This is a genomic window from Streptosporangium sp. NPDC002721 (genome assembly GCF_042888905.1).
GTDB lineage: Bacteria > Actinomycetota > Actinomycetes > Streptosporangiales > Streptosporangiaceae > Streptosporangium.
This window is the reverse complement of sequence record NZ_JBIAQI010000023.1, coordinates 1-57,671: the sequence shown is the minus strand read 5'-3', so window position 1 is coordinate 57,671 and position 57,671 is coordinate 1. Positions and strand designations below refer to the sequence as shown.

The 57,671-nt window shown below is 72.2% G+C and carries 44 protein-coding genes (1 of these 44 running past the window's edge); 20 read left to right on the top strand and 24 right to left on the bottom strand.

The genetic code is table 11. The annotated features are described in order from the left end of the window. Both ACFYWM_RS30335 and ACFYWM_RS30330 read left to right on the top strand, forming a co-directional pair. A protein-coding gene (locus tag ACFYWM_RS30335; protein ID WP_389920411.1) for a putative protein N(5)-glutamine methyltransferase crosses the window boundary here: on the top strand, positions 1 to 719 show its 3' portion. Its footprint begins 280 nt before the window's first position; 719 of the gene's 999 nt are visible here — the last part of the coding sequence; its start codon lies off the left edge, out of view; the stop codon is at positions 717 to 719. 85 nt (positions 720 to 804) lie between these two features. Beyond that, a complete protein-coding gene (locus ACFYWM_RS30330) occupies positions 805 to 1,644 on the top strand; it encodes a pentapeptide repeat-containing protein (RefSeq protein ID WP_389920409.1) in 840 nt (279 codons plus the stop codon). 92 nt (positions 1,645 to 1,736) lie between these two features. Here the strand turns inward: ACFYWM_RS30330 and ACFYWM_RS30325 are convergent, their stop codons facing one another. Continuing rightward, positions 1,737 to 2,243, bottom strand: a complete 507-nt coding sequence (locus tag ACFYWM_RS30325) for a carboxymuconolactone decarboxylase family protein (protein ID WP_389920406.1) — start codon at positions 2,241 to 2,243, stop codon at positions 1,737 to 1,739. A gap of 205 nt (positions 2,244 to 2,448) precedes the next feature. Between ACFYWM_RS30325 and sigJ the strand changes: the two genes are divergently transcribed. The 3 genes from sigJ to ACFYWM_RS30310 all read left to right on the top strand — a co-directional run bounded on the left by sigJ (position 2,449) and on the right by ACFYWM_RS30310 (position 5,018). After that, positions 2,449 to 3,402, top strand: a complete 954-nt coding sequence (gene sigJ / locus ACFYWM_RS30320) for an RNA polymerase sigma factor SigJ (protein ID WP_389920404.1) — start codon at positions 2,449 to 2,451, stop codon at positions 3,400 to 3,402. 13 nt (positions 3,403 to 3,415) lie between these two features. Beyond that, complete coding sequence (locus ACFYWM_RS30315; RefSeq protein ID WP_389920401.1) at positions 3,416 to 3,811, top strand: hypothetical protein; 396 nt, start codon at positions 3,416 to 3,418, stop codon at positions 3,809 to 3,811. Positions 3,812 to 4,085: 274 nt separating this feature from the next. Next, complete coding sequence (locus tag ACFYWM_RS30310) at positions 4,086 to 5,018, top strand: alpha/beta fold hydrolase (RefSeq protein ID WP_389920399.1); 933 nt, start codon at positions 4,086 to 4,088, stop codon at positions 5,016 to 5,018. Here ACFYWM_RS30310 and ACFYWM_RS30305 read toward each other — a convergent pair. After that, on the bottom strand, positions 5,009 to 5,434 hold the full coding sequence (locus ACFYWM_RS30305; RefSeq protein ID WP_389920398.1) for a nucleoside deaminase: 426 nt from the start codon (positions 5,432 to 5,434) through the stop codon (positions 5,009 to 5,011). The two genes, ACFYWM_RS30310 and ACFYWM_RS30305, sit on opposite strands and share 10 nt — an antisense overlap. Continuing rightward, complete coding sequence (locus ACFYWM_RS30300) at positions 5,431 to 6,294, bottom strand: LLM class flavin-dependent oxidoreductase (RefSeq protein WP_389920395.1); 864 nt, start codon at positions 6,292 to 6,294, stop codon at positions 5,431 to 5,433. Before ACFYWM_RS30300 ends, ACFYWM_RS30305 begins: the two co-directional genes overlap by 4 nt. A 99-nt stretch (positions 6,295 to 6,393) precedes the next feature. Between ACFYWM_RS30300 and ACFYWM_RS30295 the strand changes: the two genes are divergently transcribed. Beyond that, positions 6,394 to 6,846 carry an Lrp/AsnC family transcriptional regulator gene (locus ACFYWM_RS30295; protein WP_389920392.1) on the top strand — a complete coding sequence of 151 codons (453 nt, stop codon included), beginning with the start codon at positions 6,394 to 6,396 and terminating at the stop codon, positions 6,844 to 6,846. Positions 6,847 to 6,901: 55 nt separating this feature from the next. On the opposite strand, the gene ACFYWM_RS30290 is transcribed toward ACFYWM_RS30295, so the two are convergent. Then, a complete protein-coding gene (locus ACFYWM_RS30290; protein WP_389920390.1) occupies positions 6,902 to 8,134 on the bottom strand; it encodes an ice-binding family protein in 1,233 nt (410 codons plus the stop codon). Between the two features lie 625 nt (positions 8,135 to 8,759). Here ACFYWM_RS30290 and ACFYWM_RS30285 point away from each other — a divergent pair. From ACFYWM_RS30285 to ACFYWM_RS30270, 4 genes are all read left to right on the top strand, one after another. Continuing rightward, a complete protein-coding gene (locus ACFYWM_RS30285; RefSeq protein WP_389920387.1) occupies positions 8,760 to 10,409 on the top strand; it encodes an alpha/beta hydrolase in 1,650 nt (549 codons plus the stop codon). A 160-nt stretch (positions 10,410 to 10,569) separates the two neighbouring features. Then, positions 10,570 to 11,415: an orotidine-5'-phosphate decarboxylase gene (pyrF, locus tag ACFYWM_RS30280; protein ID WP_389920384.1), complete on the top strand. Its 846-nt coding sequence runs from the start codon at positions 10,570 to 10,572 to the stop codon at positions 11,413 to 11,415. After that, on the top strand, positions 11,409 to 12,416 hold the full coding sequence (locus ACFYWM_RS30275) for a 3-deoxy-7-phosphoheptulonate synthase (RefSeq protein ID WP_389920382.1): 1,008 nt from the start codon (positions 11,409 to 11,411) through the stop codon (positions 12,414 to 12,416). Before pyrF ends, ACFYWM_RS30275 begins: the two co-directional genes overlap by 7 nt. Beyond that, on the top strand, positions 12,413 to 13,195 hold the full coding sequence (locus ACFYWM_RS30270) for a thioesterase II family protein (RefSeq protein ID WP_389920380.1): 783 nt from the start codon (positions 12,413 to 12,415) through the stop codon (positions 13,193 to 13,195). Before ACFYWM_RS30275 ends, ACFYWM_RS30270 begins: the two co-directional genes overlap by 4 nt. Positions 13,196 to 13,352: 157 nt before the next feature. On the opposite strand, the gene ACFYWM_RS30265 is transcribed toward ACFYWM_RS30270, so the two are convergent. Together ACFYWM_RS30265 and ACFYWM_RS30260 are read right to left on the bottom strand one after the other, a co-directional pair. Then, positions 13,353 to 14,510, bottom strand: coding sequence for a winged helix DNA-binding domain-containing protein (locus tag ACFYWM_RS30265; RefSeq protein ID WP_389920378.1), 1,158 nt, complete (start codon positions 14,508 to 14,510; stop codon positions 13,353 to 13,355). A gap of 11 nt (positions 14,511 to 14,521) precedes the next feature. Beyond that, positions 14,522 to 15,733 carry a cytochrome P450 gene (locus tag ACFYWM_RS30260; protein ID WP_389920375.1) on the bottom strand — a complete coding sequence of 404 codons (1,212 nt, stop codon included), beginning with the start codon at positions 15,731 to 15,733 and terminating at the stop codon, positions 14,522 to 14,524. A 310-nt stretch (positions 15,734 to 16,043) separates the two neighbouring features. Here ACFYWM_RS30260 and ACFYWM_RS30255 point away from each other — a divergent pair, with 310 nt between their 5' ends. Beyond that, positions 16,044 to 18,587, top strand: a complete 2,544-nt coding sequence (locus tag ACFYWM_RS30255) for a S9 family peptidase (protein ID WP_389920372.1) — start codon at positions 16,044 to 16,046, stop codon at positions 18,585 to 18,587. Then, on the top strand, positions 18,584 to 22,006 hold the full coding sequence (locus ACFYWM_RS30250; protein ID WP_389920370.1) for an amino acid adenylation domain-containing protein: 3,423 nt from the start codon (positions 18,584 to 18,586) through the stop codon (positions 22,004 to 22,006). The genes ACFYWM_RS30255 and ACFYWM_RS30250 overlap by 4 nt, the downstream gene beginning before the upstream one ends. 100 nt (positions 22,007 to 22,106) lie before the next feature. Here ACFYWM_RS30250 and ACFYWM_RS30245 read toward each other — a convergent pair whose 3' ends face one another. The 3 genes from ACFYWM_RS30245 to ACFYWM_RS30235 form a co-directional block, all read right to left on the bottom strand. Continuing rightward, positions 22,107 to 24,599, bottom strand: a complete 2,493-nt coding sequence (locus ACFYWM_RS30245) for an NACHT and WD repeat domain-containing protein (RefSeq protein WP_389920367.1) — start codon at positions 24,597 to 24,599, stop codon at positions 22,107 to 22,109. Between the two features lie 552 nt (positions 24,600 to 25,151). Continuing rightward, positions 25,152 to 26,363, bottom strand: coding sequence for an acyltransferase family protein (locus tag ACFYWM_RS30240; protein ID WP_389920364.1), 1,212 nt, complete (start codon positions 26,361 to 26,363; stop codon positions 25,152 to 25,154). Beyond that, a complete protein-coding gene (locus ACFYWM_RS30235; RefSeq protein ID WP_389920361.1) occupies positions 26,360 to 29,266 on the bottom strand; it encodes a condensation domain-containing protein in 2,907 nt (968 codons plus the stop codon). The genes ACFYWM_RS30240 and ACFYWM_RS30235 overlap by 4 nt, the downstream gene beginning before the upstream one ends. A 115-nt stretch (positions 29,267 to 29,381) precedes the next feature. Here ACFYWM_RS30235 and ACFYWM_RS30230 point away from each other — a divergent pair, with 115 nt between their 5' ends. From ACFYWM_RS30230 to ACFYWM_RS30220, 3 genes are all read left to right on the top strand, one after another. Next, positions 29,382 to 30,146: an SDR family NAD(P)-dependent oxidoreductase gene (locus tag ACFYWM_RS30230; RefSeq protein WP_389920359.1), complete on the top strand. Its 765-nt coding sequence runs from the start codon at positions 29,382 to 29,384 to the stop codon at positions 30,144 to 30,146. A gap of 146 nt (positions 30,147 to 30,292) precedes the next feature. Further along, a complete protein-coding gene (locus ACFYWM_RS30225) occupies positions 30,293 to 30,703 on the top strand; it encodes a VOC family protein (protein ID WP_389920356.1) in 411 nt (136 codons plus the stop codon). Then, positions 30,700 to 31,716, top strand: coding sequence for a class I SAM-dependent methyltransferase (locus ACFYWM_RS30220; RefSeq protein ID WP_389920354.1), 1,017 nt, complete (start codon positions 30,700 to 30,702; stop codon positions 31,714 to 31,716). Before ACFYWM_RS30225 ends, ACFYWM_RS30220 begins: the two co-directional genes overlap by 4 nt. 279 nt (positions 31,717 to 31,995) lie before the next feature. Here the strand turns inward: ACFYWM_RS30220 and ACFYWM_RS30215 are convergent, their stop codons facing one another. From ACFYWM_RS30215 to ACFYWM_RS30205, 3 genes are all read right to left on the bottom strand, one after another. Then, positions 31,996 to 33,348 carry a glycosyl hydrolase gene (locus ACFYWM_RS30215; protein WP_389920351.1) on the bottom strand — a complete coding sequence of 451 codons (1,353 nt, stop codon included), beginning with the start codon at positions 33,346 to 33,348 and terminating at the stop codon, positions 31,996 to 31,998. 286 nt (positions 33,349 to 33,634) lie between these two features. Then, the gene (locus ACFYWM_RS30210; RefSeq protein ID WP_389920348.1) at positions 33,635 to 36,205 is read right to left on the bottom strand and encodes a glycoside hydrolase family 2 protein; all 2,571 of its coding nucleotides are present in this window, start codon (positions 36,203 to 36,205) and stop codon (positions 33,635 to 33,637) included. Between the two features lie 493 nt (positions 36,206 to 36,698). After that, the gene (locus ACFYWM_RS30205; protein WP_389920346.1) at positions 36,699 to 37,745 is read right to left on the bottom strand and encodes a LacI family DNA-binding transcriptional regulator; all 1,047 of its coding nucleotides are present in this window, start codon (positions 37,743 to 37,745) and stop codon (positions 36,699 to 36,701) included. Positions 37,746 to 38,395: 650 nt separating this feature from the next. Between ACFYWM_RS30205 and ACFYWM_RS30200 the strand changes: the two genes are divergently transcribed. The 4 genes from ACFYWM_RS30200 (at position 38,396) to ACFYWM_RS30185 (ending at position 42,692) form a co-directional block, all read left to right on the top strand. After that, positions 38,396 to 39,709, top strand: coding sequence for an ABC transporter substrate-binding protein (locus ACFYWM_RS30200; protein ID WP_389920344.1), 1,314 nt, complete (start codon positions 38,396 to 38,398; stop codon positions 39,707 to 39,709). 273 nt (positions 39,710 to 39,982) lie between these two features. Then, a complete protein-coding gene (locus ACFYWM_RS30195) occupies positions 39,983 to 40,948 on the top strand; it encodes a carbohydrate ABC transporter permease (RefSeq protein ID WP_389920341.1) in 966 nt (321 codons plus the stop codon). Between the two features lie 5 nt (positions 40,949 to 40,953). After that, positions 40,954 to 41,880, top strand: coding sequence for a carbohydrate ABC transporter permease (locus ACFYWM_RS30190; protein WP_389920710.1), 927 nt, complete (start codon positions 40,954 to 40,956; stop codon positions 41,878 to 41,880). Continuing rightward, complete coding sequence (locus tag ACFYWM_RS30185; RefSeq protein WP_389920338.1) at positions 41,877 to 42,692, top strand: alpha/beta fold hydrolase; 816 nt, start codon at positions 41,877 to 41,879, stop codon at positions 42,690 to 42,692. Before ACFYWM_RS30190 ends, ACFYWM_RS30185 begins: the two co-directional genes overlap by 4 nt. Before the next feature lie 18 nt (positions 42,693 to 42,710). On the opposite strand, the gene ACFYWM_RS30180 is transcribed toward ACFYWM_RS30185, so the two are convergent. The 10 genes from ACFYWM_RS30180 to ACFYWM_RS30135 form a co-directional block, all read right to left on the bottom strand. Next, positions 42,711 to 43,016, bottom strand: coding sequence for a winged helix-turn-helix domain-containing protein (locus ACFYWM_RS30180; protein WP_389920708.1), 306 nt, complete (start codon positions 43,014 to 43,016; stop codon positions 42,711 to 42,713). Next, positions 43,013 to 43,498 (bottom strand): hypothetical protein, encoded by a 486-nt coding sequence (locus tag ACFYWM_RS30175; protein WP_389920336.1) that lies wholly within the window; start codon positions 43,496 to 43,498, stop codon positions 43,013 to 43,015. The genes ACFYWM_RS30180 and ACFYWM_RS30175 overlap by 4 nt, the downstream gene beginning before the upstream one ends. Positions 43,499 to 43,588: 90 nt before the next feature. Then, positions 43,589 to 44,953, bottom strand: coding sequence for a sensor histidine kinase (locus tag ACFYWM_RS30170; protein WP_389920334.1), 1,365 nt, complete (start codon positions 44,951 to 44,953; stop codon positions 43,589 to 43,591). A 437-nt stretch (positions 44,954 to 45,390) separates the two neighbouring features. Continuing rightward, positions 45,391 to 46,143: an MBL fold metallo-hydrolase gene (locus ACFYWM_RS30165; RefSeq protein ID WP_389920332.1), complete on the bottom strand. Its 753-nt coding sequence runs from the start codon at positions 46,141 to 46,143 to the stop codon at positions 45,391 to 45,393. A 324-nt stretch (positions 46,144 to 46,467) separates the two neighbouring features. Continuing rightward, on the bottom strand, positions 46,468 to 47,016 hold the full coding sequence (locus ACFYWM_RS30160; RefSeq protein ID WP_389920330.1) for a hypothetical protein: 549 nt from the start codon (positions 47,014 to 47,016) through the stop codon (positions 46,468 to 46,470). Continuing rightward, on the bottom strand, positions 47,013 to 47,474 hold the full coding sequence (locus tag ACFYWM_RS30155; RefSeq protein ID WP_389920327.1) for a hypothetical protein: 462 nt from the start codon (positions 47,472 to 47,474) through the stop codon (positions 47,013 to 47,015). Before ACFYWM_RS30155 ends, ACFYWM_RS30160 begins: the two co-directional genes overlap by 4 nt. A gap of 34 nt (positions 47,475 to 47,508) precedes the next feature. Beyond that, entirely contained in the window at positions 47,509 to 48,303 is a 795-nt protein-coding gene (locus ACFYWM_RS30150) for a hypothetical protein (protein WP_389920326.1), read from the bottom strand. Positions 48,304 to 48,338: 35 nt separating this feature from the next. Next, the gene (locus ACFYWM_RS30145) at positions 48,339 to 48,791 is read right to left on the bottom strand and encodes a hypothetical protein (protein ID WP_389920323.1); all 453 of its coding nucleotides are present in this window, start codon (positions 48,789 to 48,791) and stop codon (positions 48,339 to 48,341) included. Between the two features lie 48 nt (positions 48,792 to 48,839). Next, on the bottom strand, positions 48,840 to 50,381 hold the full coding sequence (locus ACFYWM_RS30140; RefSeq protein ID WP_389920320.1) for a hypothetical protein: 1,542 nt from the start codon (positions 50,379 to 50,381) through the stop codon (positions 48,840 to 48,842). Beyond that, positions 50,378 to 51,829 carry a pyridoxal phosphate-dependent decarboxylase family protein gene (locus ACFYWM_RS30135; protein ID WP_389920318.1) on the bottom strand — a complete coding sequence of 484 codons (1,452 nt, stop codon included), beginning with the start codon at positions 51,827 to 51,829 and terminating at the stop codon, positions 50,378 to 50,380. Before ACFYWM_RS30135 ends, ACFYWM_RS30140 begins: the two co-directional genes overlap by 4 nt. 884 nt (positions 51,830 to 52,713) lie before the next feature. On the opposite strand from ACFYWM_RS30135, the gene ACFYWM_RS30130 reads away from it, so the two are divergent. Beyond that, positions 52,714 to 53,484 (top strand): DUF899 family protein, encoded by a 771-nt coding sequence (locus ACFYWM_RS30130; protein ID WP_389920316.1) that lies wholly within the window; start codon positions 52,714 to 52,716, stop codon positions 53,482 to 53,484. A gap of 116 nt (positions 53,485 to 53,600) precedes the next feature. Here the strand turns inward: ACFYWM_RS30130 and ACFYWM_RS30125 are convergent, their stop codons facing one another. After that, positions 53,601 to 54,260, bottom strand: a complete 660-nt coding sequence (locus ACFYWM_RS30125; RefSeq protein ID WP_389920313.1) for a M15 family metallopeptidase — start codon at positions 54,258 to 54,260, stop codon at positions 53,601 to 53,603. 94 nt (positions 54,261 to 54,354) lie between these two features. After that, positions 54,355 to 57,354: a BTAD domain-containing putative transcriptional regulator gene (locus ACFYWM_RS30120; protein WP_389920311.1), complete on the bottom strand. Its 3,000-nt coding sequence runs from the start codon at positions 57,352 to 57,354 to the stop codon at positions 54,355 to 54,357. Between the last annotated feature and the right edge of the window lie 317 nt (positions 57,355 to 57,671).

The following is a 57,671-nucleotide window of genomic DNA, read 5'->3' as shown; positions in this document are numbered from 1 at the left end:
CCCTCGCCCACCGGACCGCCGGGCCCGCCGGCCGCACCCGTCTGGCCGCCGTTCCCCCCACTCCCCCCACTCCACCCACTCCCCCCGGCCCTCCTCGCCCCCTCGGCCAGGAAAGGCTCGCCGGCTCCGCCGGCCAGGTCCACGATCGGCCCCGGATCGTCGTCGATCTGTGCTGCGGTTCCGGCGCGGTGGGCGCCGCGCTGGTCGCGGCCCTGGACCGGACCGAGGTGCGGGTCGAGCTGCACTCCGTCGACATCGACCCCGCCGCGGTGCGCTGCGCCCGGCGCAACATCGCCGCCGGCGACGGCCTGGTGTACGAGGGCGATCTCTACGACCCGCTGCCCGCCGGGCTGCGGGGCCGCGTCGACATCCTGACCGCCAACGCGCCCTACGTGCCCACCGGGGCGATCGGGCTGCTGCCCCCGGAGGCCCGCGTGCACGAACCGCGGGTGGCGCTCGACGGCGGCGCGGACGGGCTTGAGATCCAGCGGCGGGTGACCGCCTCGGCGGCGCTGTGGCTGGCACCGGGCGGTCACCTGCTGATCGAGACGAGCGAGCGCCAGGCGTCACAGACCGCGGAGGCCTTCGCCCGTAACGGGTTGATCCCACGGGTGGTCCGTTCCGAGGAGCTGGACGCCACCGTCGTCGTCGGGACCATGCCCGCCCCCCACCCGCCGCCCGGCCCCTTCCGTGGTGACGGCACGGGCGGGGTCGACTAGGGTTCATCGGTGAACAAGCTGTTCACAGCCGTTCTCCGGCGGCTGTGAACGGCGTCGCCGTCCCCCGTACAGGAGATCCCGCGCATTGTCCGAGAGACGCGAACACGCGCTTCCCTCGCCCGGGGGAGAGCGCGCCGATCTGCGAGCCGACTGTGAGAGCTGCTTCGCGCTGTGCTGCGTCGTCCCCGCCTTCTCGGCCTCGTCGGACTTCGCGATCGACAAGAAGGCCGGGCAGGCCTGCCCCAACCTGCGGACGGACTTCCGCTGCGGCATTCACACCCGCCTCAGGGACAAGGGCTTCCGGGGCTGCACCGTCTACGACTGCTTCGGCGCCGGGCAGAAGGTCTCCCAGGTCACCTTCGGCGGGCAGGACTGGCGGCGGGCCCCCCTGACCGCGAAGCGGATGTTCGAGGTGTTCCCGATCATGCGGGATCTCCACGAGCTGCTCTGGTACCTGACCGAGGCGCTGGCGTTGCCGCAGGCCCTTCCCATCCGCGACGATCTCGCTCTCGCCCTGGAGAGGACCGAACGCCTCACCCGCGACACCCCCGACGCTCTCGTACGGCTGGACGTGGCGGCACACCGGCGCGAGGTCAACGCCCTGCTGCTGCGTACGAGCGAGCTCGTGCGCGCCGGGGCCGGGCGCGGGAGGAAGGACCGCAGGGGGGCCGACCTCATCGGGGCCAGGCTGAGGGGCGCCGACCTCAGGGGCGCCAATCTGAGGGGGGCCTATCTCATCGGGGCCGACCTCAGGGGCGCCGACCTGAGGACGGCCGACCTCATCGGAGCCGACCTCAGGGGTGCCGACCTGTCGGGCGCCGACCTCACCGGGAGCATCTTCCTGATCCAGTCCCAGCTGGACGCGGCGAAGGGTGACGCCCGGACCACGCTGCCGCCGTCACTCACCCGGCCGGCCCACTGGTAGTCCCCTCTCGCCAACCTCCGGCTCCGACCGGTGGCGGGTTCACCGCGACGGCCCTCGGCGGCACGACCGGGCCGCGGAGGACCGCCGGGGTGTCACCTGCTGTAGTTCTCCCCGGGGGCCCTGCCGGGGATCGGCTTGCCGATGAGGGCGACGGGGATGAAGAAGCAGATCTGGCCGATCGCCAGGGTGAGCGTCCAGAGCGCCCTGTCGTCGTAGTGGGCGGACGCCCTGGCGTACGGCTCGTCTGGGACACGCTCCCCCGACGGGTTCGGGGTGAGTACGGCCTCCACGAGCTCCAGCGCGGCCCGTTCGGCGTCGTTGAAGTAGGGGGCGTCCCGCCATGACGCCACGGCGGTGATGCGCTCCTCCGTCTCCCCGGCCTCGCGCAGGTCGCCGGTCTGCCGGACGGTGTGGTAGGTGCTGCCGACGATCTGCCCGGCGCGAAGCTGCACCAGGCTGACGGTGGTCCGCGGGATCGAACCGTTCGAAGTGGCCTTGGACATGGCTCCGGCGATCCTCAACATCTCGGGGAAGAACTGGAGAGGGTCGGGCAGGCGCGACCGGAGGTTGTCCTGGCTGGTCGTCATGGGTGTGGACATGGCGGGGTGTTCCCTTCCGGATCTCTGGATCTCTGGATCTCTGGATCTCTGGATCCCAGCGGTGTGGCGGGGTTCGGCGGACGGTGTCTCACCGGTCCGACGACGCGACCGCCGAGAATGTGAGGCGACGCGCCCGCCTGACATTCCGGGGGGTTGTGTCGTCGGACCGGTGAGAGCAGACGCGACCGAGGGAGCCGGCGACACCGTGACCACCCCATCCGAACAAGGAGACGGCCGGCTCGATCCGGGCCTGAGCGCGATCATGAGCGAGCGGCGCCAGCTGATCAACCTCTCCTACCGGCTCCTCGGCTCCCTGGCCGACGCCGAGGACGTCGTGCAGGAGACCTACACCCGCTGGTACGCCATGTCCCGGCAGCGGCGGGAGGCCGTCGAGTCGCCCGGCGGCTGGCTGACGACCGTCGCCAGCCGCATCTGCCTCGACCTGCTCGGCTCGGCACGGGCCCGGCGCGAGAGCTACGTGGGCGAGTGGATCCCCGAGCCGCTGCCCGACCGTACGGAGTGGGTCGGCGGGCGGCCGGGCGGCACCGCGGCCGAACCGTCCGACCCCGCCGACCGGATCACCCTGGACGAGTCGGTCAACATGGCCTTTCTCGTCGTGCTCGACGCGATGACCCCGGCCGAGCGCGTGGCGTTCATCCTGCACGACGTCTTCTGCCACTCCTTCGCGGAGGTGGCCGAGATCGTCGGCCGTACGCCGGCGGCCTGTCGCCAGCTGGCCTCCTCGGCCCGCCGCCGTATCCGCGACGCGCAGGCTCCCGCGACCCCGGCGGCCCGGCAGGCCCACCTCGTCAGAGCCTTCAAGCAGGCGTGGGAGGCCAAGGACATCGACGCCCTCGTCGGCCTCCTCGACCCCGGCGCCACCGTGATCGCCGACGGCGGCGGCCTGGTCAGCGCCGTGCTCCGCCCGATCGAAGGCGCCGAGCAGATCATGCGCTACGCCGTCGACATCGTCACCAGGGCGCCCGGCCTGACGATCCTGGAGCGTACGGTCAACGGCCGGCCCGGCCTGGTGGCCCAGCAGGACGGCGTCACCGTCACGGTGATGGCGTTCGACGTCGCGGGCGACCGGATCAGGCACATCTGGGCCGTGCGCAACCCCGAGAAGCTCCGGCCGTGGACGGCCGGGCAGCGGCGGTAGAAAGGAGTCACCCGTGTTGTTGCGTGTCGCGATCACCCTGCAGACCCTGGCCCTCTTCGCGGCGCCGGTCACCGCGGGGCTGCTGCTGTCCTCGCCCGACGGGCAGGCGTGGCACAGCGCCTCGGCGTACACGGTGTTCACCGTGGCGGTGCTGCACCTGGTCGCCGCGGTCCTGGTGTGGCGGCCCGGCGGCGGCTCGCCCAGGCCGATCCTGTACGCGGCCGGGTTCCTGGGGCTCACGCTGGCGCAGGTGGCGCTGGGCCTCGCGCACGTGAAGACGCTGCACGTGCCCCTGGGCGTGCTGATGTTCGGCATGAGCGTCCTCCGGCTCAGCCGGGTCTGGACCGGCGGCCACGGGCCGGGGGACGGCGTCGCCCACGCGGCCTCCGGCCGTCGCGATCACCGGTGAGCCGGACGCGACGAGTACACCTCCATCACGACCGGACCTTTTCAAACAGTCGCCTTATGAGATATCTGGCTCTATAAGTGATAAATCCGGCTTTCATTGAGTAATCCGGTCGGGGAGGAAGCCATGGACGAGGCCACGGAGTGTCCCGGGTGACAGCGCCACCGGGTTCCGGTATCCAGGCAGGGGCGGGCCGAGGCCGTGAGGCGACCGGCCGCCCCCCGCGAATCCGACCATCCGATCCCGCAGACCCGTCGCGCCCATCGGAGACACCATCGTGAGCATTCCCCTGCCCGCCTCGTTCGCCCGCCACCTGGTCGACGCCGACGGCGTGCGCATCAACACCTACGTCTCGGGCGACGGCCCGCCGGTGCTGCTGCTGCACGGCTACCCGCAGACACATCTCATCTGGCACCGGGTGGCGCCCGTGCTCGCCCGCGAGCACACCGTGGTCCTCACCGACCTGCGGGGGTACGGCGACAGCGACAAGCCTCCCTCGGCGCCGGACCACGGCCCCTACTCCAAGCGGGTGATGGCGCACGACCAGCTGCTGGTCATGCGCTCGCTCGGCTTCGACCGCTTCGCGGTGGCCGGCCACGACCGGGGGGCGCGGGTCGGCCACCGCCTGGCCCTGGACGAGCCCCGGGCCGTGACCAGGCTGGCCGTGCTGGACATCGTGCCCACCCGCCACGCGTTCCGGCACGCCGACGCCACGTTCGCGCTCGGCTACTACCACTGGTTCTTCCTCGCCACGGGCGGCGGCGTCCCCGAGCGCATGATCGGCGCCGATCCCGGCTACTGGCTCCGCGCCCACATGAAGGTCCAGCACGGCGACGCCCCGTTCGACCCGGCGGCCCAGGAGGAGTACGTCCGCTGCTTCTCCGATCCGGCGGCCGTCCACGCCTCCTGCGAGGACTACCGGGCCGCCGCGAGCGTCGATCTGCGCCACGACGAAGCCGACGCCGACGCGGGCCGGCGCGTGACCTGCCCCGTGCTCGCCCTGTGGGGCGAGCGCGGCTTCGTCGGGCGCAACTACGACGTCCTGGACATCTGGCGGCGGTACGCGGACGACGTGCGCGGCCGGGCGGTACCCAGCGGCCACTACGTCCCCGAGGAGGTGCCCGAGCTGACGGCGGAGCTGCTCGGCTCGTTCCTCTCCGGGAACCCGCCGGTCACGACGGCGACCGAGTCCGCCGGAGATCAGGTGTAGTAACCCTCCAGGGGGACGCGCGCCTCGTCGAACAGCGCGGGTCCCTCCTGGGGAACGTGCGGCCAGCCGCCCCCCGGCTTGAGGCTCGCGAGCTGCTCGTTGGAGAGCGCGAACACGACGCGGCCGAGGCCGGACCGTTCGATGGCGCCCGCGCACATGGGACAGGGCTGGCAGCTGGTGTACATGGTCGTGGCCGCCGCGGTGCCGGGGTCGAGCTCGCGGGCCGCCCACCTGGCCAGTTTCAGCTCCGGGTGGGCACTGATGTCGCCGTCGCCGAGGACCGTGTTGTGGTCCTCGGCCAGGACGGTGCCCTCGGGCCCCACCAGCAGCGACCCGAACGGGGCCTCTCCGGCGGCTCGGGCCCCGGCGGCGAGCTCGATGGCCCGGCGGAGGTGCTTCTCGTCGTCGTTCGTCATGATCGTTCCGTTCGTGGTCGATGGTCGCGCAGATCCCAGCGGGCGGCCACGGTCGCGAGCGCCTGCCAGGCCACCTCGGGACGGCCCGTCTCACGCGGGTCACCGTTGAACGGATCGAGCACGACGGTGTCGGCACCGAGCAGGCGCAGCTGTCCCAGGTCGTCGAGGACCTGGTCGATCGTGCCCTCGCCGGCGAGCCGCCCGGGGGCCGTGATGGGGGATTCGGTGAGCCGCAGGGCGATGCGGGGCGCGAAAGCGGGCACCGGCCGCCCTTCCTCGTCCGCGAGGACCTTCAGCCGGTCCAGCCCCTCGCGCATCCGGCCGAGGGTGAGGCGCAGCGGGTGCCACGCCTCGCCGAGGCGCACCGCCCTGCGCAGGCCGGCGTCGCCGTTGCCGCCGACCCAGATCGGTATCCGCCCGGCCCGGTAGTCCGCCTCGTCCTCCCAGGCGGCGCGCATCGCCCGGAGATGGCCGTCGGTCAGCGCCCCGCGCCGCTCGAACGGCACCCCGAGCGCCTCGAACTCCTGCCGCGCCCAGCCGACGCCCACGCCGAGGACGAGCCGCCCGCCGCTGAGCCGGTTGAGGTTGGCGGCCATCCGGGCGACGAGCAGCGGGTGGCGGTACGGCACGATGAGCACCGTGGTGCCGAGCCCGATCCCGTCGGTGATCCCGGCCAGCCAGGACAGGGTGGTGAAGGGCTCGTAGAACGGCGGCGGGTACTGCTCGGCGACGTCGGGGGTTATTACGACGTGGTCCGAGACCATGAGCAGGTCGAAGCCCAGCCCCTCCACCGTCCGCGCCCAGCCGCGCAGCACCCCGGGGTCGGCACCGGGTCCGAAATTCAGTACGTTGACGCCCATTTTCACCACTTCAGGCTAGCGAGCGATCATGGGGGGCCGGAAGAGGATCATCACGGCGTACGGCGCCATCCGCCGTTGATATGCCGGTATCTTTGCCCGGTGACCGAGAATCTCGACGCGACCGACTGGTCGATCCTGGTCGAGGTCCAGCGTGACGGCCGCATCCCGATCACCGAGCTGGGACGGCGGGTGAACCTCAGCGCCTCCGCCACCACCGAGAGGATCAGGCGGCTGGAGGCGGCGGGCGTCATCACCGGATACCACGCGGACGTCGACCTGGAGAAAGCCGGTTTCCCCGTGCTGGCCGTCGTCCGCCTGAAGTATCCGGGCAGCCGGCACCAGCCGCTGCACCGGCTGCTCGACGAGCGCCCGGAGATCCTGGAGTGCCTGCGGACCACCGGCGACGACTGCTACATGTTGAAGGTGGCGGCGACCTCCATGGGCCACCTCGAAGAGATCGTCAACGAGCTGGCCCAGCTGGGCAACACCACCACCAACCTCGTCTACAGCCGGACGCTGCCCTACCGCGGCCCCAGGGAACCCCGCACCTGACCGGGGCTCCCCCGCCGGTCCGCGGTAAGGCAGCGTCCCGCTCCCCGCGCGACCGCTAGGAGCGACGGCCGCAGGCGGCCGTGACCCGGGTCCGGGTCTCGGAGCCGGCCGTGGAACCGGTGCCGTCGCCGCCGCGGGTCTCCCGGCCGGCCGCGGGACCGGCGCCGTCGTCGCGGCCGGCGCCCGCTCGCACGCCGCCTCTCACCGGCAGGGGCCCCGTGCAGGGGCATCCGAGGTCGACGCGCTGGATCAGCACCGGCGAGGTGCTGGGATCGTACTGGGCCGTTCCCGTGTAGGTGGCGACGACGCGATTCACTCCCGCGGGGAGGTCCGAGGTGGTCAGAGTGGCGACGCCGCCCGGGCCGAGCGGGACCGTGACCGGCGCCACCCCGTCGGTGGCGAAGGCCACCTGCCCCGTGGGGACGGTCCCGTCCGAGGACGTCACCGTCGCGGTGAGGGTGATCGGGCCGCCGTCTCCCAGCGGGCACGTGGAGCTCAGCGTGATGGTCGTCGGCACTCCGCAGGACAGGAAGAGGGGCCGCGTGATGGTGTTCGTGTCCAGGGTGGTCGCGCCGCCGCGGCTCAGCAGGCGTCCGACCACGGTCGCGCCGGTGGTCGCGGTGATCGCGTCCAGCGCGAGGACGCTCCCCACGAGGGTGGAACCGGCTCCCAGCGTGACCGCGCTGCCGACCTGCCAGAAGACGTTGGCCGCCTGCGCGCCACCGATGAGGGTCACCGTGCTGGCGCCCGCGGTGATCAGGGTGGTGACCGTCCTGAGGATGAAGACGGCGTTCGGGTCTCCCTGCCCGTCGAGGGTGAGGTTGCCGGTGATCTGGAAGGTTCCGGTGGAGGAGTCGTAGACGCCGGGTGTCAGGGTGGTCCCGCCGAGCTCCGTCGGGAGGGTGGCGTCGGCCGCCTGGCCCGCGGCGTTGTTGTAGGCGACGGTCAGATCCGTCTGGGCCTGCTGGGCGACGGCGTCGTCCTGGTGGACGGTCCCGGTCACGGTGCCGGGCGGGAAACCGGTCAGCGCCGAACCCGGCGACACCCCGATGTCCCCGGTGATGACGGTGGTCCCGGTGTTCGTGAGGGCGTCCCGGCCCAGGACCGCGAAGCTCGCGGCCGTACCGAGCGGCACCGGCGTCGCCACGCTCGCGGCCGCCTGGATCGCCGGAGCCGCCGGGGTCACCGCGGTCGCGGTCGCCGGGGTCACGGCCACGCCCCCCCAGCGCGACCACGGCCACGAGGGCACCCGCCAGCCGGTGACGGGCGGTGTTTCGCGGCACCGCACGGGATCGAACGGTCTCCATCATGATTTTCCCTTTTCTTTTACCTTCGAATACCGCCCCGTCGAGGCGCATTTTCAGTGACGTACCACTCCTTCCGACCATATCGATTGATGACGCCGCACTCGTTATACGACATACGCGCAAATCTCACCGAGACCAACCGGCCTCCCACCAGGGAGGACATCCGGTTTCATCGAAGACGGTGACCTCCAATCATCAATATCCGCTTATATATTGAAATTATTTTTCAATTCGGGTGTACCGCCCGTCGGGCGATGGGAAAAGCGCCGTCCGGCGGCCACGGGCCCGGGTACCGCGAGGCGCTCCCACGCCCCGACCCCCGGCGGCTCATCACGGGCGGCACGGTCGTGTCCGCTTCCGTCGAAGGTCACCCGTCAAGCGCTACGAAAGCGGCCTGCAACTTGAAATGCCTACAAAGGTAGATAGAAGCGGAAGGATCTTCATTTTCTTACCCGAAGTTCTTTCCTGCCATCCGGTGATCCCCTACTCCACCCGCAGGTGGGGCGGACCGATCAGGACCGACCCAAAGGAGAGAACATGAACGGCGACAGGCCGATGAGAACGGTGAGGACAGGCGGTGCCCGGCGTCGGTGGGCAGGGGCCGCGGTGACACTGGCCACCGTGGCGGCCCTGGTGAGCCTCGGGGCCGGCCCCGCCTCGGCCGGCGCGCGGAACGGCGCGACGAACACCTCCGGCACCCGGGCCCTCGCCGCGGCCCCCGGCCTCACCTCCGACGCCACGTCCGGCCCCACGTCCGGCGTCACGTCCGGCGTCACGTCCGGCCCCACGTCCGGCGTCACGTCCGGCCCCACGTCCGGCCCCACGTCCGGCGTCACGTCCGGCGTCAAGGCCCTCGCCGCGCCCCCCGGCCCGGCGGCCGACGCCCGTTTGGAACGTTTCATCAAGAAGGCGCCCAAGTGGCGGCGCTGCGGCCTGTTCAGGTGCGCGACCCTCACGGTGCCCGTCGACTACGCCCACCCCGACAACGGCAGGACCTTCACCCTCCCCCTCATCAAGGCCCCGGCGAGCAAGCCCGACCAGCGGATCGGGACGCTCGTCGCCGCGGCCGGAGGACCCGGCCAGTCCGGCACCTGGATGGTCCGCACCTTCCACGAGGGCTGGCCCGCGCAGATCCGCGAGCGCTTCGACGTCGTCGGCTTCGACCCCCGCGGGGTGGGCGGCAGCAAGCCCGCCATCGACTGCGGCCTGCGGGCGGGCGACAAACCCATCGGGAAGCCCCGCGCCGACCTGCCGCTGGTCGGCGAGGTCGCGCCGTACTACCGGCTCATCGTCCAGGCCTGCGCCCGGGGCACCGGCAAGGACGTGCTGCCCCACGTCGGCACCGCCAACGTCGTCACCGACCTGGAACTGCTGCGCGCCGCGCTGCGCCAGGACAAGATCAACTTCCTCGGTTACTCGTACGGCACGAACATCGGCCAGCGCTACGCCGACCGCTTCCCGCACCGCGTCCGCGCCATGGTGCTCGACGGCATCGACACCGCGCACCTGGACTGGGCCACCGACTCCCTCCACGGCGCGAGCGCCCACGCCGCGGCGCTGCGCTCCTTCGCCCGCGCGTGCGCCCGCGACCCCCGGATGGCCTGCCCCGCCACCAGCGCGAAGGGCGTCCTCACCGCCATCGACAAGGTGATCGCGCGGGCGAGGACCAAGCCCCTGCGCGGGGGCAGGTACGACCTCGACGCCGACACCGTCCGGGCGGTGATCGGCGGCACCCTCATCGACCCCTCCTCCTGGCGGGCGCTGTCCACCGCGCTGGGGGCGGCGGCCGACGGTGACGGAACCCCGCTCGCGGACCTGCGGGTCCAGCTCGCCGCTCCCTCGGTGTCGCTGCCCGTCGACGAGGTGACGAGCGTGGTCAACTGCCTCGACCGGCCCCACTCCAGGAACCTGCGTGACTACGAACGGCTCGCCGGGCAGATCCGCCGTGTCGACCGCCTCTCCGAGGGCACCAACCTGACCTGCGCCTTCCTGCCCTCACCCGCGGTCGCCCCCACGCCCGCCCGCGCCAGGGGCGCCGGGCCCATCGTGCTGATCAGCCACACCCGGGACGCGCGCACGCCGTACCGCTGGGCCAGGGAGGTCGCCGGGAACATGCCCTCGGCCGTGCTGCTGACCTACGACGCCGACGGGCACACCGTCTACGCCACCGGCCTCTCCTCCTGCGTCGACGACACCGTCACCCGCTATCTCGTCGACCTGACCCCGCCCAGGAAGGGCGCGCGCTGCGGTCCGTGAGCGCTCCCGTCCGGCCCGGTGAGGAATGAATCATTCCTCACCGGGCCGGACGCCTTTACGATGTAGATCAATAAATGGCGGGGCGGAGATTTTAACCGACGGAGCCCGCCCGCGAGCGGGCCCGGCGGCGGCCCCCGGCGCGGGCGTGTGCAATGGGTCCATGGCTGCCCTACCGATGTGGACCGACCTGCTCCGGACCCGAACCGCCCTCTGCCTGGGGATCGCCCCCTCCCCCAAGTGGCTGCGGGCGTGGGAGATGGACGACGACGTGGACGGGGCCCGGCGGATGTGCGCGGCGGTGCTGGAGGCCGCGGGCGAGCGGGTGTCCGTCTACCGGATCCAGGTGCCGTTCTTCACCCGCTTCGGCGCCGCGGGCACCGCCCTGCTGCGCGAGGTCGTCGACGGCGTGCACGAGCGGGGCTCGCTCGCCGTGCTGGACGCGAAGGTGTGCGACGCCGACGACACGATGGACTCCTACGCCGACCTCTACCTGGGCCCCGGCAGCGTGCTGGGCGGGGACGCGGTGACGGCGAACCCGTTCATGGGTTTCGCCGCCCTCGACCCGCTGCTGCGCCGGGCCCGTGACAGCGGGACGCTCGTCATGGTGCTCGTACGCACCTCCAACCACGCGGCCGGCGGGGTGCAGGGCGCGGTGACCGGCTCGCGCACCGTCGCGCAGCGCACCGCCGACGAGGTGCGGGAGTGGAACGACGAGCACGGCGTGGCGGCCGCGGCCGTCGTCGGGGCCGGCCGTGAGGAGGCCCTCGACCTGGTGGCCCGCATGCCGTCGGCCGTCGTGGAGCTCCCCGGCCTCGGCCGCGCCGGGCGCGACACCGGCGACCTCGTCGCCGTCGCCGCCAAGGCCCCCGGGCGGGCCGTCCTGCCGGTCACCACCGGGGTGCTGCGGCACGGCCCGGACGTCGCCGCGCTGGGCGCGAGCATCGCGGCCTGGCGGGAGGAGATCGGCACGGGGGTCCCGGCGGTCCCGGCGGTCCCGGCGTGCTGATCGAGCTTCGGCCCGGCACCTCCCCCGAGGCCGCCGCGGAGGTGGCGACGCTGGCCGGGGAGCACGAGGACGTCACCGCCTGGCCGGTCGAGCTGGCCGGGAGGGTGTTCGTCGTGGTGAGCGGCGACGAGTCCCTCGCCCGCGTACCCTCCTCGCCCGCCGTGCTCGCCCTGCGCCCGACCCCCGACGGCCACTGGCTGGTACGGCGGGAGAGCGGCGTGGCGCCCCGCGAGGTGGCGATCGGCGACGGGATCGTCGGGGGACCCCGGCTGTGGTGGGCGGCGGGGCCGTGCGCGCTGGAGTCGGCCGGGGACGCGGTCGAGACGGCCCTCGCGGTCAGGGCGCAGGGGGCGCACGCCCTGCGGGCCGGGCTGTCCAAGACGCGCAGCAGCCCCTACCACTTCCCCGGCAAGGGCGCGCGGGGCCTGGAGGCGCTCGCGGAGGTCAGGCGGGCGGCCGCCATCCCGGTGATCACCGAGGTGTGCGACCCGCGCGAGGTGGAGGCGTTCGCCGAGGTGGCCGACTGCCTGCAGGTGGACGGGCGGCAGCTGGACAACCGCCCGCTCCTGGCCGAGCTCGGCGCGCAGCCCAGGCCGGTGCTGCTGATGCGGGGGCCCCGGGCGAGCCTGGACGACTGGCTGCGGGCGGCGGAGTTCGTCCTCACCCGGGGCAACACCGCCGTGGTGCTCTGCGCGGGCGCCTCGGGGACGCCGCCGCAGCCCGGGTTCGGGGCGATCGCCGCGCTGCGGGCCCGTACCGGCCTGCCGGTGGTCTTCGACCCCAGCCACAGCACCCGCTCGGCCTCGCTGGTCGCCCCCGCCTCGCTGGCGGCCGCGGCGTACGGCGCGGACGGGCTGCTCATCGAGTCGTGCCGCAGGCCCGAGAGGATGTACCGGCCGGGCGACGCGGCGCACATGTTCCCTCCCGAGTCCCTGGCGGACCTGGTCGCCGCCTGCGAGCGGGCCCGGGACTCCGCACGAGCCCTGGCGGTCCCGCTATGACTGTTGCCACTTCCCCCTCCACCACCCCCTCCGTGACCCCCGCGAGCTGGCTGGTGCCGCTGCACCGGCCGGAACGGCCCCGCGCGCGGCTGGTCTGCGTACCCAACGCGGGAGGCGGCGCGACGACGTTCCGCGGCTGGGCCGACCTGCTCCCCGGCGACGTGGAGCTGTGGGCGGTGCGCTCGCCGGGCCGGGAGACCCGCATCTCGGAGAGGCCGCCGCACAAGTTGTCGATGATCGTCGATCCGGTGGTCGACGGGCTGTCGCGCCTGGACCCGCTGCCGTTCGCGCTGTTCGGGCACAGCATGGGCGCGCTGGTGTCGTTCACGGTGACGCGGCGGCTGCGCTCGCGCGGGCTGCCGGGCCCGGGGCGGCTGTTCGTGTCGGGCTGGAACGCCCCTCAGGTCCGCGACGGCATGCCGCGCCTCGGGCAGCTCGGCGACGAGGACCTGATGCGGGTGCTGCACCGGCTGGACGGCATCCCGCCGGAGGTGATCGGCAACGAGGAGCTGATGAGCCTCATCATGCCGGTGCTGCGGGCCGACCTGAACGCGGCGGAGTCGTACGTCCACCGGGACGAGCCCCCGCTGGCCTGCCCGATCTCGGTGTTCGGCGGGAACGGGGACCCGACCACGACGGCGGCCGGGCTGGGCGCGTGGAGCGCGCAGACGGGGTCGGCGTTCCGGCTGCGCCTGCTGCCCGGCGGGCACTTCTTCATCCACACCCAGCGCCGGACGGTGCTGCGCGCGATCCGGGAGGACCTCGGCACCTGCCGGTGAGAGACGGCGGGACTCGGCCGAGGGGGTGGTGAGGTCCCGCCGGTGATACCTGGCCCGGAGCGGTGAGGTCCGGGGGTCCTTCCCCCGAAGGAACTCCCCTGGACGTCGAAGGAACCCCCTGGACGTGCCCACCGCTCGACGACGGGTGCGCGGGGGCTCAGCGCTTCTTGCCGGTAAGTTTGCCGGTGGACAGGGTGGCCTCGGCGCCGTAGAAGCGGCCGACGCGCTCGACCTCCTTCTCCAGCTCCCTGGTCTGGCCGGAGTCGAGCTTCACGAAGGACTCCAGCTTGATCTCGACCTTGCCGCCCTTCTCCTTGCGCTCCCACATGCCGGAGACGACCCCGTCGACCAGCATGATCTGGTGGGCGACCGCGCCCTCGTACCTGCCCCGGCCGTGCTCGAAGACGCGCGCGGCGGTGTCCTTGGGCACGACGACCTCCTTGGGACCGCTGCCCAGGACGTAGGCCTCGTACTGCGGCAGCAGCCGCACGCAGCTCGGGTCGGACGGCCAGCGGCCCTCGTCGGCGGCGAGGACGTACGCCTTGCGGCCCTCGACCTCGACCTGGGTCACCTCGTCGCCGAGCGACTCCAGCGTCTCGCGCGCCTCGGGCGGCCTGAGCGCGAACCAGCGGGCCAGGTCCTGGTGGGTGGCGGGGCCGTACGCGCGCAGGTAGCGGCGCACGATCTCCATCGCCGACTCCTCGGGGTCGGGCTGGTCCTTGACCTCGGTCTTCAGCCCCGCCCACCGGTCGGGCCTGACGTAGGTGACCTTGGCGCCCCGTACCGGCCCGAAGCAGAGCACCCCGAGATAGGCGACGGGACGCAGCAGCTCGCCCCAGTTGGAGGCGAGCTTGTCCTTGGCCCACGCGCCGACGTGCCCGGAGACCTCACTGGCCAGCTCCTCGCGGGTGAGGCACTCGCCGTCCAGGGCCTCGCGGACCGCGTCGACGAACGCCTCGCCCTGCTTGGCGGTGAGCCCGTGGTGGGCGTGCCAGCTGCCCTTGGCGCGCCAGTAGGGCTTCCAGCGCATCGCCGCCATCCACAGGGCCAGCTCGTCGGCGGCGTGCACGTGCAGGGTGCCGCGCAGGCTGTACGTCTTGACGAGGCGCTTCTTGTCGTACAGCTCGGCGCGGACCTGCTCCTGCGTGGCGCCCTTCACCCGTGACCCGATGGCCAGCTCGGCCGCGGCGGCGACCTGCGACTGCACCCCGCACACGTCGCGCACGGGTTTGCGCAGGTCGCCGGAGACGGGTTTCACGAGATGGTGGCGGGCCAGCCGCCGCGCGTGGACCTGATCCCAGGTGAGTGAGTTCATGGTCGACGCTTCTACCCCATGGGATGGAGCCGAACCTGGACGTGCTTGACCCCGTTGATGACGGGAGAGCGCAGATAGTCGGGCGGCCCGAGCAGCTCCGCCCCCGACACCGAGCTCGTGAGCTCGTCCAGGAAGACGGTGAGCTCCAGCTCCGCGAGGGCGGCCCCCAGGCAGAAGTGCGGCCCGGAACCGAACGCGACGTGCCCGCTGCGCGAGCTGCGCGGGCGCCCGACGTCGAACACGTCGGGGGAGTCGAACACGCGCTCGTCGCGGTTGGCGGAGGTGTGCCAGATGACGACGTCCTGGCCCGGGTGGATGGTCTTGCCGTGCAGCTCGGTCTCGCGGGCCGCGCGGCGCAGCACGTGGCGGCTGGGCGAGGTCCAGCGCAGCAGCTCGCCCACCGCGTTGGGCAGCAGCTCGGGCTCCTTGCGCAACCGGTCCCACTGGTCGGGGTGCTCCATGAAGGCGAGCAGCCCGCCGACGGCGGCGTGCCGGGTGGTCTCGTTGCCGCCGAGCATCAGCACGTCGAAGAAGAGCAGGCACTCCTCCTCGCTCAGCACCCCGTCGTCCTGGGCGCGGGCGAGCAGGCTGACGATGTCGTCTCCGGGCGACTTCCGGCGCTTCTCCACCAGGCCCTGGCAGTACAGCAGGAGCTGGCCGTGCGCCTGGGCGGCGTTGGCGCGCACGTCGGAGGTCATCTGGTACTCGCTGTCGTGCGAGCCGAACGCCGTGGAGGTGAGCCTGAGCATCAGGTCCCAGTCCTGGCGCGGCACGTCCAGCAGCGCGGAGATGCCCGCGACGGGCAGGGCCGCCACGACGGTGGCGAAGTCGCACTCCCGGCGCTCCAGCGCGTCGGCGAACACGTCCTTCACGACCGAGCGCAGGTACGGCTCCAGGGCGGCGATCGCCCGGGGGGTGAAGCACTTGTTGACCAGCTTGCGCAGCTCGGTGTGGCGGGGCGGGTCCGTCGTGTTGATCATCTTGCCGGATCCCTGGTCGCCGGTGTTGCGGTGCGGGCCGAGGGTGTTGGTCTGGTTGGAACTGAAGGTCTGGGGGTCCTTCTGGACGTTCACGCAGTCCTCGTACCGGGTGACCGACCAGAAGCCGGGCTCCTTGCCGTCGGGGTTCCAGTAGAGCGGGTCGTTGTCTCGCAGGTGGCGGAAGACCTCGTGGGGTCTGTCGCCGACGTGCAGATCGGCGTCGGCCAGATCGACATCAGTCATTTGGAACTTCCCATTCCTTGGATTCCTCGGATTCCTCGAAGAGTTCTCCCGGCGGAGGTCATCTCGCCGGCGGGATGACCCGATCACCGGCGGGCCCGATCACCGGAGAGACGGACCCCGCCGCCGGAGAGACGGTTCTCGTCAAACCTCGCACCATCGCGATCGCCGTCTTCATTACCGCACCGATTGTCGTCCCGGCCGCCATCCTGATTGCTGTCCCATTTAGGGCGAGGGCGGGATTATAGGCCGCTCTCCGGAGGGCCGTACGGGCGTTTTCTCGCGTTTCCGGTGACATGGTTATCGTCCTCCCATGGTGTTACGTGTCAAGCTCTTCCTGTCCCTGTTCACGGCCGCCGCCCTGGTGGGAGGCGCCTCACCGCCCGCCTCCCCCTCGGCGGAACGACCAGCCGCAGGGGCCGCGAGGCCGTTCGCGATGCAGGACTTCATGGCCATGAGGAAACTCGGTCAGGTCGTCCCGTCCCCCGACGGTAAATCGGTCGCGGCGGTCGTGAAACGCGGCCCGAGCGAGTCGAGCAGATATGGCGCATCATTTGTCGACGGAAACGAGCGCGCGGACATCTGGATAGCGGACGGCCAGGGCCCGGCCCGCGACGTGACGCACGGCGCGAAGGACGGCACCGGCCACTACAACCCGGTGTGGTCGCCCGACGGGCGCATGCTGGCCTTCGCCTCCACCCGGGGCGGCGACGACGTGTTCCTGCACGTGTGGGACCGCGAGACGGGCGAGACCCGCAAGCTGACCCCGCGCGGGGTGCAGACGATGACGAACGCCTCCGGCTACCTGATCCAGTGGCTGGACGCGCGCCGGGTGATCGCCCCGATGGTGAACGCGGGCCGGTGGACGCTGGAGTACGGGCAGTGGCTGGAGGCCCAGCGCGTCGCCCCGAAGGCGTGGGCCAAGGTCGAGAAGGGCAAGGAGACCACCGCCGCGGTGCTCGACAGTTCCGCGACCCAGGGCCAGGACGAGCTGGACGAGGAGATCGTCGTCGTCGACGCCGTCACCGGGAGGATCACCTCGGCGGGCCCGGCCCGCACCTACACGGCCGGCAACCTGGTGGCCGACCCGACCGGGCGCAACATCGCCCGCGTGGACGACCTCGGCCCCACCCCGGCGGTCGCCGGGAAGCTCAAGCGCATCATGGAGCGGCGCACCCGGCTGGCGATCGCCTCCGCCTCCGGCGGGCGGCCGCGCGTGGTGAGCGACGTGCCGAGCCCCTCGGTCACCGTGCAGCCCCGCTGGGCCGCCGACGGCTCCCGGCTGCTGGTCGTCGGCAAGACGACCCCCGAGACGCCCGACCCGTTCACCGCGTACCTCGTCCCCGCCGCCGGAGGGAAGGCCGCGCCGCTCGCCGCCGACCGGCTGGTGGCGACCGGCCTGCTGTGGGGCGCGGGCACCCCGCTGGTACGCGGGATGAAGGTCGCCGATGCCGCGAATCCGGCGGCCCGCCAGGACTGGTGGGCGTTCGACCCCGCCGACCCGGCCGCCGCGCCGCGCGACCTCACCTCACGGTTCGAGGTCCCGCCGCTGGAGCTGGTGCCGGTGCCCGGCGGCGTGCTGGGCGTGGCCGACGGGCGCGCCTGGCTGATCGACCCGCGCACCGGGCAGGCGCGCGACCTGAAGGCCACCGGCGCCGCCCCGCTGGCGGAGCTGGCCTGGCCGCTGGACGACGGCGTGCGGCGCAACGGCGTGCGGCCCACCGACCGGGGCGGGGCCGAACCGGCCAACCCCCGGCTCGACCGCGACTTCCCGGTGGTGCTGGCGCGCGACCTCAAGGGCGGCCTGTACGAGCTGGCGCCCGGTGCCTCGCCCGTGCTGACCCCGCTCCCGCTGCCCCACCCCGAGGCGGGCGTCGCCGGGTACTCCCCCGCGAACCGCACCGCGGTCTTCGGCGCGGGCGGCGACCGGGGCACCGCGCTGTGGACCTCCCACGCCGGGCGCCACACCCAGCGGCTGTCGCTGAACGGCCACCTCGCCCAGGTGACCCCGCCGAAGCGCGAGCTCGTCACCTACAAGGGCGCGGGCGGGGAGAAGCTGACCGGCGCGCTGCTGCTGCCGCCGGACCACCGCGAGGGCCAGCGCCACCCGCTCGTGGTCAACGTGTACGGCACCCGGATCGTCTCCACGCTGGAGGACGTGCCGGAGTTCCAGGTGAACAACCCGAGCTACCTGACCCTGCAGTTCCTCGCGGCCCGCGGCTACGCCGTGCTCGTCCCCTCCATCCCCCGCCCCGAGGGCAAGGCCGCGGCCGAGCCGATGACCTGGCCCACCAAGCCGATCATGAACGCGGTGGACGCCGCGATCGACGCGGGCGTGGCCGACCCGAAGCGGCTCGCGGTGCTGGGACACTCCTTCGGCTCCTACAACGTGCACAGCCTCGTGACGCAGACCGACCGGTTCAAGGCGGCGATCGCGATCTCCGGCTTCTCCGACGTGATCAGCAGCTACGGCGTGTTCGACGCCCGCTTCCGCTACTCGTCGCGCGCCCAGGAGTGGTTCGCGCCCGCCTACATCGAGGACCCGGCGTTCGAGTTCGGGCTGGGCAAGCCGCCGTGGGAGGACCCGCAGAAGTACGTGCGCAACAGCCCGCTCCTGCACGCGGGCAAGATCAAGACTCCGGTGCTCATGCTGCACGGCGAGCGTGACTACCTGACCCACACCGGCTCGGAGGAGATGTACACCGCGCTGGCCAGGCAGGGCAAGAAGGTGCGGCTGGTCAGCTACTGGGGCGAGGCGCACATGCCGTACTCGATGATCTCCCCCGCGAACTTCCAGAGCATGATCGAGCAGGAGCTGGAGTGGCTCCGCCTGAACCTGCCCGGAGGCAACCCGTGAGACTCTTCTCGCCCGCCCAGGAACGGGCCTGGCTGGAACACCGGATCCGCGGCGACGCCGTACCGGACGGGATCTCCCTGCGGTTGCGGCTGACCGGCCCCCTCGACGAGAAGGCGCTGGGCTCGGCGCTCGGCGACCTGACCGCGCGGCACGAGGTGCTGCGCTGGGCCCTGCCCACCCGGGGCGACGGCCCCCGCCCGGTGGTCTCGGCCGGGGCGCCGCCCGTGCCCCGGGCGGTTCCGGTCGAGCCGGAGAAGCTCGGCGCGGCGCTGGCCGAGGTGGAGGGCCGTCCGTTCGACCCGGTGACGGGGCCGCTGACACGCGTCTCCCTGCTGGAGCTCGGCCCCCAGGAGCGCGTGCTGGTGCTGCGCATGCACCCGTGCGTCGCGGACGAGGGCTCGGTCGCCGTGCTCGCCGCCGACCTGGCCGAGCTGTACCGGGCCCGTGCCGAGGACGACTCCCCGCGCCTGCCCGGCACGCCCCGCGTACCCTCCACCGACAACCTGCCCCACCTGGACGCGACGGCCCCCGGCATCCCGGCGTCGTCGTCCCCCGACGCCGGCCGGGACGGGTCGCCCGGTGCCTTCACCTCGGCCCCGGGCACCGGCCCCGGGGTGACGGGCGACGGCAGGCGGGAGTTCTGGCGGGAGGCGCTGCGGGACGTGCCGCCGCTGGAGCCGGCCACCGACCGCCCCCGCCCCGGGCGCCGCTCCGGCGCGGGCGGGGCGCACCGCTTCGAGGTGACCGTGCCGCCCGAGCTGGGCGCCCCCTCCCTCGCGGTGCTCGCCGCGTTCGCCGTCCTGCTGTCGCGCTGCTCGGGCCAGGAGCGCTTCACGATCGGCGCGCGCGCCCCCGGCCGCGTCTCGGCGCTGCTGGGCGGGGAGCCGAACGCCCTCGCCGGGACGGCCGGGCCGCTGGACGACATCGTCCCCTTGCCCGTCGACCTGTCCGGCGACCCGGACCTCGCCGCGTTCTCCGCCCGTCTGGAGCGGGTCGCGAGCGACGCCTGGCGGTACCGGCTGCCGCTGCAGGACCTGGCCTCCGCCGTCGCCCCGCCCCGCGACCCCAGCCGGGGCGCGCTGTTCGACGTGACGTACGGCGTCGTCCCCCGCCCCGCCGCGCACGAGGCGGCGGGGCTGCGCCTGGAACCACTCGGCGAGGAGGAGCCGGTCGCCCGGCGGACGGCCTGCGACCTGGACCTGCGCCTCACCACGGGAGCGACAGGAGCGACGGACGGAACCGGGACCGGGACCGGGGAGGGCGACGGGGGCGGGACCGGGGAGGGCGACGGGGGCGGCGAACGGCTGTGGGCGACCCTGACCTACGCCACCGACGTCTTCGACCACGCCACGATCGAGCTGATGGCCGCCCGCCTGACCCGGCTGCTCGGCGAGATGGCCCGCTCCCCCGGGCGGCCGGTGCTCGACCTGCCGCTCGACGACCGCTCGGGCCCGATCGCGGGCCCGCCCCCGGCGGTGGACCTGGACTCCCCGGGCTCCACCCTGGCCGCCCTGATCGCCGCCCAGGCCGGGCGCACCCCCGACGCGACGGCCGTGGACGGCGACGACGAACGGCTCACCTACCGCGAGCTGGACGAGCGCGCCAGGGAGCTGGCCGGATGGCTGGCCGCCGAGGGGGTGGGCCCCGGCAGCGTGGCCGCGATCTGCCTGCCGCGCTCGGCCCGCCTGGTCACGGTCGTGACCGGGGTGCTGTACGCGGGCGGCGCGTTCCTGGCGCTCGACCCGTCGCAACCGGCTCCCAGGCTGGAGTACCTGCTGTCCGACGCGGCGGCGGCCGTCCTGCTGAGCACCGGGGAGATCCTCGCCGGCCTGCCGGAGGGCGGGGGACGCCGTCTCGACCTCGACCGCCGCGACTCCCCTTCCCGCTCCCCCTCCCCCGACCGGCGCACCCCGCACCTCCCCTCCCCTTCCCCCGACCGGCTCGACCCCGGCCCGCCCGACCGGCTCGACCCCGCGAACGCGACCCCGCCCGGCCCCGCCGGGCCCCACGACCTCGCGTACATGATCTACACCTCGGGCTCGACCGGCCTGCCCAAGGGGGTGCTGCTGGAGCACTCCGGCGCGTGCAACCTGGTCATGGCCCTCGCCCCCGAGCTGGGCATCGGCCCCGGGGTGCGGCTGCTCCAGTTCGCGCCGCCGACCTTCGACGCCTGGGTGTGGGAGGTGTTCACCACGCTGGTCTCCGGCGGCACCCTGTGCGTGCCGGAGGCCGGGAACATCCTCGTCGGCCGGGCGCTGAGCAGGTGTCTGTCGGAGCGCGAGGTGAACGCCGTGCTGCTGCCCCCCTCGGTGATCGCGACGCTGCCCGGCGACGACCCGCTGCCCGGCCTGCGGGTGCTGGTGACCGGCGGCGAGGCGTGCACCCCCGAGCTGGTCGAACGGTGGGGCACCGGCCGGCGCATGGTCAACGCCTACGGGCCGACCGAGGCGACCGTCATCGCGACCCTGGCCGACTGCTCGCCCGGCGAGGGCGTACCGCCGATCGGGCTGCCCATGGCGGGGGCGTACGCGCTGGTGCTGGACGCCGCCGGGCGCGTCGCGCCGTGGGGGGTGCCCGGCGAGCTGCACGTGGGCGGCGCGGGCGTGGCCCGCGGCTACCACCGGCGGCCCGCGCTGACCGCCGAGCGGTTCGTCCCCCTCGCCGGACCGCCGCCCACCCCACCGGACACGCCGTCACCGCACAGATCCTCGCCCTCCTCACCGGGCGGGCCGTCGTCACCCCCGACCCCGGGCGGACGGCTCTACCGGACCGGTGACCTGGTACGGCAACGCCCCGACGGCCGCCTCGACTTCATCGGCCGGGTGGACCACCAGGTCAAGCATCGCGGCTACCGGATCGAGCTGGGCGAGATCGAGCAGACGTTGCGGGCCTGTCCCGGTGTGGACGACGCGGCGGTGGCACTGGAGGACGAGCAGCTGGTGGCCTACGTGGCCGCCTCCGCCCCCTCGGCGCCCCCCGCGTCCACCTCGCCCCCGGCCTCCGCTTCGGGATCCGTCCCCTCCCCCGTGACGGCGAAGGACGCCAGGGCGTGGACGGCCGGGCGGCTGCCCGGCTACATGGTGCCGGGCACCGTGCACGTGCTGGACGAGCTACCGCTCACCACCGCGGGCAAGATCGACCGCCGCCGGCTCGCCGCCTCGGCCGCCCGCGCGGGGAGCCGGTCGGACGAGCCGCGCGACCGGCTGGAGCTGGAGGTGCTGGAGGCCTTCCGGCGGGTGCTGGACGAGCCGCGGATGGGCCCGCACGACGCCTTCTTCGAGTCGGGGGGCGACTCCCGGCTCGCGGTGACGCTGCTCGGCCGCCTCCGTGGCGGCCTGCGCAGGCCGGTGGCGGCCCGGCTGCTCTGGGAACGCCCCACCGCCGCGGGCCTCGCCTCGGCCCTGCGCGAACTCGGGTAGGCCGACGCCGCACGTCCCGGCCGCGACCCGTACTCCCGGGGGTTCGACACACCGGGAGACGGGCCGTCCGTGAGCGGACCCGTTCGCCGGACGTACGCGATCACCTGGCGCAGATCTCCCGGAAGGGCTCCTCCGGTGGAAGGTATCGTCGCCATTCCTGCCGGGTGAGCGTACGGCCGGCGACGGCGCAGACGGCCTGGAACGGCTGCGACGGCATGGCCACCTCCCACAACCTGGCGCCGTCATAGCCGGTGCTGGCCAGGGTCCTGCCGTCCGGGCCGAACGCCACCGCGGAGACGGGACCGGTGTGGCCCCTGAGCGGGTCGCCGATCGGACGCCGAGTGGCCACGTCCCACAAACGAACGGTCCCATCGTCACCCGCGCTGGCCACAACCCTGCCGTCCGGACCGAACACCACCGCGGAGACAGGACCGGTGTGGCCCCTGAGCGGGTCGCCGATCGGACGCCGAGTGGCCACGTCCCACAGACGAACGGTCCCATCGTCACCCGCACTGGCCACAACCCTGCCGTCCGGACCGAACACCACCCCACCCACGGGACCGGTGTGACCGTTCAGGACCGCCTGGACCGAGGTGGCCAGGGTCGTGAGCATGCCGTACCGGGCCTCGGCGGTGTGATCGTAGCTCCAGGCGGTGGCGGCCAGCAGCCCCGACGTGACCGGGTCTGTGACGCCGAGCACCTCACCTTGCGTGGCCAGCGCCAGTGAGAGGGCCCGTCTACGCTGGTCGTCGGCTCTGGCCTGCTGGCTCCTGGCCGTGCCGGCGGCGTCGACGGCGAGCACCGCCGCGGCCGAGGCGATCACCGCGAGGACGGCCAGGGCGGCGACGGCCGAGCGGGCGAGACGGCGGCGCCTGGCCGCGGTCCGTGCGGCGTGCTCGGCGGCCTGGACGCACGCGCTCAGGAAGTCGCCGGCCAGGGCGGGCAGCGGCGGGTACCGCTGTGGATCGGCCTGCCAGCGGGCGCGGGCCTGGAGCAGGGCGGCCAGGCGGCCGCCCCCGTAGAGGAAGGAAGGGTCACGGCCGTTACGCGACCAGTCGGTGGCGTCCGCGCGCAATTGCCCGTACAGGATCTGGTCGTCCCGGTCGGCCTGGAGCCAGCCGGCCAGGCGCGGCCAGGCCGTGAGCAGCATGTCGTGGGCCGGCTCGACGCCGTCGCCGTCGGCGACCATGAGACGCTGTCCGGTGAAGGCCTCCACCACGGCGTCCAGGTCACGAACCTCGTCGGGCGTGCGGCCGGCGCGCAGTTCGTCGCGGGCCACCCGGCGCCGCGCGATCTGGCCGTCGGAAGTGACGACGGTCAGGTAAGTGAAGGTCTGCCGGGCCAGGGCCCGCTGGGCGTCGGTGAGCTGGGTGTAGGCGGCCTCGGCGCTGGCCTGCACCGCGTGCGTGACACCGCCGGCGGCACCGTAGCCGCGGCTGGTCAGCCGGTCCTCCTCGCGGTGCTCCCACGTCAGCAGCATCGCCTGCGACAACAGCGGCAGGACTCCCGCCCACGGGCCCGGTCCGGCGGAGGCCGCGCCCGCGCCCGCCCGGCGGCCGGAGGCGGTGAGGGCGCGCAGGTCACCGAGGACCACGTCGCTCAGCCCGTCCTCGATGCCGAGGCCAACGCGCCCGGCCGGACCGGTGATCGCCCGGCGCAGTTCGGCCTCGCCCATCGGGGCCAGGGTGAACGGCCCGGCTCGCAGCGCCTCGACCAGCTGCGGAAAAGCCGCGCAACGGTCCCAGAAATCTCCCCGCACCCCGATGACGACGAGCGCGGCCGGTTGCCCGGCCGGACCCGTGGGGGTCTCGGCCGCGGCTCGCAGCGCGGAGAGGAAGGCCTCCACCTCGGCGGCCCTCTCCGCGCCGGGATCCCCGTCACCCTCCCGCCCGTCCTCGGGGCCGCCCGTGTCCATGCCGGCCGACGCCAGGGTGAAGATCTCCTCGAACTGGTCGACGACCAGCAGCAGCCGCTCCTGCCCGGTGCCGCCCGGGGCGGGGTGCGGTTCGGTCCGCGCCAGAACGGCCTGGCGGAACACGGGCGGAGCCTGGTCCGGGCGCGCGGCCAGCCGCTCCCGGGTCGTCAGCGGGTCCGCGCCCGACATCGCGGCCAGACGCACCGCCAGCTCGGCCAGCGGGTCGGCGGTGGGAGTCATCACCAGGTGGGGCCAGCGTGCGCTACCCGGCACCCTGGACAGCAGCCCTCCGGCCAGGTACGGCAGCAGCCCGGCGCGCAGGAGCGAGGACTTGCCCGACCCGGACGGGCCGGTGACCACCAGCATGCCCGGCCCGGCCAGCCGGTCCGCCAGCGCGCCGGCCAGTTCGGCGGTGACCCGCTCGCGACCGTAGAACACCTCCGCGTCGGCCTCGCCGAACGGCGCCAGCCCGCGATACGGGCTGCCGCCCGCCCACGCCCGCGAAGCCCGGGAAGGGGCCGGATGCTGGTGGTGGTGGTACTCGACCGTGCCGGCGACAGGGCCGTGGAAGACACTGTCGCGGAACTCCACGTGGTCCCCGGCGTAGTGGCGCCCCGCGATGGGAGTGCCGGCGTCGTCGTCAGGTGGATCGACGTCACCGGGGTCAGGCCGGTTCATCGCCGTCCTGGCCGGTACGGTCGTCGCGCACGCTCTTACCGGTGACCGGGCCGTGGAAGACGCCGTCACGGAACTCGATGTGGTCCCCGCCATAGCGGCGCCCCGCCTCGGGCCGGACCTCGGACCGGGTTTCGGTCCCCGTCTCGGGTCTGGTTTCGGGCCGTGTCTTGGGCCTGGTCTCGGGTCTGGTCTCAGGTCTGGCCTCGGGCCGTGTCTTGGGCCTGGTCTCGGGCCCTACCTCGGGTCTGGTCTCGGGTCTGGCCTCAGGCCCTGTCTCGGGCTTCGCCCGCTCCGCACCGGTGCCCGGCTCCCCCTGCGCGGACGGCCTGTCCCGTGTCGCGTCCGGGCTCTCTCCCCGGGTCCCCGCCGAGAGCCTCGGAGCCTCCGGCGGACTCTCGAGGGCGGGGCGTCGGAAGGGCACCGGTCGCAATCGCAATCGCAATCGCGGTCACGGTCGCAGTCGCGGTCACGGCGTGGCGTGGCGTGGCTTCCGCCGCGACCACCCCGGGGACCGTCATGGCCCCGGGGTCGGCCACGTGAGTTCGGCACCCGTCACATGGAGGGTTCCGCGCCCGGTGCCGGGGTGGCGGCCTTGGGCTCGCGGCGCAGCAGGGCCCGCAGCCTCTTCTCGATCGGGTACTCGTACAGCCGGTACAGCCCCCACGACAGCAGCACGCTGACGACCAGGCCCGCCACCGCGTACGGCAGGTGCGCCCAGGTGGGCTGCGGGAAGTCGTAGAGCGACTGCCGCCCGAACGCGTGCTTGGCGATGGGGAAGAGCACCAGGAAGTGGATCAGGTAGAAGGCGTAGGACCACTGGCCAAGCGCCACCAGCGGGCGGGAGCTCAGCAGGCTGCGCCGCCCGGCCAGGTCGTTGGTCGCCGCCGCCGCGATGAGCAGCGCGAACACCACGATGCTGCCCCGGTTGGCGGTCTCGGCCAGCGCGGTCTGCCACACGCCGGACCAGGACCACGCCCACAGCAGCGCGAAGTAGCCGACCGTGATCGCGGTCGCCGCGCGCAGTCCCATCGGGCAGCGCCAGCCCCGGCGCACCGCGGCGGCGATCACGATGCCCAGCACGAACTCGCTGACCCGGGAGATCGGCGAGTGGGTGGCGAAGTAGTACAGGTCGGAGGTGAACCAGTTCTCCCCGGTGAGCTGCGGGTTGGCCAGCCAGAGCCACACGCGCGTGCCGATGCTGATCGCGATGAGCGCCGCGGCGATCATCACCATCTGGCGCAGCGTGCGCCGCACGATCGGGCGCACCACGAACGGGAAGACCGCGTAGAAGAACGCCTCGCACGACAGCGACCAGGAGACGGTGTGCGGCACGGTGTCGGCCTGGAACGACGACGGGAACCACGCCTGCACCATGAGCAGCGTGGCGACCGTCCACCACACCAGCGCCGTGCCGCCCTCGGTGGGCCAGAGCTGGCCGCCGACGAGCAGCGCGACCGCCGCGACGGTGGTGATGAGCAGCGACGGCCAGATCCTGGCGAAGCGGCGCCAGTAGAACTTCGGCGCGGTGTCCCTGTCGAAGAACGTCCAGGTGAGGACGTAGCCGGACAGGACGAAGAAGAACGTCACCCCGGCGGTGCCGAGGACGAACAGCTCGTTGAGGTAGGGCAGGGGCAGCAGGATCGCGACGTGGCTGAAGAACACCCCGAACGCGGCGAACCACCGCAGCCCGGTCAGTGACTCCAGCCGCGTCCTGGGCGGGCCCTCGATGGTGCCCGGTGGCGGGCCGGCGGCTACCGATGTCATGACGCCGCCTCCTTTCCGGTGGGGTTTCCGGTGAGGCCGGCCTGCTCGCGTCGCTCGTCGACGAGCGCCGCCTGCTCGCGGACGGTCGCGTGGCGCAGCAGGTCGGGCAGTTCCACCTCGACGCCGAACGCCACCTCGTAGCGCAGGCTCAGCCGGGCCAGGGTGAGCGAGTGGCCGCCGAGGTCGAGGAAGCCGTCGGAGGCGCCGATCTCCTCCACGCCGAGCAGCTCGCGCCAGATCCCGGCGACGGTCTCCTCGGTGCCGCCCTGGATCGGCACGTGCCCGCCCTCGTCGGCGGGGGCGTCGGGACCGGGCAGCTCCTCGTGGGCGACGCGGCCGTCGGCGGTCCTGGGCAGGGAGTCCAGGACGGTGACGGAGCCGGGCACCTGGTACTCGGGCAGGTGGGCGGTGAGCTCCCCGGGGTCGATCCCCTCCCCCACCACGTACGCGGCGAGCCGGTCGTGGCGCACGTCCACGGCCGCCTCGGCCACGCCGGGGCGTCCGGCCAGGGAGCGGGCCAGCTCGTCGGTGTCCACCCGGAACCCGCCGACGGTGAACATCCGGTCGAAGCGGCCGAGCAGTTCCACCGAGCCGTCGGGGAGGGTACGGCCGCGGTCGCCGGTGGCGGTGCCGTGGACGTGGATCTCGCCGGGCACGCCGGTGGCACCGGTGGCACCGTGGCGCCCGGCCCGGTCGACGACCTCGACCGGCGTGCCGGGCAGGGGTTCGCCGAGGGGGACGCCCCTGCGGGGTTCGGCGAGCGGGTCGACCCGGTGCGCCGAGGCCCAGCTCTCCCCGTACAGGGTCCAGGTGGGGACGGCGGCGGCGAGTTCCCGCGCTAGGCCGGGCGGGGTGGCGGCCGCGTCGCAGAGCGCGGTGAGCGGCCGGTCGGCGGGCAGGCCGTCCCGCAGCAGCAGCCGCCACGCGGCGGGCGGGGCGTGCACGACGGTGGCGCCCGCGACCAGTTCCCTCAGCCGCCCGGCGTCGCGGGCGGCCTCGGGGGGCGCGGTCACCAGGTGCGCGCCGTGCAGGAGTGCGAGCAGCATGGCGCCGGTGAACGCGCCGGACACGGGCGGGGCGAAGGTGAGCACGGTGTCGGCGGCGCCCAGGCCGATCCGCGAGGCCAGGCCGGCGATCGGCGCGGCGGACGTGTTCGCCGTGCTCGCCGTACGGCCGTCGAGGGCGTCCGCCTTGAGGTGGGCGTACCGCCAGACGGCGGGGTCGGGGCTGTCGGCGGCCGGGGGCTCCGCTCCCCTGCGCACGGCGGGCGCGAGGGTCTCGGCCCGCGCGTCGAGCTCGGCGTACGTCAGCGTGACGGCACCCTCCGAGGACGTGCCCGCGGAGAACCCGTGGGCGGTGACGGCGGGTGAGTCGGGAGTGAGCCGCACCCGCTCGGCGAGGACGGCGGCCGCGATCTCGGTGTCGCCGGTCCCCGGTTCCGCGAGCCGGGGGGCGGGGGGAAGGGAGAGGTCGCCGACCGGCCGGTCCGGGTCGCCGCAGGCCCTGGCGACCAGGAGCGCGAACTGCCCGGCGAGGACCTCGACGGTCGCGGGGTCGAACAGGTCGTCGTTGTAGCCCCACAGGCCCGCCATGCCGTCGCCGTCGACGCTGAAGTCCACCATCAGGTCGAAGTGCGAGACCTCGACGTCGGGGACGAACTCCGAGGCCCGCACGCCCGGCAGGTTCAGGAAGACCCCGTCGTTGTCGCGCACCCCGAGCCCGGCCTGGAACAGCGGCGTGTGGCTCTGCGGCCGCTGCGGGTGCAGCTCGCGGACCAGCTCCTCGAAGGGCATCTCCTCGTGGTCGTGTCCCTCGACGGAGGCGTGGCGCACCCGGCGCAGCAGCTCGCGGAAGGTGGGCTCCCCGCGCAGGTCGAGGCGGAGGCAGATGATGTTGATGAAGCACCCGACGAGCGCTTCGAGCTCGGGCCGGATGCGCCCGGCGGCGGGTACGGCGGTGACGATGTCGGCCTGGCCCGCGTAGCGCGACAGCAGCACGCCGTAGGCGGCCAGCAGCACGGTGAACGGGGTGGTGCCCTCCTCCCGCGCCACCGCGCGCACGGCGGCGACCACGTCGCCGGACAGCCGGGAGCGGTGGAAGCGGCCCGCGCGGCGCCGGTGCGGCGGCCGGGGCCGGTCGGAGGGCAGGTCGAGCAGGCGGGGGACGCCGTCCAGGGTCCGCCGCCAGTAGTCGACCAGGCGCGAGCGCACGTCCTCGGTGCGCAGCCGCTCGCGCTGCCAGACGGAGAAGTCGGTGTACTGCAGGTCCAGTTCCGGCAGGCCCGCCGATCCGTCACCTCCGTCACCTCCGTCACCGGCCGCGCCGTACAGGGCCTCGATCTCGCGCCCGACGATGCCGAAGGACGGGTCGTCGAAGACGATGTGGTGGAAGGTGAGCACGAGCACGTGGTCGTCGGGTCCCAGCCGGAGCAGCAGGGCCCGCCAGAGCGGCCCGTGGCGCAGGTCGAACGGGGCCAGGATGTCGTCGGCGGCCATCCGCGCGGCCTCGGCCTCGACATCGAGACCCGCTTCGGGATCGGAGCCCAGGTCCACGGAGCTCAGGTCCACGGAGCGCAGCACGCTCGCGGGCGCGTCGCCGACGCGCTGCACGGGCATGCCGTCGACCTCCTCGACGGTGGAGCGCAGGATCTCGTGGCGCCTGATCACCTCGCACAGCGCCCGGTCGAGGGCCGCGGCGTCGAGGGGGCCGCGCAGCCGCAGGGTGGCGGGCACGTGGTAGAACCCGAAACCCGGATTGAACATCTCGCCGAACCAGATGCGTTCCTGGGTGGAGGAGACCGGCACCCCCGAAGCCGGCACGGGATGTCGCGGGATGCGATCTCGCTCGCGCCGGCGGCGGGCGATCAGGTCGTGCACATTGTCCGCGCTGTTGGCAATAGTCATGTGAATGGTGTCCTCACGTCTGTGGGGTGCAGCGTGAATGCAGAATTTTGCGTCAGGATATGTCTGGATAAGAGAGAGCATTTTCCCTCTATTGCGAAAAGGCGGCGAAACGGATATGGAGCTGCAGGGTGTGACGGCGCTGGTCTCCGGGGCGGGCGGAGGGCTGGGCGCCGCCACCGCGCGCGAGCTCGCCAAGGCCGGCGCGCACGTGGTCGTGGCCGACCTGGACGCCGCCACCGGGGGCCCGGTGGCCGACGAGGTCGGCGGCACGTTCGTGGAGACCGACGTGACCCGCGCGGAGTCGGTCGAGCGCGCCGTGGAGGTGGCCGCCGGGGTCGCGGGGCCGCTGCGCGTCGCGGTGAGCTGCGCGGGGATCGCGCCCGCCGCCCGTACGGTCGGCCTCGACGGCAGGCCTCACGACGTGGAGACCTTCGAGCGGGCGCTCGCGGTCAACGTGGTCGGCACCTTCAACGTGATGCGCCTGGCCGCCGCCGCGATGGCCGCGACCGAGCCGCTGGAGGACGGCGAGCGGGGCGTGGTCGTCAACACCTCCTCGGCCGCCGCCGAGGACGGCCAGGCGGGCCAGGTCGCCTACGCCGCCTCCAAGGGCGCGGTCGCGGCGCTCACCCTGCCGGCCGCCCGCGACCTGGCCTCCGTCGGCGTGCGGGTGTGCGCGCTGTCACCGGGCCTGTTCGACACCCCGCTGCTCGCGGCGATCCCCCCGGAGTTCCGGCGCCCGCTGGTACGGCAGATCGTCTTCCCGCCCCGCCCCGGGACGCCCGGGGAGTTCGCGCGGGCGGTGCGCGCCGTGTGCGAGCTGGGCTACCTCAACGCGGCGGTCGTCCGCCTGGACGGCGGCCTGCGCCTGCCGAACACCTGAGACGTTTGGGAGCGGAATCTCCGAGCAGAACACCGATCCCGTGAACGCCGGGACGTCTCGCCGGCGGGATGCGGGGTAGCGTTCCCGTACGTTTCCATGGTCACCGATCGAGGGAGATGAAGAAATTGCTCACCCCACCCGACGGAATGCCGAGAATCACCCCTGTCATCTTCTACTCCGACGTCGAGAAAGCCATCGAATGGCTCACCGAGGCGTACGGATTCGAAAAGCGCAAGGTGCTGAACGACGACGACGGGTCCGTCGTCCACGCCGAGCTGTCGTTCGGCGAGGGGGTCGTGCAGCTCGCCGGGACCGGTGACGGCCGCAAGCACGAGCCACAGGGCGAGGGCGAGCTGCGCCAGAGCCTGTACGTCTTCGTGGATGACGTGGACGAGCACTACGAGCGCGCGAAGGCCGCCGGAGCGGTGATCCGCGACAAGCCGGACACCCGCTTCTACGGCGACCGCAACTACACCAGCGAGGACCTGGAGGGTCACCACTGGGTCTTCGCCCGCCGGGTCGAGGAGATCCCGTACGAGGAGATCGACACGCCATGAGCGCCGTCGAGCAGGTCAGGGAGCTGTACGAGCGCTACCCGTGCCCGTCGCTGACCGTCGGCGACGACCTGATCCTGGACCTGGCGCTCGGCATCGGCATGGTCGCCAGGGACAAGACCCTGGCGGGCAAGCGGGTGCTGGACGCCGGGTGCGGCACCGGGCACCAGCTGCTCGGGCTCGCCTCGCAGTACCCCAGGGCCCACTTCACCGGCATGGACCTCTCGCAGTCGTCGCTCGACGTGGCCGAGGAGCTGCGCGAGCGCAACGGGCTGACCAACGTGGAGCTGGTGCGCGGCGCCATCGGCGGGGACGGCTTCGAGGGGCCCTACGACCTGATCGTGATGACCGGGGTGCTGCACTGCCTCGACGACCCCCGCGCGGGCCTGGCCTGGCTCGCCGAGCGGCTCTCGCCCGGCGGGCTGATGTACCTGTGGCTGTTTCACAGCTTCGGCGAGCACCAGCGGCTGATCGACCGCGAGCTGGTGCGGCTGCTGTCGGGCGGCGACACCGGCGAAGAGGGTTTGTCGGTGGTGCACCGGCTGGGCCTGGGCCGGTCCGCGGGCCGCTACGGCACGGGCACCTCGCCCGGTGCCGACCCGCGCGACCAGGACGTGCTGGACGCCGACGCCTACCTGCACCCGGTGATGCGCACCCACCGCTTCGGCGACGCTGCCCGGCTGTTCGAGGGCCTCGACGAGATCGGCTGGGTCGCGCTGAACGGCGTCAACTGGGACGGCGGCGGCAAGATCCTGGATCTGGGCCGCCGCCATCCCGCCTCCCCGGTGTTCCTGTCGGACGCCGACCTGTTCGACGACGAGGAGCTGCTGGCGCGCTACGCCGGGCTGCCCGTCGCCGAGCGGGCGGCGGTGATGGAACTGCGGCTCGCGCCGACCGGCTTCACCGTCGTGGCCGGGACCCCGGAGGCGGAGAGGCTGTGCGAGTCGAGGATCGCGGGCAACGTGCTCCTGCGGAACCAGGCACCCGCCCCCGGCGGGACCGGCGCCCGGCGGTGATCCCGGCCCCCTGCCGGAGGTCCGGCGCCCGCGCCCACCACGGAATCCCCGGAGATCTCCGCCGGTTCCCGTGGTGGGCGCGCTCGCCGGGTGCCCCGTCCGCGCCCCCGGCGGGTGACCGGCGCGTGTCCAGGCCGGCCGGCGGGGGCCGGCCTGGACGCCCCGGTCACGCCGGCGGCGCGACCCGGCCGGCACCGTCTCAGGGAAGGCACCGGCCGGGCCACCCGGCCGTGAACCAGGGCTCTTACCCGGACGTGGATCCAGGCTCGTACCCGGAGGTCAGGCGGGGAGGGTCCACCTCTGCCAGGCGTTCGCGTTGCAGTCCCAGATCTGCAGCCGGTTGCCGTTGACGGCGGCCCCGCCGGGCGCGTCGAGGCAGCGGCCGGACACGGGGTTGCGCAGCTGGGAGGCGGAGGTGGCCTGCCACTGCTGGGCGGTGGAGCCGTTGCAGTCCCACAGCTGGATCCTCGTGCCGTTGGCGGTGCCGGCGCCGGTGACGTCCATGCACTTGCCCAGGACGCGGACCGTCCCGTCGGTGCCGGCCGTCCAGTTCTGGGCGGTGCCGCCGTTGCAGTCCCACAGCTGGACCGCGGTGCCGTTGGCCGAGCTCGCCGCCGCGGCGTCCACGCACCTGCCGCCCACACCCCTGATCGGGCCCGTCCGCGCCGGCGTGCCGCCGCCGGAGACGGTGAACTCGCCCTGATTCAGGACGCGCAGGTGGTAGTAGGCGTTCTGGATCTCGGTGTTGCTGTTGTTGCCGCGCAGTTGCTCCGACCAGAGCATGAAGTAGCTCCAGCGTGTCTGGCCGTCGAGCAGGGCGGCGTTGGGCATCTTCCCCATCTCCGCCAGCGCGATCGGCTTGGAGCCGGCGATGTTCTGGATCTGCTGGTAGTCGCCCTGGCTGGGGTGGTTCTTGTACCAGACGTCCAGGGAGACGACGTCGACGTACTGGGAGCCAGGATAGTAGGCGGCCCAATTGCCGGCGGGGTTGTCCTGGACGTTCCACACCCAGACCAGGTTGGTGAGTCCCTTGCCGACCAGGTAGTCGCGGGTGATCTGGAAGAGGCGGGCACCCCCGTTGGGGCCGGGACGGTTGCCCCACCAGTTCCAGGACTCGTTCATCTCGTGCAGCGGGCGGAACAGGGCCGGGACTCCGGCGTCCTTCAACTGCTGGAGGTAGGGCACGACCTCGTCCAGGCGCCGCTTCCAGGCGTTGTTCAGCGCGCTGCCGTCGGTGACGATCTGGTTGAACTGGTCGGCGGAGATCTGCGTCTTCACGCCGCCGTCGAACTGGCAGGTGCTGCCACCGGTCGGCGTGCAGACATGCCAGCTGAGGGCCACGAGGGAGCCGTTGGCCCACTCGGTCTTCGCCTGGTCGATCACGCGCTGGCGGTTGGCGACGTCCTCGGGACGGAACATCAGGTCCCCGCCCCACAGGCCCGGGTACTGGCCGGTGACGTCCCTGACCTGCTGGGTGTACTGGCCGGGGCTGCTCGCCGGCTCCTTGTTGTGCTGCCCGGAGACGACGTTCCTGCCGGTGATGGAGGCAAGGTAGTCGATGACGGCCTGCCTGGACGACGCGGGGAACGCCTGGGCCTGCGGGGATCCCACGACTGTCAGGCCCAGCGTCATCAGGAGGGCGACGATGCCGGCCCGGACCCGGCGGCGTGTCCCGCCCGCGGGGCGGTGAGCGGTGGCGCGCGGACGGCCGGACGGGCCGCCGGGACGCCATGGTGAGGTGAGGCGCACTTCTTTTCTCCTCTTGTCTGACGGGTCCCCCGAGGACTGAGGGACGGCCCGTCCGGGCCGTCGTGGGGTGGTCACCGTGGAGAACGAGGGTCACGGTGACCGATCACCGCGAGAAACGGGTCACCGGGCCCGGCCGGACCGTGCCGTCACAGCCGGGCAGACCGTGCCGTCACGGCAGGGCGGCCTCCTCCACGGCTCGCGCGACCTCCGGCGGGACCTCCCGCGCGGGCGCCTGCGCGGCGTTGACCGTGAACAACGCCGCCCGTACCGAGGCGAGGTCCACCTCGGAGGCGTCGACGCCGGTCACACCGATGACGCACCTCTCCCCCGGGAGCAGGGTGACCAGGCCCCGGTCGGCGCTCGCCCCCGGGGCGACCCGGTCGGCCTGCAAGAGCAGGTCGCGGACGAACGTGCGCGCCGTGACCACCAGGTCGAATCCGCCGGCGCGCGGCTCGACCCCGACCGCCAGCTCGGCCGCCGGATAGGCGAAGTCGCGGTCCTCGCAGCCCAGGACGACGTCCCGCAGCCCCTCGACGTCGGCGACGAGCAGTTCCCGGTGCCCGTCCCCGAACGTGGTCACCCCGGCCGAGAGCGGCAGCAGCGCCACCGATCGCGGTGGCACGGTGAACGGCAGGGTCTCCTCCGCCAGAACGACCCCTTCGGCCGACATCCTTCGCGCGCCCGCGAACCCGTCCCACTGTCCGGCCGACTGGTTGTCGACGACGAGCACCCGTTCCCCGTCCCGGACCTGGAAACTCACCAGGCGGTCGGCGTACAGCCGGCGCAGCTCGTGGTAGAGCGGCTTGGGACGGCCGGCGCCGTCGATCGCGGCCCACGAGGTGACCGGCCAGCAGTCGTTGAGCTGCCACACGACCGTCCCGGCGCAGATCGGCCAGTGCGACCGCCAGTGGGCGACGCCGGTGGCGACGGCGCGGGCCTGGTTCACCTGGGTGAGGTAGTGCCAGTCGTCGAAGGTCGCCGGAGCCCCGAAGTGGCGGGCCAGGCCCCGGTCGAGCTTGCCGTTGCCGTCCTCGGCCTTCTGGTGGTGGAGCATCCCGGGCGAGCGCGGGCCGAGCGGCTCGTCGGTGACGGCGTCGCGCAGGGTGGTGTACGCCGGTGGCGCCTGCCAGCCGAACTCGGCGGCGAAGCGGGGCACGTCGTTCAGGTAGTCGGTGTAGTCGCGGCGGTTCCACACCTCCCAGAAGTGGGACGGCCCGTGCGCCGGGTCGTTGGGGTGGTGGTCCCACGAGCCCGACCACGGACTGCCCGCGCTGTAGGGACGGGTGGGGTCGAGCTCGGCGACCACCCGCGGCAGCAGGCCGAGGTAGTAGCCCTCGCCCCAGCTGTCACCGGCCAGCTCCGCCTCCCACTTCCAGTCGCGGAAGCCCCACAGGTTCTCGTTGTTGCCGTTCCACAGCACCAGGCTGGGGTGCGGGGCCAGGCGGGCGACGTTCTCGCGGGCCTCGGCCTCGACCTCGCCGCGCAGCGGCCGCTCCTCGGGGTAGGCGGCGCAGGCGAACAGGAAGTCCTGCCAGACCAGCAGTCCCAGCTCGTCGCAGGCGTCGTAGAAGGCGTGGTCCTCGTAGATCCCGCCGCCCCACACTCTGACCAGGTTGACTCCCGCGTCCTTGGCCTGGGCGAGGCGGTGCCGGTACCGCTCGGGGGTGACGCGCGAGGGAAGGGCGTCGTCGGGGATCCAGTTGACGCCCCGGGCGAACACCCGCTCGCCGTTGACGACGAGCGTGAAGGAGGTGCCATGCTCGTCGGGGGCGTATTCGAGGGCGACCGAGCGGAACCCGATGCGCCGCTCCCAGCGGTCGAGTTCCGCGCCCGTTCCCGCGTCGGCCAGGGTGACGCGGCAGGCGTAAAGCCGCTGGTCGCCGTACCCGCGCGGCCACCACCGCTCCGGGTCGGGCACCTCCAGCACGGCGACCGCGCGGACCTGGCCGGGCTCGATCTCCGCCTGTGCCGTGTGGCCCGCCACCTCGACGGTGACGGCCAGTTCCCTGGTCGCGCCGGTGGCGGTCCGTTCCAGGTCGACGTGGACCTCGACCCTGCCGGTCGCGTCCGCGACCGTCACCAGCGGCCGTACGCCCGCCAGCCGCGCGGTGCTCCAGCTCTCCAGCCGGGCCGGCCGCCAGATGCCCGCGGTGACCAGAGTGGGGCCCCAGTCCCAGCCGAAGCTGCTCGCCATCTTGCGGATGTAGTTGAAGGGCTCGGGATAGGCGTTGGGCCGGGCGCCCACGGCCTCGCGCACCTGCTCCGCCTCGGTGTAGGCCGAAGTGAACAGGACCGACAGGACCCGGCCGCCTTCACCGCTCCCCCCGTGGCCGTCGCGGCCGGTCACGTCGAACCGGTACGAGCGGTGCATGTTCCGGGTGGTGCCCAGCTCGGTGCCGTCCAGCGCGACGGTCGCGACCGTGTCGAGCCCCTCGAAGACCAGGTCGGTGCGCTCGAATCCCCCGGGCGCGGCGGGCAGCGTGGTCTCGTAGCGCCAGTCGGCCCGGCCGATCCAGGCGACGTCGAGCTCGTTGCGGTCCAGGTACGGGTCGTCGATCAGCCCCGCGGCCAGCAGGTCCACGTGGACACAGCCGGGAACCCGTGCGGGCACCTCGGCGGGCACCTCGGCGGGCACCTCGGCGGGCACAGTCTCCCGCCGGAGGCGGCCGAGCTCCTCGGGAGCCGCCCCCTCGGCCGGCCGGAGGGTCCACCCCGAGGTGAGGGGCGTGCTCTGCTTCAACCGGTACTCCTTGCTCGATGAAGGACACATCAGGACAGACAGGGCGGCGTTCCACCAACCGCGACGTTTCCCGGATCAACGTAACCATTCACCCGCCCCCTGTCTAGACCGTTTTAGTACATCCATCCGACCAGGCTCCCCGGACCACACGAGACCACCCACCCCAGGGGCAGCACGGCACCATCGTGCGGCGAGGCAGCAAATACACTGCTCAGAGGGCATGCCGCAGTAACCAAAGAGGGACCGGACGGGAGGGGTACGGTCATCACTCCCGGGGCACGACCGCACCCCGGCACGCACCCAGAGAAGCTCACGTTCGCCCTTTTCACTGATGCGTTTAGCCACGGAGCTGAAATTTTCGCCCCGCGCTCCACGTCCAAGCGGGCACGGGAGCGCCCCGGCAGGACCTCCCCACCAAACCGGCGCCCATGAGCCTCCCTACCTGGCCGGCACCTCCATGTCCTTCACCGGACAGGCGCCCCGGGGCTCGCCGTCAGCGGCGCGGCGGAGCGGTCGACGCCCTCGGGATCAGGCTCGGGGACTGGGCGGGGTGGGAGACGTGCTCGTCCCCGTTGATGACGCCGAAGAGGGCGTGCGTGACCTCGGCCCCGAAGGAGAACACGTCGTGCTGCATGGCCGAGAGGGTCGGCCGGGTGAGCTGGCACAGCTGGGAGTCGTCCCAGGCCAGCAAGGAGAGGTCATCGGGCACCGACAGCCCGAACTCGCCGGCGACACCGAGCGCCGCCACGGCCATGATGTCGTTGTCGAAGATGATCGCGGTGGGCCGGTCGGGAGCGAGCAGTAGGTTGCGGCACGCGCGGCTGCCCTGGTCGGCGGAGAAGTCCGCCACGGCGGTGCGGGCCTCCAGGCCCATCTCCCGCGTCACCGCGGTGAAGGCGTCGGTGCGGATGACGCTGTGCCCGAGCTCGGCCGGGCCGCTGACCCGGTCGATGCGGCGGTGCCCCAGGGCGGCGAGGTAGCGCACCGCCTCCACGATCGCGGCGGCGTCGTCGGTCCACACGGACGCGAACGGGCCCGCGAGGCTCGGGTGTCCCACCACGACGGCCGGCAGGCCGATCTCGGCCAGGGCGGGGACGCGCGGGTCGTCCACCCGCAGGTCGACCAGGATGCTGCCGTTGACGCGCCCGCCCTGCCACCACTCCCGGTGCACCTGGATCTCCTCGTCGGCCTCGATCAGCCGCAGCAGGAGCGAGCACGAACGACGGACCAGGACACTCTCGATACCGGAGATGAACTCCATGTAGAACGGTTCCAGTCCCAGCATCCGGGCCGGACGGGCGATCACCAGGCCCACGGTGTGCACGTTGTGCCCGGACAGCGAGGCCGCCGCCTGGTTCGGTCTCCAGCCGAGTTCGCCGGCGGCCTGGAGGATGCGCTCCTTGGTCGAGGCGGACACCCCGGGCTTGTCGTGCAGCGCGATCGACACGGCCGAGGGGGACACACCCGCCCGCGCCGCGACATCCTTGATCGTCGCCTTGCGGCCCCTGTCCGCCGCGTCCGTCTGCCTCACCTGGGACATCCCCCTCCTGTAACGGTCCACCCGTCCGACCTCGACCGCGCGGAGCGCGTCCGGCCCGGCCGTCGTGCCACGGGCGCCCCCGCCCGGCGCGAGCAGGGCACCCCCACCTCCCCGGACATTCCAATACCGTACTACAACGGTTGATAAAAGAGTCGGGCACGACCGGAAGCGGCGGACATCGCGCCGACGGGCAACCGCCCCGCCACCGAAGTACCGCCGAAGTGCCGCGAACCGCATCCGAACCGTCGCCGACCGGCCCGGATGCGCGGCCGGAGAGCCGGGCGGACCGGCCGATCAGAGGAAGACGCCCGCCCACATCCCGTCAAAGCCGGATTCGACCCAACCCGATGCTTTCGTCCGATCATTACGCTACTCGCCCAACTAAAGGAGCATTGTCGACAAATGACCAATAAACAGCATGTATGTCAGCTGTTACTGATGAGCTAGCTGCCCCGCGTTGAGTGAAATTTTAGTGGAGCTCGCCTCGAAACTCCCTCTGGTCACGTAAAAGTAACACTAGACCGTTCTATGGACAGCGTGAAATGTTGCGTCTAGGTTAAGCAGCCATCAGCCGCCAGGCCGCGACGAGGTACCCGTCGCTGCGCCGACGCAGCGCGGCGCCGCAGCTCATGACGAGGAAGTGGTACGACGTGCGAGGAACACGCGTGGTAGCGGCCGGGATCGCCCTGGTGCTCGGCCTCACCGCCTGCGGCGGTGGAGGCGACGGCGAGAAGGCGGGCGTGGCGGCCGTTCCGAACGACCCCGCCAAGGTGACCGGCACGATCACGGTGCTGACGAACCGCACCGACCAGGTGCAGGACGGCACGACGGAGAAATACGCCGCGGAGTTCAACAAGGTCTATCCCAACGTGACGGTGAAGTTCCAGGGACTCACCGACTACGAGGGCGACGTGAAGATCCGCATGAACAGCAAGAACTACGGGGACGTCCTGTTGATCCCCAACTCGGTACCGCTCAGCCAGTACCCGTCGTTCTTCTCCCCCCTCGGCCCGGTCTCGGAGCTGTCCGGGAAGTACGACTTCACCGACCGGGCCACGGTCGGCGGCCAGGTTTACGGCATCGCCAACATCGGCACCGCCAACGGCTTCGTCTACAACAAGGCCGTGTGGGAGCGGGCCGGCGTCACCGGCTGGCCGAAGACGCCCCAGGAGTTCGTCGACGCGTTGAAAGCGATCGGGGAGAAGACGGACGCGACGCCGTACTACACCAACTACCACGACGGGTGGCCGCTGACCAACTGGGGCAACGCGCTCGGCTCGCCGAGCTGCGACCCGGCCGCCAACGACAAACTCGCCGAGACCAAGGAGCCCTGGGCGCCCGGCCAGGACCTGAACGTCGTCGACACGCTGCTGCACGACATCGTCAGGAACAAGCTCTCCGAGGAGGACCCGAACACCACCAACTGGGAGAACTCCAAGAACCTGATCGGCACCGGCAAGGTGGCGACGATGTGGCTCGGCTCCTGGGCCGTGGTGCAAATGAAGGAGGCCGCTCAGAAGGCCGGCGGCGATCCCGACGACATCGGCTTCATGCCGTTCCCCGCCCAGGTCGACGGCACCTTCTGCAGCGTGGTCCGGCCCGACTACCAGTACGCGGTCAACGTCAACAGCCAGGCAAAGGAGGCGGCCCGCGCCTGGATCGAGTGGTTCGTCAACTCGTCCGGGGACGCTCAGAAGTCCCTGTCGATCTCGTCGGTCAAGGGCTCGCCGCTGCCGGAGAGCCTCCAGCCCTTCCAGGAGGCCAAGGTCAAGTTCGTCCACATGGGCTTCGCGAAGAACGCCCTGGTCAACGACATCGACAAGGCCTCGGAGGTCGGCCTGAACGCCCAGGAGTACCGCCAGCGCATCGTCGACGTCGCCCGCGGGGCGGCCGAGGGCGACCTCGGCGGCGTCTTCGCGGACCTCAACATGAGGTGGTCCGACGCTCAGGCGACGATCGGCTGACGACGATCGGCTGACACCGGCCGGGCACCGGGCGCGAGGCGGCCGTCACCCAGGCGGCCGCCCCGCGCCCGCGCGGCCCCACCGCGCGAGAAGAGGCGGCGGCTCTCCCCCGCGCACGCATCCCCCACCCGCGCGAGAAGAGACGACACCCCTCCTCACGCATCCCCCACCCGCACGAGGAGAGACGACGCCCCTCCCCGCGCGCACGCCCCCGCCGAACAACGAGAGGCGGCACCGGCTCGACACGCGGAGCCTCTCCGAGAGAAGGAACAGATGTCCGCATTCCGTGTCGCGGGGCCCGGCGTCCCGCACCAGGAACCGCAGGCCGCGCCCCCTCACCACCGGCGCCGGCCATCCGCCCAGCGGCAGCGCGCGGCCGGTTCGCAACGGTGGTACACCCCCTGGCCGTACCTGCTCGCCCCCCTGGCACTGCTGGTGCTGTTCACGTACGTCCCCGTCGCGGACATGTTCGTCTACAGCCTCACCGACTGGGACGGCCTCAGCCCGGTCAGGAACTTCGTGGGGGCCGACAATTACGTCGACCTGTTCACCAGGCCCCGGTTCTTCCAGGTCCTCACCGTCAGCCTGTTCTATCTGGCGGGCTCCGCGGTCCAGATGGTCGTGGCGCTGTACTTCGCCACCGTCCTGAGCTTCGACATACGGCTGCGGAACCTCTTCAAGGGGATCCTCTTCTTCCCCTACCTCGTCAACGGCGTGGCCATCGGCTTCGTCTTCCTCTACTTCTTCCAGCCCGGCGGCACCCTGGACACCGTGCTGGGCGCGTTCGGAGTGGAGCCGCGCCTGTGGCTCGGTGATCCCGACCTGGTCAACACCTCGCTGGCCGGCGTCTCGGTGTGGCGCTTCATGGGCCTGAACCTGGTGCTGTTCATCGGGGCCATCCAGTCGATCCCCCCGCAGCTGTACGAGGCGGCCTCGCTCGACGGCGCGAGCCGGTGGCAGCAGTTCAGGTTCATCATCGCGCCCAGCATCAAGCCCATCATCAGCCTGAGCGCCATCCTGGCGATCTCCGGCGCCCTGTCGGTCTTCGAGATCCCCTTCATCATGACCGGGGGCTCCAACAACAGCGAGACGTTCGTCATCCAGACGATCAAGTTCGCCTTCAACTTCAACAAGGTCGGCCTCGCCTCGGCGGCCGCGGTCGTGCTCCTGGCGATCGTCCTGCTGGTGACCTGGCTCCAGCGCCTGCTGGTTCCCGACGAGAGGGTGGAACAGTCGTGAGGACGATGACCGGTCCCACCGGTACCGCCACCGCGCACGGCCGCCGCCGTGGCACCTCCGCGCGCCGTGGCGCTCCCCCGCGAGGTGGCCGCCACGACGCTCCCGTACGCAAGACGGCGGCGCGTCTTCTCATGTACCTGTCACTGGTCCTGGCCTGCGCGGTGGTGGTCGTCCCGCTGGCGGCGGTCCTCCTCACCTCGCTGCGGACCGCCGGGGAGATGGCCGCCAGCGAGAACCCGCTCGCGGCGCCCGGCGACTGGTTCAACCTGGACAACTACCGCATCGCCTTCACCGACGGTCAGATGCCGCAGGCGCTGTGGAACACCGCCTTCATCCTGTTCTTCTCGCTTCTCGGAACGGTCCTCGTCGGCTCGATGACCGCCTACGCGGTCGACCGCTTCCAGTTCCGGTTCAAGAGGGTCGTGATGGCCCTCTTCCTGGTCGCCGCCCTCGTCCCCGGCGTGACGACGCAGGTCGCCACCTACCAGGTCGTGAACGGCCTGGGGGTGATGGACACGCACTGGGCTCCCATCCTCCTCTACATGGGAACCGACATCGTCTCCATCTACATCTTCCTGCAGTTCATCCGGTCGATCCCGACGTCCCTGGACGAGGCGGCCAGGCTGGACGGCGCGACGTCACTCACCATCTACTGGCGCGTCATCATGCCGCTGCTGCGCCCGGCGATCGCCACCGTGGTCATCGTGAAGGGCGTCGCGATCTACAACGACTTCTACATCCCCTTCCTGTACATGCCCTCCGAGGGACTCGGTACGATCTCGACGTCACTGTTCCGGTTCAAGGGGCCGTACGGGGCGCACTGGGAGGTCATCTCCGCGGGCGCCGCGCTCGTCATCCTGCCGAGCCTGATCGTCTTCCTGGCCCTGCAGCGGTTCATCTACAGCGGCCTCGTCTCGGGAGCCACCAAATGACCCCTCCGGCGGTGACCGACCGGCGCACCGCGCACATCGCGTGGCGCCACCACGGCGACACCGATGTCCCTCCCGCGCTGCTGCTCCTGCACGGGTTCACCGACTCCGCCGCCTGCTGGGAGCCGCTCGTCCCCGCCCTGGCCGACATCGTCGGCGGCGTCGGCGGCGTCATCGCCACCGACGCGCGCGGGCACGGCGGCTCCGGCCTTCCCGAGGGACCCGTCGGGCCACGGCAGCACGCCGCCGACCAGGCGCTCGTCCTCGACGATCTCGGCGTCACCGAGCCGGTCGTCGTCGTCGGGCACTCCATGGGCGCGCTCACCGCCGTCACGCTGGCGGCCACCCGGCCGGAGCTGGTGGCCGCGCTGGTCCTGGAGGACCCGCCGCCGCACGGAATGGACGGCCGGCCGCGCGGCGTCCCGGCCTGGCTCACCGAGCTGCTGGCCCTGGACCTCGCCGGGCGCCTCGCGTACGCCCGCGAGCACGACCCCGCCTGGAGCGAGGCGGAGCTGCCGCCGTGGGCCCTCAGCAAGGGGCAGGTCGACCCGCGCTACTGCGAACGGGACGTCCCCCTCCTCGACCCCCTCCACGACCTGGCACCGGACGTGCGCTGCGACACGCTGCTCCTGTACGGCGACGCCGACCGCGGCGGGATGGTCACCGACGCCGACGCGGACACGTTCCGGGAGGCGGCGGCCGGCACCGTGACGACGGTCCGCGTGCCCGGCGCCGGGCACAACGTCCGCCGCGACACCGCCGGCGCGTACCTCCACGCCGTACGCGCCTTTCTGGACGCCGTACGCTCGCGGTGAGCGCGGTGAGCGGAACGTTCAGGGAAGGACCGAGAGGCCGGACTGGGCGACGATGGCCTGGAGCGCGGCGACGTGGGCGGCGTAGGCCTCGCGGCCCTCGCGGGTGAGGCTGAACCACGTCCTCGGGCGCTTGCCGACGTGCCCCTTGCGGATCCTCACGTAACCGGCCGCCTCCAGGGCGCTCGCGTGCTTGGACAGCACCGAGTCGCTGACGCCCAGGTTGTCGCGGACGAAGGCGAACTCGGCCTCGTCGGCGGCGGCCAGCAGCGAGACGATCTGCAGCCGGGTCGGCGCGTGGATCGCCGGGTCGAGTCGCGGCGTCACCACCTCGCCGCCTCCGCCCGCCTCGCGGTCCGCCCGGACATCCACCGGGCCAGCAGGGGTGAGGTGACCGCCACGATCGCGGTCATGATCACCCCCATGAGGGTACGGGGGTAGGCGAGGCCCACCCCCGTGAACCACAGCACCAGCGGGATGGACGCGAGACCGGTGACGACCATCCAGGCGGTGAAGCCGACCCATGCCCAGGGGTCCACCACCGAGGAGTGCGGGCGCAGCTTCGCGTTCTTGACGTCTCTCACGAACTTGAGGACGGCGAGGACGAGACCGGCCGTCATGGCGGGCACGGCGACCAGGAGCCACCAGGTGGGCGGGATCTCGGTGGCGAACTGTATGCCGGTGACGAAGGCCCAGACCGCCACCGGATACCAGGCGGGGAACATCGGCGGTGCCGCGCGCAGCACCCTGCGCTGCGTCTCGCGAACCTGGTCCAGCGTCCGCGCGGCCTCTTCGGGGGTGATGTCCATGCCTGCTCCTTCAATTTTCCTATCTGGAAAGTACTTTCTCCTTTCCATACCGTCAAGTACTTTCCACAATCGGTCTCAACGGCCGCCGGCTCATCCCGCCCGGACGGCCGAGCAGGCGTCGTACGCGGGAAGGCGCAGCACGAAGCACGCGCCCCGCTCGCTGTCCTCGACGGTCAGCGTGCCCTCGTGGGCCACGGCGATCTCCCTCGCGATCGCCAGCCCCAGCCCGGTCCCTCCCGCCTCCCGGTTGCGCGCGGTGTCCAGCCGGGTGAAGCGGTCGAAGACCATTTCCCGCTGCCCGGCGGGGATCCCGGCGCCGTCGTCGGCGACCGCCATCACCACCGACGCCCCTTCGACCCGGACGCTCACGGTGATCCGCGAGGCGGCGTGGCGCTCGGCGTTGTCGAGCAGGTTGCACAGCACCCGGGCGATCCGTAGCCGGTCGCAGTCGACACAGGCGCTCTCCGCCAGATCCTCGACGATCTTCTTCCGGTACGTCCGGCGCTCCAGCTCGGCCTCGACCAGCCGGCACAGATCGGTCGGAACGCGGTGCAGGGAGGTGCGCGCGTCCAGGCGGGCCAGGGTGAGCAGGTCGGCCGCGGTCATCTGGAGCAGGTCCACCCCGGCGAGCACGGCACGGGTCATCTTGGGCCAGTCGGTGTCCCGCGGGTACAGCAGCGCCTCCTCCAGGTGGGTGCGCATGGAGGTGATGGGGGTGCGCAGCTCGTGGGAGGCGTCCGCGGTGAAGCGCCGCAGCCGGGTATAAGCGGTTTCGAGGCGGTCCAGGGTGTCGTTCACGGTCTCCGCCAGGAGTTTGATCTCCTGGTAGTCCGAGGCGACCGGGACCCGCCGGTCGAGGTCGGTGAGGGTGATCCCGGCGAGTTCGGCCCGGATGGCGTTCACCGGGGCCATGGCCCTGGTGAGGTCCCGGAAGGACCGCGCGGTCATCGTGGCGGTCACCGCCAGGGACGCGCCGACGACGAACAGCAGGTCCGCGGTCGTGCCGTACCAGGGCACCCGCGGGGCCACCACGTAGAGCAGCCAGACCCCCTGCGGCTGGTAGACCTTGTAGGAGGTGACCGTCATGCAGCCCCTCAGCCCGTGCGGCGGGCACAGCGTCCGGGTGGCGCGCACGTTCCGGTCGTCGGCCCGGAAGGTGGCGATCGGCGGCCCGCCGACGAGTTCCGGGGTCGACGCGGCCACCACGCCGTGGGCGTCCAGCACCTGGATCGCCTCGACGTCACCCCTGGGCAGGACGGGCGGGAGCGGGCCCTGCCGGATGAGGGGGACCACCCGGTTCCAGGCGTCCGTGACGTGAACCTGGGCCAGCTCCGCCTCCCTGTTACCGGCGAACAGCAGGAAGAGCAGGCCGACGCCGACGCACACGCACGCCGCGAGGACCGCGGTCGCCACCGTCCGGCGGGCCCGGAAGGAGGGCAGGGCTCGGTTCAGCACGCCGCTCCCCCACTGGCCGGCCCCTCGCGCGAGCGAAGCCCGCGACACGGGCGGACGGCGGAGCGCGCGCATGCCGCTCCCCCACGCACCAGGCCCTTGAGCGAGGCCGCGGCCGGCGTGGCGCCCCCTTCCCGTCGCGGGCCCGGCGACCGGCGGAGTCCGGCGTCCGGCAGTCCGTCCCGGGCGGGAGTGATGACCGCGTACCGGCCGTGAAGGGACCCGCCGAGCAGCCTTTCACTGGCCATGAACGGAGCATACGTCCGACTTGTCCGATTTGGCTGGGTGTGTCACTACCAGGCAAATCACCCCAAAAGCAATTGCCTAGTTCTCTTCCCGCCCACGCACCGAACCCGGCGCCCCCCCTCCCCCGAGGACACCGGCGTCGCGCCACCCTCCGGCCGTCCTCCGGGCGTCTTCCGGCCGTCTTCCGGTACGGATCAGACGGGCATCAGCAGGAGCGGCCGCCCCGGGACGGGGGAAGCGAGCAGGTGGTCGAGACCGGCCTCGGAGAAGGCGGCGCGCACGTCCTCCTGGCCCTCGGTGAAGTGGCTCCAGCCCTCGACGTGGAGCGGCACGACGTGCCGGGCGTTCAGCAGGCGCGCGGCGACCGCCATCTCGACGGCGTTCAGGGTGAGCCGATCCTCGATCATGGGCGTGCGGACGGCGCCGCCGAACAGCAGCGCGATGTCGACGGCCGGGAACCGCGTGGCGATGAGCTGCACGCACCCCAGCGAGGCGTTGTCCCCGCTGACGTAGACGGTGGGCGACCCGTCGCCGGTGAGCACGAAGCCGATGACCTGGCCGACGATGGGCTCGCATCCCGGCGGGCCGTGCAGGGCGGGGACGGCGGTGACGCGGATCCGGCCGACGTCGTAGTGCTGCCAGGGGTGCATCGGGGTGGCCCCGGTGCGCGCGGCCGCCTCGAACGTGCTCAGGGTCAGCGGCGCGGCGGCCATCGTCCGGCGCCCCAGCCTGTCGAGGTTGTCGGGATGCTGGTCGTGGCTGAGCAGCACCAGGTCCACCCGGCCGACGTCGGCGGGAGACAGGGCGGGACCGGCGGTCTTGGTGAGCGTGAGCGGCCCGGCGGGATAGTCTCCCGGCGGGTCGAAGGTCGGATCGGTGAGGATGCGCAACCCGCCGAGTTCCAGCAGGGCCGTCGGGCCGCCGATCACGGTGACGGTGGTCGTCATGGGCGGCTCCGTTCGCTGCGCGGTCGGGCGTCGTCCGGATCACGCCGACCTGACGGACCGCGAGACGATCTTCGACCGAGCATACCGCCGACGTCCTGGCCTGGCCGGAAGGCCGCCCGGCTCCCGCGTGTCCCGGACATACCGGGCCCGTACGGCCCCAAAACAGCCCCGTGAACGGCGGTGGCCCCGGCCCCGCCGGCCCCGATGACGATCATCGCGGGACCACGGGACCGGGGCCGGGATGCGCACCTGGCCGGTCATGGCCGCCGCCCGGCGGCCATGACCTCCACCCTCACCGCACCGCGCTCGCGGCCCGGGAGGTCGTCAGACGGGCAGCACCCTCAGGGCGGGATAGCGGACCGAGTTCAGATACAGCTTGTCGGTGCCGTGCTCCTTCTCCAGCTCCAGGACGAACCGGTAGCGGTAGAGCCCCGGCCGGGCCTCGCTCATCACCGCCCCGGCCCAGTAGTAGTAGACGGCGGTGTACTTGTCGCGCATCCGGTCGGGAGCGCCGTAGACCTTGAGCTCGGTCATGATCCGGCGTTCGGCGACGTCGTCCTCGTCGCCCTTCTCGATGTCGAGGAAGACGATGTTGTTGATCTTCGGCATCGGGGGCCAGTTGCCGTCCGCGCCGCGGTGCATGTCGATCGGGCGGATGATCCAGTTGACCACCTGCCCCTGCTTGCAGATGGTCTCCAGGTGGTCACTGCCCTGACCGACCCCGCCGACGCTGTTGTCCATCATGTAGAGGCAGCCGTCGAGGGACTGCGTCGCGGCGGCCCTCTCCATGTCGACGAGGGTCACCACGTTCAGCTGGACGGAGTTGAGCTGGCCACGATCGGTGAAGTCCGTGGCCGCGTACGCCTGGGTCATCGGCCTTCCTTCTTTCCCTCGTCGGCGGCACCGGCCAGGGCCGGCCGGGCGGTGGGGCTGAACGGTGTGCTGACGGTGCCGAGCAGGAACGAGAGGCGGTACGGGACCGGCTCGGTGAGATCCTGCTTGACCTCGGCGGTCCAGAACACGATGTCGGTGCCGGGGTAGACCTTCTGGGTGGGCTCGGCGATCCGCGGGTCGATCTCGATGTCGCTGAGGGAGACGTAGGTCTCGCACTCCAGCGGGATCACGTTCCACAGCAGGGTGTCGCCCTTGCGCACCCGGCTGTGCAGCTCGGGGGTGCCGAAACCGGTGGACCCCGCGGCCTTGTTGGTGTCGTAGAAGTAGATGTTGTCGTCCAGGTTCTCCGACGCCAGCGCCGCCACGGGATCGACCACCGCGGTGATCGTCACGGGCCGGGAGGGCCGGCGTTCGGGTTGCTTGCTCCTGGGGGGCATGCGGTTCCTCCGCTCGGGAAAGCTCCGGGTCTGGTCAGCGGGCGGCCGGGACGGCCGGGACGGCCGGGAGGGGGAGCACGCCCACCCCGGCGCCGGTGAACCCGTTCCGCTTCGGGTCGTTGATGATCTTGAGGCTGGACTTGCAGGTCATCTCCACGGACTCCCAGACCAGCTCGTCGTTCCGCTCGACCAGCTCGTGCAGCTGGATGTGCATGGTGTACGAGTAGACGCCGGGCCGGCCCGTGGCCACGGTCGCCGCCCAGTACCAGCCGTCGTAGATCATGTCGGGCGACCCGTACTGGGCCGGATACATGATCTTCTCGGTGACGGCCTCGCCGGTGATGTCGGTGATCACCGGAGCCGGGTAGTTGTACGCGCCGGGGCCGCTCGTGGTCTTGCCGGTGACGTCCAGCAGCTTGGCCGCGGTGAGGCCGCGCCCGCCGCTCGGCTTGCTGGCGCGCTTGCCGATCCGCCGCTGCAGCCGCTTGAGGTCGGCGTCGCTCACGCCGTCGCCGTCGCCGCCGAGCGAGGCCAGCTCGTTCAGCGTGCGCCGGTCGTCGGCGCGCTCCTGCTCGGCCAGGTAGTTGCGCGGCACCGTCGGGGGGATCGACCCCAGCGCCGCGGGCAGCCAGTTCAGCACCTGCTCGGTCGCCTGCGACCCGTCGAGGAAGTGGGTGCCGGGCACGATCGTCACCAGCTGCTCGGTGCCCACCCCTGCCGAGCCGAACAACTTCATGTTGTCGAACCAGTACGTGTTGCCGTCGAGCGACCGAGTCCGCAGCGCGTTCTCGACGTCGAAGAGCACGATGATCCCGTGTTGCTGGGCCATGAAACCGCCTTTCGCAGAACTTCGCAGAACGTGGGTCACACGCGCAGCAGCGCGGGCGAGTCGATGTGCAGCACGCTGTTGGGTCCTTCGTGAAGCCTGACGGAGAGGCGGTACCGGTAGGGGACACCGGGAACCATGTCGTAGGGCACGATGCCCTCCCACAGCAGGAGGTCGTGGTTCTCGAACCCGTTGGAGGCCATGGCGTCGACCGCCGCCCCGTGCGCCGTCTGACCGGCCGGGGCCGAGACGGGCGCGCCGGACAGGAACTCGATGGCCTGGATCTCGACCGGGGTCTGCACGTCCACGTGGATGGGCGTCCACTGGACGACCTGTCCCGGCGCCACCGCCGTGACGAGGTCGGGGGTCCCCTGGTGCTTGCTGCCCGCCGGGCTGTCGTCGACCAGCGAGATGTTGCCGTTGTGCAGCGTCCGATCGGACAACGCCCCCACGGCGTCGACCATCACGACGATGCTGATCCTGGGTTTCACTGATCCTCCCTTGTCGGATGTCATTCGGGCGTGCGGGCCGCCGCGTGCTCAGCCCCGGTCCCTGACCAGCGGCGTCTTGCCCACGGCGGTCCGCTCGATCTGCGGCGAGGAACGGGGCACGAACACCAGCCGGAACTCGTATCCGATCTGCTCGATGGCCGCCGCGTTCGCCTCCCGGTCGTTGAAGAGCGACAGAGAGCTCGGCAGCGACTGGGTGAACAGCCGCCGCGTCCCGCTCGGGCCGAGGGCGTGCTCGACGGCCGCGGCCGTGCCCTCGGCGTCGTCCGCCGCCACCAGCAGGGTCAGGGCCCGCTCCTCGCGGTGGTTGTGGAACTGGACCTCGTGCGCGATCAGGTCCAGGTCGACGCCGGTCGTCGAGCGCAGCCGCCCGCGCAGGGCCGCGTAGGCCAGCGTCGCCGAGTACTGGCTGTCGTTGAGGTGCAGCACGTCGGCGGTGCGCCCGGCGAACTCGAACCGCTCGGTGCGCAGCCCGGACCCGTTCAGGGCGGGGCGGCGGATCATCCGGTCGCCGAGCTTGAGCCGCAGCAGCGGCGTCTCGTCGGCGTGCAGCCGGGTGACGACCAGCTCGCCCTCCTCCCCCTCGGCGACGGCACGGCCGTGCTCGTCCACGATCTCCACCAGGTGCAGCCCCGGCACGGCGGAGAGGGCGGGCGAGGCGTGGTCGAGCTGGAGCCCGACGCACTCGGCCTGGGTCGCGGCGAAGTAGCTGAGGATCGACACGTTGGGGAAGAACGCCTGCAGCTCGTCGCGCTTGCGCTGCGGCAGGGAACCGCTGCCGTACATGGCGACCCGGAAGCTCGCCCTGGCGTGCGGCGACAGGCCCGCGCCCAGCTCGGGCAGGAGCGCGATGCCGGCGGTGATGCCCATCAGCGCCTTGTGGCCCGGGTAGGAGAACATGTGCTCCAGCACCGGCGCGCTCACCGGCCCGGCGCCGATGTAGTTGACCTCCGGGACGTGGGACAGGACGCCGCCGACCATGGTCCCGCTGCTCCACATCTGGTAGTCGGCCAGGGTGGTGAACAGCCAGCGCGGCGCGGGGCCGCGCAGGTAGCGGCCGAGCTGATAGGCGCCCATGAACGCCCCGGCGATGCGGTAGGTGTCGCGCAGCTCCCTCAGGGAGTACACGATCTCCAGGGGCATGCCGTCACCGGTGCCGCCGCTCGCCACCACCTCGAACCCGCCGCGGTCGAGCGGCACGACCATCCCGGCCCGCGCGCCCATGAACATGTCCCGCTGCACGGTCTTGTCCGAGAGGGGGATCTTCTCCCACTCGGACATGTCGGCGGGGAGGTCGTGGATCCCGAAGTAGTGCAGCCGCTCGCGCCACAGCGGGTTGAGCAGGGCGATGCCGACGAGCTGCTGGAGCCGGCGGAACACCAGCGCGTTCTGCAGGTCGAGCGGGGCCTGGCAGTAGGGGACCTCGGTGAGCCGCCCGCACTCCTCCAGTTTCCCGGCGAACGACGGCAACCGGGTGACCTCGTCCACCGAGCGGGGCCGCAGCTCCTCCTCGGGGATCAGCCGTTCCGCCAGCTCCGCCGAGGTGGCGATGTCCAAACCCGTCATGGTCATGAATGACTCCCGTTTCGCTGGTCGTGCCGGGCCGCGGCGCTCGCGCGCAGCACCCGTTGCCCGATGTCCCTGATCTCGGCGATGAGCATGGCCAGGTGGTCGGTGTCGATCAGGTGGTTCATCACCACCACCCGCAGCGCCGCCACCCCGTCGATGTCGACCTTGGAGATGAAGAAGCGCCCGCCACCCCGGATCCGGTTGCGGATCTCCAGCTGCAGCCGGTGCGCGTTCGCCGGCTCCAAGCCCTCCGGCTCGTACCGGAAGCACAGGATGTTGGACTCCGGCTCGTGCGCCACGGCGAAGTCCGGCTCGGCGGCGAGCATCCGGTGCGCCTGCCGGGTCACCTCGCACAGCCGGTCGATCTTCTGCGCGAACAGCGCCGGGCCGTAGACCGACCAGACCGTCCAGAGCGGCATGATCATCGGGCGTTTCGTGCACTCGAAGTTCTTGTCCGCGCTGTCGTAGGCGCTGTAGACGTCCGGTTCCTCGTCGAAGACGTAGCTGGCGCGCTGCCGGAACGCGCCGCGCGCCGCCGTGCCGTCGCGGTAGAAGAGCAGCGTGCACGGCGCCGGCATGAACAGCATCTTGTGGGCGTCCCACGTCAGCGAGTCGGCCTGCTCGATGCCGCGCAGCCTGTCGCGGTGGCGGTCCGACAGCAGCAGGCTCGCCCCGTGCGCCCCGTCCACGTGGAGCCAGAGGTCGTGGCGGCGCGCCACGGCCGCGAGCTCCTCCAGCGGGTCGAAGGCGCCCATCGAGGTCGTCCCGGCCGAGGCCACCAGGCAGAACGGCCGCAGGCCGCGCCGCCGCGCCTCGTCCAGCACCGGACCGGCCAGCTCGGGGCGGATCCGCCCGGCCCGGTCGACCGGGAGCCGGACGATCTGCCGCTCGCCGATGCCGAGCACCCCGGCCGCCCGGGTCACGCTGTAGTGGACGTCGTCGCCGACCACGACGGCCGGGAGGTCCGGCACGCCGCCCGCGCCGCGCGTCCATATCTGCGGGAAGGCGCGGTTGCGGGCGGCCAGCAGCGCGGTCAGGTTGGCCAGGGAGCCCCCCGAGGTCGTCAGCATGGCGAACCGGTCGTGGTCCCAGCCGATGAACCGGTTGAGCTCCTCGGCCATGAGCCGTTCGGCGACGTTGGGGAGCTGCCCGGCCTCGTAGAAGGAGGAGGGCTGGTTGACCACCGAGCCGACCAGGTCGATGAGGCTGGCCAGGGGGACCACGCCGGAGAACTGCCGCCCCATGTAGCCGGGCGAGTAGACCGGGATGCCGGTGCCGGTGTAGAGGTCGACGATCTGGTTCACCCGGTCGGGGTCGAAGTCGGCGACGCGCTGCCGTTCCCGGGTCATCAGCCCCCGCGCGGTCTTCAGCAGCACCGCCGGGTCGAGGAGGTCGAGCCCCCGGACCGACCGGTCGCCCAGATACGTCGTCAGGCGGCTGACGATGCCCACGGCACCGTCGTGGAAATGCTCGGGGTCGAATGCCGCGGTGAGGCCCGGCGTGGGTGACCGGAAGCCCGTCGGCTCTGGAAAGGGACTCTGGACATCGGAAAGCGAACTCGTCACGGAGGAGGCTCCAAACGATCCGGCGTCGAGAACACCCATGTGCTCGCACCTGGCCAGGAATTCAGGCATGGTGAATTGAAATCCTGGTCGATCACATGAGGGTTCCCGCTAATAAATTCTCGATCTGCGGTGATGCGTCGAGCGAGAAAAAGGCCCCCGGAATCCGGGGACACGAGGCTGCATTCGTGCCGTCGCCGGGCCGTTCCAGCCGCTTGGAACGGTCCAACTCCGGGGAGGAATGTCTGTCGGCAATAGTGGGAGATGAAACGAGAGGGCCTCGCCGCCCCTGTTCACGACCTGCTCATGCGGTTCTTCGTCAATCCGGCGACGATCAGGATCTGGAGGAGATCCGCGGCGGGCGAATCACCGTTGATTCGACCTGAATTTCACCCGCCTTATACGCTGGCACGCCCGTCATGTATGCGACCTAACCATTGATGCCGGGAAGGGCGCAAGACCTCGGATGCAGGTGGGGTGGCAGATTCCGGCCACGGCGACTCGCCCGTGACGATCAGGACGGGAAGACACCCGGCAGGGCCCGACCGTTTCGGATTTTGTGCGTTTTTATCAGGAATTAGAATTCGGCTCGGCATTTGCTCATCGAGAACGGCCACGGCCCGTCGCCACCCTGCCGCCCGGCCGGCGACGGGCCGACGACGGGCCGACGACGAGCCACGGGCGGTCCGGCTCCGGCGTTTGCGGGATCGGTGTCCGACCTTGATCGGCCGGAGGTGTTGTCCCGCGCTCTCCGGCTGGGCTAGACAGGTCGCATGACAGAGACGCCCTCAGCCGGACACCCCCTTCCGCAGGTCGCCGATCGGCGGACCTGGCAGGCGAGGATCGACGAACTCCGGGTCAGGGAGAAGGCCCACACCAGAGCCGGGGACGCGCTGGCCGCCGAACGCCGCCGGCTGCCGATGGTCGAGGTCGATCCGCGGACCCCGCTGATCGGGGCCGACGGCCCGGTACCGTTGATCGACGTCTTCGGCGGCCGGTCCCAGCTGATCGCCTACTTCCAGATGTGGCACACCGGCATGCCCGCGGCGGAGCAGTGCGAGGGCTGCACCTTCTCCACGGCCCACATCGACGAGCTGTCCTACCTGCACTCGCGGGACGTCGGCTACGCGACCTTCTGCCAGGGACCGTACGAGGAGAGCTCGCGCTACCGCGACTTCATGGGCTGGACGGTCCCGTGGTACTCGGTGCCGCAGGACTCGGTGGACCGGCTGGTCGCGGGCCGCTACTTCGGCATCCTGGTCGCCTATCTCCGCGACGACGACAAGGTCTACGAGACCTACTGGACCACCGGCCGTGGCAACGAGACGATGGCGCCGTCGTACGGACTGCTGGATCTGACCGTCCACGGCCGGAAGGAGTTCTGGGAGGACTCTCCGGAGGGCTGGCCGCAGCACTGGGACTCCAGGGGCGACCAGTTCCGGCTGGACGGCCGCCCGACCGCCCAGTGGTCACGGATCAAGGCCGGACACGACGACGACCTCGGCACCTCCTCTCCTGACCACCCTCGCCCGCACTGCCACTGAGCGAGCGCCCGGGAACCCGGCAGGCGCGTGGTCACCGGCGATGGAGTACGGCGTGCGGTGGATCGGCGGGAAGCAAGTCGTCGCCGCCGGTGTGAAGGGGCGGCCGGGTCCGGACCTCATGGGGCGAGCGTCTCGCGTATGCCGTAGCGGGCGAAGCGGGCGCCTGTCGCGAAGGCCCAGTAGCGGTCGCCGTAGGACCAGTGCCACCACTCGGTGGGGTAGTTGACGAAGCCGCCGGATCTCAGGGCGGCGCCCAGGATGTCGCGGTTGCGCCGGGCCTCGGGGGAGATCTCGGGAAAGGCGGTGTAGCACGCCTCGTCGTTCTCCGGCGGCGTGGCGTTGACCTGCGTACCCATCGGGAGTTCGACGCCTGAGACGGTGCACAGGGTCAGGTCCACCGCGCCTCCGGTGACGTGCGGGGCCACCTCGGGCGGGGAGACGTACCTGCTGGCCTCCACGTACGCCCGCCGGTCGTCCCAGCCGGGGTGGGCCGTCAGGTGCGCGGCCACGGATTCGGTGAAGTACCGGTACTGCAGGGCCGCCGGGCGGAATCCCTCCACGACGAGCAGGCGCAGGCTGCGGGGGAGCATGGTCTGCGCGGCGACCAGGCGGTCGGCCACGCTCAGCCGCACGTGTGCGAACGCGCCTTCCGGGTCGGCGAGGCGCTGGTCGACCCGGAAGGCCTCCATGGTGCGCAGGTCCACCAGGGGCTCGTCGCACTCCTTCACCGGCACCTCGGCGATCCGCAGGTCCGACAGGAGCACGATCTCTCGCATCGGAGACCTCCGTGATGTTACAAAAACGCTCGATCTGAGACGCCGGGGCCATGATTCAGCGGAGCGCTTCAAGAACGCTGTAACCGTCGTCGGATCAGCCGCCGGCTTCGCGGTACTCCCGTGCCTCGTGCGTCCGGAAGAGCTCGAGCGCCTCGGTCATGGCCGCCTTGGCGGCGACGTCGTCGCCGAGCGCCTCGTGCACCCGGGCCAGGTCGCGCAGCGTACGCGCGCGGAACAGGACGGCGCGCAGCTCCTCCCAGAGCGTCAGCGACTCCGTGAACCGGCTCTGGGCCCGGTAGAGCCTTCCCTCGGCCAGGTCCAGCTCGCCGATCGTGCGCAGGGTGCACGCCTCGCCCCAGCGGTCGCTGAGGGTCCGGGTCACCGCGAGCGCCCCCTCCAGGGCGCGGCGTGCCGCGTCGAACCGGCCGAGCCGTATCCCGACCTTGGCGAGGGTACGTGCGCAGTACGCCTCCATCAGCCGGTCGCCCAGCTCACGGAAGATCGCCAGGGCGCGCTCGCACAGCTCCTCCGCCGGCCGCAGCTCGCCCAGGGCCCGGTGGTAGAGGGACATGGTGCGCAGCGTCAGCCCCTCGCCGCGGCGGCTGCCCGCCTCCCGGTACAGGGACAGCGCGGTGGTCAGGTCGTCCAGGGCCGCCGGATAGTCCCCGCGCTCCAGGTGCACGCTGCCCGCCAGGCGTCTGACGTGCGCGAGGGCCGCCGGGTCGGCGAGGTCGCTCCACCGGCGGCTCGCCCTGTCCAGGAAGTGCAGCGCCTCGGGCAGGTAACCCTGCTCGCGGCAGGCTGCGCCGAGGGCGGCGAGCGTGGCCGCCTCGCCCCGGGCGTCCCCCGCGGAGCGGAACAGCGACAGCGCCTGGCCGAGGTACTCGCGGGACTCCGCGTAGTGGTCGCGCTCGTAGTACAGGTGGCCGAGGCCCGCCAGCAGCGTCGCCTCGCCCAGGACGTTGTCCGTCCGCCGCGCCACCGCCAGGGCGGCCTCGTGCGTACGGTGCCAGGCCGCGAAGGGGTTGTCGAAGACGTACTGGCTGCCCTCGAAGGCCACCGAGGACAGCGCGGACGCCAGGGCCACGGCGATGTCGTCGAGATCCATCGCCGCCGCCAGCTCGACCGCGACGATCAGCGGTTCCTCCTCGGCGCGGAACCAGCCGTGCGGATCGGCCAGCGCCGTGCGCGCCACCTCCGGCTCCATCGGCCGCACCAGGTCGAGGGTCGCGCGCATCGGGATCCCCCCGGTGGGCACGGCCTCGTCGAGCCGTTCGACCAGCCACAGCCATCCGCCGAGCACCCTGCGCACGGCCGCCGTGCGCTCCTCCTCGGTCTCCTCCGTGTACGCGCGCTCGCGGGCGAACAACCGGATCAGGTCATGGAGCCGGTAACGCGGAAGGTCGCCCGCCTCCGTGTCCACCACCCCGATCAGCGAGGTGTCCACGAGGTGGTCCAGCACCTGCTCGGCCTCGTCGAGGCCGGTCTCCAGGGCCGCTCCCACCACCCACACCGGGAAGTGCGGCAGGCCGAACAGGCCGAGGCGGCGCAGCGCGGTCCTGGCCTCGGGAGGGAGCAGGTCGTAGCTGAGCGCGATGCTGGCCCGCACCTCCTGGTCGCCGACGGCCAGCTCGTCCAGCCTGCGCTGCTCGTCGGCCAGCCGATCGGCCAGCCGGGCCACCGACCACTGGCGACGCGAGGCGAGCCGCGCCCCGGCGACGCGCAGCGCGAGCGGCAGGCCGCCGCACTGGCGGACGATCCGCAGCGCCGCCTCCGGGTCGGCGGCGATCCGCTCCGGACCGGCGACCTGGTCGAAGAGCCGCAGGGCGGCCGGTTCGGGTAACAGGCCCAGGTCGAGCAGCGCGGCTCCGGCGAGGCCGGCCAGCCGGTTGCGCGAGGTGACGATCACCCCGCACCCCGGCGCGCCCGGCAGCAGCGGCCGCACCTGCCGCTCGGTGGCGGCGTCCTCCAGCACGACGAGCTTGCGGCGGTCGGCCAGCAGCGACCGGTATCGGGCGGCGCACTCCTCCAGCGTGCCGGGTGGAGGGACACCGGGCGCCAGGTCGCGCAGCAACCGGCCGAGGACCTCCTGCGCGGTGGCGGGCGACTCCGTGGTGCCGCGCAACTCGACGTGGAGCTGGCCGTCGGGATAGAAGGGGGCGAGCTCGTGCGCGGCCCGCAGCGCGAGGGCCGACTTGCCCATCCCGCCCGACCCGAAGATGACACAGATCGGCATGGCATCCGGCCTGATGAGGTGGTCGCGCAGCGACGCGATCTCCTCCTCGCGCGCGGTGAAGTCGGGCGGCGGGGAGGGCAGCTGCCGGGGCACGGGAACCTTCGCCGGGCCCAGCAGCGTGGCGTCGCACCGCAGGATCGATTCGTGCGTCTCCCGCAGCTCCGGCCCCGGTTCGATGCCGAGTTCCTCGATCAGCACCTCCCTTGCCCGCTGGTAGGCCGTGAGCGCGTCCGCCTGCCGGCCGGCACGGTAGAGCGCCACCATGAGGGCACGGCGCAGCCGTTCGCGTACCGGATGGACGGCGACCAGTTCGGTCAGTTCGTCGATCAGGCCCTCTTCCCGGCCCGCCGCCAGGTCGGCAGCGATCCGTTCCTCCGTCACCGTGACCCGCAGCTCCTCCAGCCTGGACGCCTCCGCGCGCAGGTAGCTGTCGCCGATGCCGCCCAGGGCCGGGCCCCGCCACAGCGCCAGGGCCGTCCGGAGGGTGTCGGCCGCCGCCCGGTGGTCGCCGTCGCGCGCCTCGCGCCGCCCGCGGTCGACGAGCCGCTCGAAGACGGCTCTGTCGTGGGCGTCGGGGGGAATCTCGACGGCGTAGCCCATCCGGCGCGACACGATGATCTGCGGCAGGCCCGCGCCCGCGAACGCGCGGCGCAGTGTGGCGACGTAGGTCTGCAGCACCCCGCGGGCGGTCGGCGGCGGGTCGTCCTGCCAGATGGCCTCTATCAGCCGCTCGACGGTGACCACCCGGCCCGCCTCCAGCAGCAGGGCGGCGAGCAGGGTCCGCGGTTTGGCGCCCCCGAGGGGGACCTGCCGCCCGTCGCTCCACACCTCGACCGGACCAAGGAGCCGGAAGTCCACTGGCCCTCCTCGAAATGGCTCTGCCGACTCCTGAAACGTATGGTACGTCGCCTGTTGCGAAAGTAAGCTCGCGCACTTATTTGCTCTGTTGTCCGTAAATGTCATTTCGCGTCGGTGAAAATGGTCGCTGTGATGATTTATCCGATTTTCTCTGGTGGACATGCCGAAGGACCCGGGGGCATCCCGGGTCCTTGACCGGCGTATGTCGCCGCGTTCGTCTCAGGTGGGGTCAGCTGACGGTGTTGGGTTGGGCGGACAGGAGGGTTTGGGACCAGCCGTTGGTGTCGACGGTGCCGTGGCCGGTGATGTCGTCGCCG

What these genes read in the sequence shown, in the direction of transcription:
- ACFYWM_RS30220 (WP_389920354.1), top strand. Translation starts at nt 30,700, where the DNA reads ATGAGCGCCGTCGAGCAGGTCAGGGAGCTGTACGAGCGCTACCCGTGC.
- ACFYWM_RS30300 (WP_389920395.1), bottom strand. Translation starts at nt 6,294, where the DNA reads ATGGGCGTCAACGTACTGAATTTCGGACCCGGTGCCGACCCCGGGGTG.
- ACFYWM_RS30260 (WP_389920375.1), bottom strand. Translation starts at nt 15,733, where the DNA reads ATGACTGATGTCGATCTGGCCGACGCCGATCTGCACGTCGGCGACAGA.
- ACFYWM_RS30325 (WP_389920406.1), bottom strand. Translation starts at nt 2,243, where the DNA reads ATGTCCACACCCATGACGACCAGCCAGGACAACCTCCGGTCGCGCCTG.
- ACFYWM_RS30255 (WP_389920372.1), top strand. Translation starts at nt 16,044, where the DNA reads ATGGTGTTACGTGTCAAGCTCTTCCTGTCCCTGTTCACGGCCGCCGCC.
- ACFYWM_RS30245 (WP_389920367.1), bottom strand. Translation starts at nt 24,599, where the DNA reads ATGAACCGGCCTGACCCCGGTGACGTCGATCCACCTGACGACGACGCC.
- ACFYWM_RS30240 (WP_389920364.1), bottom strand. Translation starts at nt 26,363, where the DNA reads ATGACATCGGTAGCCGCCGGCCCGCCACCGGGCACCATCGAGGGCCCG.
- pyrF (WP_389920384.1), top strand. Translation starts at nt 10,570, where the DNA reads ATGGCTGCCCTACCGATGTGGACCGACCTGCTCCGGACCCGAACCGCC.
- ACFYWM_RS30215 (WP_389920351.1), bottom strand. Translation starts at nt 33,348, where the DNA reads ATGACGCTGGGCCTGACAGTCGTGGGATCCCCGCAGGCCCAGGCGTTC.
- ACFYWM_RS30140 (WP_389920320.1), bottom strand. Translation starts at nt 50,381, where the DNA reads ATGACCATGACGGGTTTGGACATCGCCACCTCGGCGGAGCTGGCGGAA.
- ACFYWM_RS30205 (WP_389920346.1), bottom strand. Translation starts at nt 37,745, where the DNA reads ATGTCCCAGGTGAGGCAGACGGACGCGGCGGACAGGGGCCGCAAGGCG.
- ACFYWM_RS30150 (WP_389920326.1), bottom strand. Translation starts at nt 48,303, where the DNA reads ATGGCCCAGCAACACGGGATCATCGTGCTCTTCGACGTCGAGAACGCG.
- ACFYWM_RS30230 (WP_389920359.1), top strand. Translation starts at nt 29,382, where the DNA reads ATGGAGCTGCAGGGTGTGACGGCGCTGGTCTCCGGGGCGGGCGGAGGG.
- ACFYWM_RS30270 (WP_389920380.1), top strand. Translation starts at nt 12,413, where the DNA reads ATGACTGTTGCCACTTCCCCCTCCACCACCCCCTCCGTGACCCCCGCG.
- ACFYWM_RS30155 (WP_389920327.1), bottom strand. Translation starts at nt 47,474, where the DNA reads ATGCCCCCCAGGAGCAAGCAACCCGAACGCCGGCCCTCCCGGCCCGTG.
- ACFYWM_RS30130 (WP_389920316.1), top strand. Translation starts at nt 52,714, where the DNA reads ATGACAGAGACGCCCTCAGCCGGACACCCCCTTCCGCAGGTCGCCGAT.
- ACFYWM_RS30160 (WP_389920330.1), bottom strand. Translation starts at nt 47,016, where the DNA reads ATGACCCAGGCGTACGCGGCCACGGACTTCACCGATCGTGGCCAGCTC.
- ACFYWM_RS30305 (WP_389920398.1), bottom strand. Translation starts at nt 5,434, where the DNA reads ATGACGAACGACGACGAGAAGCACCTCCGCCGGGCCATCGAGCTCGCC.
- ACFYWM_RS30175 (WP_389920336.1), bottom strand. Translation starts at nt 43,498, where the DNA reads ATGGACATCACCCCCGAAGAGGCCGCGCGGACGCTGGACCAGGTTCGC.
- ACFYWM_RS30185 (WP_389920338.1), top strand. Translation starts at nt 41,877, where the DNA reads ATGACCCCTCCGGCGGTGACCGACCGGCGCACCGCGCACATCGCGTGG.
- ACFYWM_RS30195 (WP_389920341.1), top strand. Translation starts at nt 39,983, where the DNA reads ATGTCCGCATTCCGTGTCGCGGGGCCCGGCGTCCCGCACCAGGAACCG.
- ACFYWM_RS30165 (WP_389920332.1), bottom strand. Translation starts at nt 46,143, where the DNA reads ATGACGACCACCGTCACCGTGATCGGCGGCCCGACGGCCCTGCTGGAA.
- ACFYWM_RS30190 (WP_389920710.1), top strand. Translation starts at nt 40,954, where the DNA reads ATGACCGGTCCCACCGGTACCGCCACCGCGCACGGCCGCCGCCGTGGC.
- ACFYWM_RS30265 (WP_389920378.1), bottom strand. Translation starts at nt 14,510, where the DNA reads ATGAACTCACTCACCTGGGATCAGGTCCACGCGCGGCGGCTGGCCCGC.
- ACFYWM_RS30225 (WP_389920356.1), top strand. Translation starts at nt 30,293, where the DNA reads ATGCCGAGAATCACCCCTGTCATCTTCTACTCCGACGTCGAGAAAGCC.
- ACFYWM_RS30235 (WP_389920361.1), bottom strand. Translation starts at nt 29,266, where the DNA reads ATGACTATTGCCAACAGCGCGGACAATGTGCACGACCTGATCGCCCGC.
- ACFYWM_RS30125 (WP_389920313.1), bottom strand. Translation starts at nt 54,260, where the DNA reads ATGCGAGAGATCGTGCTCCTGTCGGACCTGCGGATCGCCGAGGTGCCG.